A 56,770-nucleotide genomic window follows, 5' to 3' on the forward strand; every position below is an offset into this window, starting at 1 on the left:
CTGCGTCCCTGCGTCCCTGCGTCCCTGCGTCCCTGCGTCCCTGCGTCCCTGCGTCCCTGCGTCCCTGCGTCCCTGCGTCCCTGCGTCCCTGCGTCCCTGCGTCCGGACCGGTGTCCCGCCGGGGGCCAGTCGGGGTTCGGTCGGGGGGTCAATCTCGGCAGGATGCCTCTCCCGCCCAGAAGTTGAGGCGTTCGCGCACGACGGGATAGCCGGCCCGGGTGAAGTGGGCGGCCATCGGCGTGTTGCCCTGGTCGGTGGCGGCGGCGATGAACTCGGCTCCGCGCTCGGCGAGATGGTGCGTGCACTCGGCGAGGAGGTCGAAGGCGTAGCCGTGGCCGCGCTGTTCCGGCAGGACGCCGATGAATCCGACGCAGGGACCGGCGGGGTTGCGGGCGGGGATGTGGATGCCGGCCAGTGCGCCCTCGGGCGTGCGGGCGACCTGCCACCACTCGCGCGGCGACGGCATCCACCGGAAGATGTCCATCTCCTCCTGGGCCGCCTGTTCCACCCCGCCTTCCGCGATGGCCCGCAGGGCATGGGCGTCGAGGGTGCGGGAGTGGATGCGGCGCAGGGCGTCGTGGAAGACCGCGTCGTCGGGTTCCGGGGAGAAGCGGAGGCGGCCCGGGCGTTCGGGCAGGCCGTGGACGGGGGTCCAGCGGTAGACGAAGCGTTCGGCCAGCAGTGCGTACCCGGCCAGGCCGGCGGCGGCGGTGCGGGTGGCGACGGCGGCCCGGCTGCCGGGGACGTCACGCCAGCCCGGGGGCAGGTCGAGTTCCAGTTCCTCGGTCCGCCAGGGCGCGCTGCGCAGGAGTTCGGCTCCCGCCTCCTCCTCGCCTTCCTCGACGTCGAACCAGTTGATCACGAGCGGCTCGGTGTCCTCGGGGCGCCCCCACCAGGCGGCACGGGCGACGGGGCGCCCGGCGCGCAGGGCGACGCGCTTCCAGTCGGGGCGGTGGAGGGTCAGCCGGTGCTTCTCGCGGAAGCCCAGCGGGTCGGGCAAGGTGTCGAACAGGTGCGCGCTGCTCGCGTCGAGCGCGCGGACGACCGGTGCGGTCATGGATTCCTCCGGGAGGCGTACGTGGCGCGGCGCTCCCGGTCAGGTCAGACCCGGCACGCCCGGGACACGGGGAGGGAGGAGCGCTGGATGACAGGGACCTGCATGACGCTCGCCTCCTTCCGGCCGTCTCGGGCGTGACGGTCACGGTAGGCGGGCGCCCGTACCGGCGTCCACACCTTTTGCGCGGCCCCGGTCCGCGGGCGCTCCGGGGCCCGGAAAAGGCCCCCTCGGCGGCGACGGCGTAGCGTGGGCATGTGAGATCGGTGCGCGGCCGGCGGCCGCGTCGGGACCGGGACGGGCGCGGCTGGTTGCGCGGCGCGCCGCCGCCGTGGTGGGTGCGACTGCTCCCGGTGCTGCTGCTGGTGGCGGTGTCCCTCGCGACGAGGGTCACCTCGCACGCGCGCGATCTCGGCTTCCTGCTCGGCGCGATCCCGCCGCTCGCCGTCCTGTCGTACGGTCCGTGGGGCACCGCCGTCCTCGGCGGTCTGGTCGTCCTCGCGCTGAACCTGCCCGTCACGCATCTGAACCGGCCCGGCGACACCGATCTGCTCACCATCGTGTTCGTCGCCCTGCTGAGCGTCTTCGTCTCCTACGTGCGCAGCCGCAGGGACGCCCAGCTGGACACGGAGCGCGCGATCGGCGAGGCGGTGCAGCGGGCCGTGCAGCCGCCGCTGCCGAGGCGTGTCGGACCGGTCGGGTGCGCGGGCTTCTACCGCGCGGCCCAGCACGGGACGCTGGTGGGCGGCGACTTCTTCGACGTGCGCGACGGGCCGTACGGCGTGCGGGCGGTGATGGGCGACGTCAAGGGGCACGGGCTGACGACGGTCACGACCGTGGTGTCGCTGCTGGGCGCGTTCCGTGAGGCGGCGCTGGACCAGCAGGAGCTGGAACGCGTCGCCGCCCGGATGGACCGCAGGCTCGCCGTGGACTCGGCAGGCGTACGGCACGCGGAACTGTTCGCCACGGTGATGCTGCTGGAGTTCTCCGGCGACGCGCGGACGGTGCGGCTGGTGGTCTGCGGTCATCCGCCGCCCGTGCTGCTGCACGCGGGGCGGGCCCGGGAGATCACCGTCCCGGCGTGCCCGCCGCTGGGCATCGGGCTGCTCGACCTGGATCCGCCGAAGGAACTGACGGTGACGCTCGACCCGCTCGACCGGCTGTTCGTGGCCTCCGACGGGGTCTGGGAGGCGCGCAACTCCTCCGGCACCTTCTATCCGCTGCCCGCCCGGCTCACCGCGCTCGCGGCCACCACGCCCGCCGGCCTCCCGGACGCGGTCTGGGCGGATCTGCTGCGGCTGCGGTACGACGTGCGCGACGACGCCAGCATGCTCGTGCTGACCCCCGCGCCGCCGGACTGACGGCCGGGCGGACGAACCAGCTCACGGGATTCGAACACACCCACCGAAACGCCATGCTTCGCCACCCCTTCCGCCACGTAGAAATATCTACGAGCATGCATATGCCGGGTTGGAGTGGGCTCACACCGAACGTCCCGGCCTCGGTCTTTCCCCGCACCCCCGCGAGGCGAGTGACGATCACCCGGAGCGGTAGATGTCGAACAGGATGTGGATGCGCGGCGTGGAGTGGCTCGCCGCGGCGGCGCCCGACCCCCGCACGTGCAAGTGGGACTGGGACCACGGCGAAGGGGTCGCGCTGCTGGAGGCGGGCCGCTTCTGGGACGTCCTGAGCGTGCCCGAGCGGCTCGGTCTGGTCGCCCTGGACATCCTGTGGCTGCCCTCGCCGCACGCTCCCGGGCCGACGCTGGTGGACAGCGCGGCGGCCCGCATCGGCTTCTTCCTCCCGCCGGACCCGGGAGACCGGTGGGTGGGCGACGGGCTGCGGTACGCGACGCGGGGCTCCTGGGTCGCCGTCCCCCCGCCGTACCGGCCCGCCCGCTCCCTGGAGTGGCTGGTACCGCCGGACGGCACCGGCATCCTGCACCGGCCCGACACCCTGGAGGCGGCCCTCCGCCAGGCCAACGGCAGACTGGCCGTACTGGCACCGCCTCCGGGCCCCTGACGGGACCAGCGGCGCCGGCCCGGCGGGCCTCCGGGTCCCTGACGGCGCAGGCCGAGCCGGCCCGGCGGGCACGGCGGACTCAGCAGGCACGGCGGACTCGGCGGGCTTGGCGGACTCGGCGGGCACGGCTGGCGCGCCGGACTCGGCGGGCACGGCATGCGCGGCGGACACGGCGGGTCAGCCGCGCTCCGGTTCACCGTCGGGACGGGCCCGGGGTACGGCGCCCTCGGGACACGCGCGGGGTCCGGCACCCTCGGGGCGGCCATGGGCCACGGCGCCGCTCTCGGGACGCCTGCGAGGCGCGCCGTGCTCGGGGCGCACGCGGGACACGCCGGCCTCGGCGAGAGGGCCCGGCGTGAACCGTGCCGGTGGCGTCCGGGCGGGGTCCGGCTCGCCCGGCACCGTACGGCCGAGGATCCGCCACTCCAGGAGGAGCTGGGCGTAGATCGGCTCACGGAACCGGTCCACCGCGCCCGCGCGAGCCGGCCGGTCGCTCCGGGCGGCCCGCGCACCCCGGCGCGTCAGGGCCGTCCCGTCCGTACGGGCCGTCGCGAGCGTCATGCCCATGCGTGCACGGCCGTCCACGCGAGCGGTCCGGTCGGCCGGGACCGCCCCGGCCGCCGTCCGGCCCTCGCCGCGCCCGTCGCCTCGGCCGGGCGCACTCCCCCGCCGTTCCCAGGAACCCGCACGGCCCGTGCGATCCGTGCGGCCCGCACGGTCCACGGCGTTCGCGTCATCCACATCATCCACGTCGTCCACGTCGTCGGTGGCGTTCATGCCGGGGCAACGTCCGGGGCGCGCGGCCGGTACGCCCGGACCCGTGGGCTCACCGGCCCGGGTGAGCACAGCCCTCGAACGGAGGGTTCCGCCCGTCCGACAAGCATCCCGGGCAAGGCCGACAGGCATCCCGGGCAACGCCGGCAGGCATCCCGCGCAGGGCCGCCGCGCGGAGCCCCCGCACAGCGCCGGCACCGGGCCGCGCGGGGCACCCGTACGGCCGACGGGCGTGGCGAGGTGAGCGCTCCTATGCTGGGGGCCCGGGTCCGGCGTCCCACCCACCGCACGTTCACCTCGCGTCCCTGGAGTTCTCACGTGCTTGGAGTCAGCCCATGTCGCGAACATCCGCACGCCTGCGCAGAGGGATCACCGCAGCCGCGGTGGCCGGGGGCCTGACGGTCCCTCTCACGGGCACCCCCGCCGGGGCCGCACCCGCGCCCACGGCACTCACGGGACCGGCGGCGTCCTCCGTGTCCGCCGGCCCGCTGCCCCTCGCCCCCGCCGCCGATCCGCCCGGCCCCACTCCGTCGGCCAGTCCCACCGCCTCCCTGCCGGGCACCGGCGTCCGCGAACTGACCCCGGCCGTGGCGCGGGAGCTCGACGCCGCCGTGCGCAAGGTGATGCGCGAGGCGGACATCCCGGGTGCGACCGTCGGCATCTGGACGCCCGACCACGGGAGTTACGTCCGCTCGTTCGGTGTCGCCGACAAGAGCACCGGTCAGCGGATGTCGCCGGACCTGTCGATGCGGATCGGCAGCGAGACCAAGACCTTCACGGTGACCGCGCTGCTGAAACTGGTGGACCAGGGGAAGGCGGGCCTGGACGACCCCATAGGCAAGTACGTCGACGGCGTGCCGAACGGCGACCGCATCACCCTGCGGCAGCTGGCCGGCATGCGCAGCGGACTGTTCAACTACTCGGAGGACGAAGGCTTCTTCAAGGCCCTCACCTCCGACCCGGAACGTCCCTTCACCCCGCAGGAGCTGCTCGACTACTCCTTCAAGCACCCGGTGATGTTCCCGCCGGGGAGCAAGTTCTTCTACTCCAACACCAACCTCATCCTGCTCGGGCTGGTCGTCGAGAAGCAGAGCGGGCAGAAGCTCGGCGACTACATCGCCCAGCACATCCTGCGGCCGGCCGGCATGCGGCACACGGTGTTCCCGACCGGCGCGGAGTTCCCGGACCCGCACGCGCAGGGCTACACGAACCAGACGGCCGACGGCAAGGTCGCGGACGCGGCCGACTGGAACCCGTCCTGGGGCTGGGCGGCCGGGGCGATGATCTCCCGGCTCGACGACCTGCGGGTGTGGGCGCGCACGGTGGCGACGGGCGAATACCCGGACGGCGTGCGCATGGTGGACCCTGCCACGCAACGGGAGCGGCTCGTCACCCCGTCGACCTCGGTCCCCGGGGTGGGATACGGGCTGGGCATCTTCGATGTGCACGGCTGGATCGGCCACAACGGCTCCCTGCCGGGGTACGAGTCCCTGACCGTCTATCTGCCGTCGGCGCGGGCCACCATGGTGGTGCTCCTGAACACCGACATCAGCCACGCGGGCCAGGAACCGAGCACCCTGCTGGGCAAGGCGGTCACCGGCATCGTCTCCCCGGACCACGTGTACGACCTGCCCGCCGCGCCCAAGGGCCGGTGAACCCGGCGGCGGGGCCTGCCGTCCGGAACGACGTGCGGGGCCCCGACCGGCCCCCCGTTCCGGTCGTGCCCCGCAGACGGGAACCTACGTGCGAAGTCCGGACCGCGGCCATCGCGCCCGTGCCCTCTCGGAGGCGGTGAGCACTCACCCGTGCACAGGTGAGTCCGCTTGGTGCGCGTTCGTCCCGCCGAGGGCGGGTGCCGTGAGCGCGCCGGTGGCCAGATGGGCGAGGACGACCTCGTACAGGTCGTTGCCGCCGGCCAGCAGCTGTCGTTCCAGCACGGGTTCGGCGGCACGGACGTGCTCGCGCACGGTCTGGGCGTGGACGCCGAGGTCCCGGGCGGCGCGTTCGGCGTTGGCGCCCGCCTCGATCCAGGCGCGCAGGGTGCCGCGCAGGTCGCGGCCGTCGCCGTCCAGCCGGGCCAGGAGGTCCCGGGCCCACAGACGGGGCGCGGCCGAGCCGAGCAGGCCGCCGAGACCGGCGCGCGCCGCCGGGCGGACGGCCGTACCGTCGCCGTCGTACGAGCCGTGCGCCGCCTCGTTGTTGAGCGCGAGGCGGGCCGCGGCGCGGGTGGTCAGGTCGGAGAAGTCGGCGCCCAGCAGCGCCTCGACGCGGTCCATGCGGGCGCGGACGGTGTTGCGGCTGACGCCGAGCACCTTGGCCGCGCTGACCGCGGTGAAGTCCAGGCCGAGCCGGGTGGTGGCGAGGAGTTCCGCGCGGGTGTGGTGCGGCAGGGTGTCGAGCGGGCGCAGCACCCCGGCGGACCAGGCGCGCAGACCGGCCGGGTCCAGGAGGCGTTCGGGGTGGGTGCGCGTGGCGTAGACGGCACTGCGGTCGGGACGGAACCGTGCGACGGCGAGGGCGCTGACGGCCTGCCCGTAGGCGGTCGCGGTCCGCGCGAGGCGCTGGCGCAGACTGCCGCCGAGGAAGGTGTCCGCCCTGCCGTCGAGCACGGAACGCAGCCGGTCCCCGGCGGCGGGTGCCGGTCCGACGACGATGACGTGGCCGTCCACCGCGGGGCAGCGCACGACGAGCGCCTGTCCCCGGGTGGCGTCCACGCACGCGTCGGCGAGGGCGTCGCGCCGCTCCGGGGCGCTCTCGACGACGTACACACGGACGGTGTCGTGTTCGAGGAGACCGGGCCACAGGCCCGCGGCGACCCGGCGTGCGGAGACGACGTCCTCGACCATCAGGAGCTGCAGGATCGCCAGCCGCAGATCCGCCGAGGCGCGTCGCAGCCGGTGCGCGGACTCCGTCAGCTCCCGCTCCCTCAGGAGGAGTTCCAGGACGCTCGCGGTGCCGTGCAGGATCTCGGTGGTGCGCCGGTCGAAGGGTTCCGGGCGGGCCACGGCCAGTACCGCGGCCGGGGCCTGTCCGGGGTGCCGTATGCCGACCAGGCGGATCCGGCGGCCGTCCGCGTCGAGCGCGGCGGAGGAGATCCGTCCGGAGAGCAGGCGGTCGAGGACGGCGCCGTCGAGCGGCAGGCGCTCACCGGCGAGGAGGGAGCCGTGCGCGTCCTGGAGGCAGACGTCCGCCCGGACGGTCCGCGCGAGCCAGCCGACGACCCGTCGCGGATCACGTCCGGCGGAACCCAGCTGGCCGAGCAGCTGCTGCGCCCAGGTGCCGTGGGTGTCCTGCGGCTGCTGGGCGCGGGGGCCCTCCTCGGCTCGGGCGGCCACGTCGTGCGTCTCCTCGTCGTCGTGCTGACCTCGGCGTTCCGACGCCGGACGTTACCCGAGACACGGTCCGGTGGGATCCCCCGTTACGGCAACACCGCAACCCCCTCACGGCATAAGCTCGGTGAATGGCGAAGTACTTCGACGTGCATCCAGAGAACCCGCAGCCGCGTGGCATCGCCCAGATCGCCGACGCGGTGCGCGCGGAGGCACTCATCGCATACCCCACCGACTCCTGTTACGCGCTGGGCTGCCGGCTGGGCAGCCAGAACGGGATAGAGCGGATCCGTTCCATCCGGCATCTCGACGACCGGCACCATTTCACCCTGATGTGCCGGGACTTCGCGCAGCTCGGCCAGTTCGTCCGCGTGGACAACGACGTCTTCCGCGCCGTGAAGGCGTCGACCCCCGGCAGCTACACCTTCATCCTCCCGGCCACCCGCGAGGTGCCGCGCAGACTGCTGCACCCGAAGAAGAAGACCGTGGGTGTGCGCATCCCCGACCATGTGGTCACCCAGGCCCTGCTGGCGGAGCTCGACGAACCGCTGCTGTCCAGCACGCTGCTGCTGCCGGACGAGAAGGAGCCGATGACCCAGGGCTGGGAGATCAAGGACCGGCTGGACCACGTGGTGGACGTGGTGGTCGACTCCGGCGACTGCGGGACCGAACCCACCACGGTCGTGGACTTCTCCAGCGGCGAGGCGGAGATCGTACGGCGGGGCGCGGGGGACCCCTCACGCTTCGAGTGAGCCGGGCGGGGCACAGGAGACCTCCCGCGGTCCGCGTGTGATCATGGTCCGCGTGCGACGGGCGGGGCACGGGAGCCCCCGCCCGGTCCGGGAACCCTCACGGTCCGTGTGGCACGCGGGCACCGCGCTGAGGGGTACGGCAGCGGTGACGGCCGTGCGCGGCATGCCCGCCGGCCGCCCCCTCCCGTCGTCGTGGATCTTGCGTGACAGCATGTGAGGCGCACATGGGCGCCGAGGGGATTCCGCCTCGGGGCACCGAGTCCTCAGGAGGCTTCTCGTCATGACCGCCGTACAGGGAACAGCAGTCGACATCCCGACCGCGGACGGCGTCGCCGACGCCTATCTCGTCCACCCCGCCGACGGCCGGCCGCACCCCGGCGTCCTGTTCTTCCAGGACGCCTACGGACTGCGGCCGCACCTGCGGGCGATGGCCGACCGGCTGGCCGCCGCCGGATACACCGTTCTGGTGCCCAACGTCTTCTACCGGGCCGGCCGCGCCCCGGTGGTGCCGCTCGGCGAGTTCATCGACCCGTCGGCCGATCCGACGCTCTGGGAGCGGCTCGGTCCGCTGGTCGGTTCGGTGGGCGCGGCGGAGGCCTCGCGGGACGCCGATGCCTACCTGGGCTGGCTCGCCGACAGCCCGCTGGTCGACGACGGTCCGGTCGCCGTGACCGGCTACTGCATGGGTGCCCGGCTGGCCCTGCGGGTCGCGGCCACGCACCCCGGCCGGGTCGCGGCGGCCGCCGGGTTCCACGGCGGCGGCCTGGCCACCGACGCCCCGGACAGCCCCCACCTGGGCGCCGGGAACATCACCGCCGAGCTGTACTTCGGCCACGCCGACCAGGACCACTCGCTGCCCGAGGAGCAGATCCGGCTCCTGGAGGAGACCCTCACCGCGGCCGGGGTGCGGCACACCTGCGAGGTCTATGAGGGCGCGCGGCACGGCTACACGCAGGCCGACACCCCCGCCTACGACCGCGAGGCGGACGAGCGGCACTGGTCCGCCCTGCTCGGCCTGCTCAAGCGCGCCCTCTGAGGCCCGGCCGGCGCCCGTCGTACGGCGGGCGCCGACGGGATCCGTCCATCTCATTGACATGTACGCAACCTGCCCGCCACGCTGAGAGCGCTCTCAAGCAGGTACGGACCATTCCCCGTGCCACCCCGAACCCCACACGGAGGTGGAGAGTGCCCCACGCCCTCGCACGCCCCGCGCTGTCCCTCGCGGCCGCGACCGCCCTGTTCGGCACCGCCCTCGCCCTAGGCTCACCGGGCCGCGCCGAGGCCGCCGTGCCGGACACCATCCCCCTGAAGATCACCAACAACTCGGGCCGCTCCGACCGGGTGTACATCTACGACCTCGGCACCCAGCTGTCCACCGGGCGGCAGGGCTGGGCCGACTCCGGCGGCGCCTTCCACGCCTGGCCGGCCGGCGGCAACCCGCCGACCCCCGCGCCCGACGCGTCGATCGCCGGACCGGCCGCCGGGCAGTCCGTGACGATCCGGATCCCCAAGTTCTCCGGCCGGGTCTACTTCTCCTACGGCCAGAAGCTCGACTTCCGGCTGACCACGGGCGGCCTCGTCCAGCCGGCCGTGCAGAACCCCTCCGACCCCAACCGCAACATCCTGTTCAACTGGTCGGAGTACACGCTCAACGACGCCGGACTGTGGCTCAACAGCACCCAGGTGGACATGTTCTCGGCGCCCTACGCCGTCGGCGTGCAGCGGGGCGACGGCAGCGTGAGCACCACCGGGCACCTGAAGAGCGGCGGTTACAACGGCGTCATCAACGCGCTGCGCGGCCAGTCGGGCGGCTGGTCGGGGCTGGTCCAGACCCGCTCCGACGGCACCGTGCTGCGGGCGCTGTCCCCGCTGTACGGCGTGGAGACCGGGGCGCTCCCGGCGACCGCGATGAGCGACTACGTCAATCGGGTCTGGCAGAAGTACGCGTCGTCGACGCTGACCGTGACCCCGTTCGCGGGGCAGCCCAACACCAAGTACTTCGGGCGGGTCTCGGGGAACGTCATGAACTTCACCGACTCCTCGGGCGCGGTCGTCACCAGCTTCCAGAAGCCGGACGCCTCCAGCATCTTCGGCTGCCACAACCTGCTGGACGCGCCCAACGACGCCGTGCGCGGCCCCATCTCCCGCACGCTGTGCGCCGGTTACAACCGGTCGACGCTGCTGACCAACCCCAACCAGCCGGACTCGTCCTCCGCGAACTTCTACCAAGACGCGGTGACCAACCAGTACGCGCGCGCCATCCACGCGCAGATGGCCGACGGCAAGGCGTACGCCTTCGCCTTCGACGACGTCGGCAACCAGGAGTCCCTGGTGAACGACGGCAACCCGCAGCAGGCGCTGCTGACCCTGGACCCGCTCGGCTGACATGCGGCGGTCCCGCACGCGGAGGGCTTCCGCGTGCGGGACCGTGCTGTCATGCCCCGGTTGAGGCGATCAGCTGGTCGTCAGGGCGGTGTCGTCCACGACGAAGCTGGTCTGCAGGGAGCTGTCCTCGACTCCGTTGAACTTCAGCGTGACCGTCTGGCCCGCGAAGGAGGAGAGGTCGAACGTCTTCTGGCTGTAGCCGGAGGCGGCGTTGAGGTTCGAGTACGTCGCCAGGCTGGTCGAACCGGCGGTCACCGTCAGCTTGTCGTACTGGGTGCTCGCGGTGGTCTCGCTGGTGTCGATGTGCAGGTAGAAGGTGAGGCTCGCCCGGCAGCCGGCCGGGATCGTCACCGACTGGGACAGCGTGTCGGTGTGCGTGGTGCCGTACCCGTCGAGCCACGCCTTGTACGAGCCGCCGTGCGCGGCCTCACCGGAGTCGGTGGTGATAACACCGGAGGTGGCGGTCCAGCCGGTGGCTCCCGACTCGAAGCCCGGGTTGGCCAGCAGTTGGCTGGAGGAGCAGCTGCCCGCGGCCCGGACCGTCCAGGTGAAGGCGGCCGTGCCGGTGGCACCGGTGGAGTCGGTCACCGTGACGGTGGTGCTGGAGGTGGCCGCCGTCGTGGGCGTACCCGAGATCAGGCCGGTCGAGGAGTTGATCGACAGCCCCGCGGGCAGTCCGGTCGCCGCGTAGCTCAGGGCGCCCGCGTTGGTGCTGCTCGCCGAGATCTGCAGGTTCACCGCGGTGCCGACGACCGAGGACTGGCTGCCCGGGTTGGTCACCGTGACGCCGTTGGCGGGCGGGTTGATGTGGCTGCCCACGTTGATGCCGGCGAAGGCGTTGCCCACACCCGCGTACTGGGTGGAGTTGGTGCCGTAGAGCGCGGCGGCCGCGTTCAGGGCGGCGGTGCGGGCGGCCGCGTAGTTGGTGCTCGACGTCATGTACGACGTCAGCGCCTTGTACCAGATCTGCAGGGCGGCGGCCCGGCCGATCCCGGTGACGGCGACACCGTCGGACGTCGGGCTGTTGTACGTGACCCCGTTGATCACCTTGGTTCCGCTGCCCTCGGAGAGCAGGTAGAACATGTGGTTCGCCGGGCCGGAGGAGTAGTGCACGTCGAGGTTGCCGACGCCGGAGTACCAGCTGTCGGCGGAGCCGCCGTCCTTGCTGGGCTTGTCCATGTAGCGCAGCGGGGTGCCGTCGCCGTTGATGTTGATCTTCTCGCCGATGAGGTAGTCACCGGGGTCCGAGGCGTTGTTGGCGTAGAACTCGACGCCGGTGCCGAAGATGTCGGAGGTGGCCTCGTTCAGACCGCCGGACTCACCGGTGTAGTTGAGGCCGGCGGTGTTGGAGGTGACACCGTGGCTCATCTCGTGGCCCGCGACGTCCAGGGAGGTCAACGGGTCGTTGTTGCCGGTTCCGTCGCCGTAGGTCATGCAGAAGCAGCTGTCGTCCCAGAACGCGTTCACGTACGCGTTGCTGTAGTGGACGCGGGAGTAGGCGGCGACGCCGTCGTTCCTGATGCCGCTGCGGCCGAAGGTATTCTTGTAGAAGTCCCACGTCACGGCGGCGCCGTAGTGCGCGTCGGCGCCCGCGGTGGCGGCGTTGGACGTGGTGCCGTTGCCCCAGGTGTCGCTGGTCTGCGAGAACAGGGTCCCGGTGCCGGACGTGCCATGGTTCAGGTTGTACGTCTTGTGGCCGCCGCGGGAACCGTCGGTGAGCGTGAAGTTCGACCCCGACTGCGTGGTCGTCAGCGTCACCTGGCCGCTGTACTGGGTGTTGCCGACACCGGACTTGACCGCCTGGTAGCGGTACAGCTCCTTGCCGGTCATGGCGTCGCTGATGACGTGCAGCTGGCTGGGGGTGCCGTCGTCCTGGAAGCCGCCGATCACGGTCTCCCAGGCGAGCTTCGGGGTCCCGTCGCCGGCCCAGATCACCTTGCGGGCACTGTCCGCCGCGGGCTTCTTCGCGTCGAGCGTCCGGGCGGCCGTCAGCGCCTTCGACTCGGCGGCGGCCTTGGTGAAGGTCGCGGTGGTGGAGGCGACCTTCATGGTGTGCTTGTTGTTGAAGGTCGCGCTCACCGTGCCGGCGGCCGACGAGGCGGGCGGGGTGTGCACGACGAGGTCGCCGCCGAGGACGGGGAGTCCGGCGTAGGTGCGCTCGTAACGGGTGTGCACCGTACCGTCGTTGTCCTTGACGACGTCCCGGACGACCAGCTTCTCCTTCGCGCCGAGCCCGAGGCTGCGGGCGGTCGCGGCGGTCTTCTGCTGGGCGTCCTTCACCAGCGTGCGCTGCTGGGCCGGGCTGAGCTTGGCTTCCAGGCCGCCGGTGCGCAGCGGGCTGGGGTGGGGGGCGGCGGGCTTGGCGTCGGCGGGCACCGCCTGGATGCCCACCGCCAGGAAGGCCGCTGTCGAGACCAGGGCTGCTCCGACCGCGGTCCGCTTGCCGGAAACACGTCTGTGGGGAAGGGGTCTCACTCGTACTCCTCCTGCTGCGGCCGTGTGGGGCACGGCCGATGACAGACCGGGCACACGGCTGTGCTGCCCGGGCGAGCTGAGCTGTGCGGGACCGTGCACCCGTGAACAGGACGGGAGGATCTGCGTGCGGGGGGAGAATATGTCAGGGTTGACTCGTCCATGCCAGCCAGTGCGGGGGCAATCGAGGGTTTTCCCTATGACGTGCCGCCGTCCCCCTGCCAGGGTTTGAGGTCCCGCGGACCGCGTCACGGGTGATGCGGGCGGTGCGGGCGGGCCGTGTCGCGGCGAGGTCGTCGATGCCGAGCCGGAACAGCAGCGTTCGGCCTGGCCCGAATGCCTCGCCCGCGGGCCGTCCGCCTGATGGGATCCGGGACATGACTGCATCTGCTGCCGGGGCGAGCCCGGCGACGACGGCTCACGGCCGCGGGGACACGGAAGCCGGCAGTGACGCCGGCTACGGCTACGGCTACGGCTACGGCTGCCGGGAGGCTCGGCGGCGCGGCAGCCGACCGGAGGGGCGGATCGCCGTGTCGGCTCCCCGCCGCGGCGCGGACCGGGGGCGCCACGCCGTCCTCCTCGCGGCAGGGCCGCGGGCCCGGGCGACGGGAGCCGGGGCATGACGGCGCCACCGGTCGCGGACGGCTGGTACGAACTGCACGAGGTGGGAGACGGGGTCGCCCGGATCACCGAGCCGCACGCGGACAAGCTGCTTCGGGCCAACGTGTGGTGGCTGCGCGGAGCCGGCCGCGACATCGTCGTCGACGCGGGCCTCGGTGTCGCCTCCCTGCGCGAGTGGCTGCCGGCGATGTTCGAGCGCGACCCCTTGGTCCTTCTGACCCACGCCCATCTCGACCACGCCGGCGGCGCCCACGAGTTCCGCGAGCGCGCCGCCCACCCGGCCGCCGCCCACGCGCTGGCCCGCGGGGTCGCCGCGAGCCTGCACGGTCCCGAACTCGCCCGCCTGCTCGGCATCGACGCGTCGGAGGATCCCCTGCCTCCTCTGCTGATCGACGCACTCCCCCACCCCGGATACGACCCGCGGGCCTACACCGTCGCGCCCCTGACGGTCACCCGGACGCTCCTGGACGGTGACGTCGTCACCTGCGGCGGGCGGTCCCTGACCGTCGTCCACCTGCCCGGGCACACGCCCGGTTGTGTCACCTTCCACGAGGCGGACACCGGCACGCTGTACACCGGCGACGTGATCTACAACGGTGATCTCGTCGACGACCTCCCCGAATCGGATCCCGCCGCCTACCGCCGCAGCCTCACGCGGCTGTCCACCCTGGACGTGTCGGTCGTCCACCCGGGCCACGGGCGCCCCTTCGGCCGGGAACGGCTGGACGGCCTGCTCGACCGCCATCTGCGCCGGACGGCGCCCGGCGAGAAGGCGGCGCGCAGCATGCGGGCGTAGGACGCGGGCGCGGAGGAGGGCGCACGGGCACGGGGCGGGCGCGCCCGTGCGCAGGGCAGGCACGCGCGGGCACGGGGCGGGCGCGCTCGCGCGCAGGGCGGGGCCCTGCCCAACAGCCCCTGGTCCGGCGATTGTTACCGTGCCTCGCGTGACTGACTCCTCGCGCGACACCGCACAGGGCGCCGGCTGGGGCGTGGCCGAGCCCGGCGCCTACCGGCAGTTGATGCCGGACCACGTCGAGAAACTGTCGTGGCTGAACCCGAAGACGCTGTGGGCGGCCCGGAACGGCGTGGTGGCATCGTGGTTCGGCGACCCCACGGGGCGGACGCGGGGTCGCTGGGTGGCGCGGCGGGCCGCCGCGGGGGCGCCTGCGGACAAGGTGATCCGGCGGGAGGTGCCGGACCGCTTCTCGTTCATGGTGATCGGCGACACCGGGGAGGGCGACGCGTCCCAGTACTGCGTCGTGCCCGGCTTCCTCGCGAGCGGCAAGGACACGGAGTTCGCGGTGATCGCGAGCGATGTCAACTACCCGGTCGGCAGCGCGGACGGCTACGGCACCAAGTTCTTCCGGCCGTACCAGGACTACCCGGCCCCGATCTACGCGATACCCGGCAACCACGACTGGTACGAGGATCTCGGCGCGTTCATGCGCGTCTTCTGCGCCGACACCCCGCCCCTCTCCCCGGAGCCCTCTCCCCGGCCCCTGACGGCCGGCTGGTGGCGGTCGGCGCTGTGGCGCCGGCCGCGGCCGGTGGACGAACAACGCCTCGCCGAGGCACGGGAGTTGCGCGGGGCGCCAGGGCAGCAGGCCGAACAGCCGGGTCCCTACTGGGCGATCGACGCCGGGCCGGTGCGCATCGTCGGCATCGACACCGGGCTGCTGGGCACGATCGACGCCGAACAGGGCGCGTGGCTGCGGGAGGTGTCCCGGGGGCCGAAGCCGAAGATCCTCATCACCGGGTCGCCGCTGTACGTGGACGGCGAGCACCACCCGTGCGCCGTCGAGGGCGGCGGCACGGTCGACGACGTCGTACGCGACCCGGCCCACCACTACGTGGCGGCGATCGGCGGCGACATCCACAACTACCAGCGCTACCCGGTGGACGTGGACGGCCGGACGATCCAGTACGTCGTCTCGGGCGGCGGCGGCGCCTTCATGCACGCCACGCACACCATTCCCCGGGTCTCGGTCGCGAACGTCACCGAGCGGGACTTCCGCTGCTATCCCCTGCGCGGCGACTCGCTCGCCTTCTACAGCCGCCTGTACGGGCGCCGGCTGGGGCTGCGGCGCTTCTTCACGCTCACCGAGTCGGAGGCGACGGCCGTGGTCGCCGAGCGGCTCGGCATCGAGCCGGGGCGCGCGCCCGGCCCGGACGCCCGCGTCACCCGGCGCACCCGGATCGTCGCGGGTCTGCTGGGCACCGGCCGGCGCCCGGACCACCGGCGCCGGTTCCGGCTGCCGGTGCGGAAGATGTACACCCAGCTGTTCTCCCCCGGCTCCGCCACCTACAGCCCGCCGTTCTTCAAGTCCTTCCTGCGGCTGGACGTCACCCCGGAGTCGGTGCGGCTGCGCTGCTTCGCCGCGACCGGCATGCGCGCGCAGGAGACCGATCCGCCGGTCGAGGACGAGGTCGTCATCGCGCTGGGCTGACCGGGCCGGACCGATCACACGGTTGTCACACTCGGCTGCGAGAATCGGACCGACCCCGGAGGGAACTCGCGTACGACCACTGGAGGAGCCCGTGCCGTCCACTCCCCGCCCGCTGCGCAAGCTGGGCTTCCTCACCATCGGCCTGTTCGACGCGGCCGATCCGGGCCGGGGCCACGAGTCCACGCTGGAGATCATCGAGCTGGGCGAGCGGCTGGGCTTCGACAGCGCCTGGGTGCGCAACCGCCATCTGCAGTACGGGATCTCCTCCCCGGTCGCCGTGCTGGCGGCGGCCTCGCAGCGCACCAGCCGCATCGAGCTGGGCACGGCGGTGATCCCGCTCGGCTGGGAGAACCCGCTGCGCCTGGCCGAGGACCTGGCGACCGTCGACATCCTGTCCGGCGGCCGGCTGAACCCGGGCGTCAGCGTGGGCCCGCCGATGCACTTCGAGCAGGTCAAGGAGGCGCTCTACCCGGACACCGCCGACGCGGAGGACTTCGGTCACGAGCGGGTACGGCGGCTGCTGGACCTGGTGCGGGGCAAGCCCGCCGGCGGCTTCAGCGGGGTGGAGGGCTTCGAGGTCTTCTCCGACGTGGTCCAGCCGCACTCCCCCGGGCTGGACCGGCGGCTCTGGTACGGCGGCGGCAGTCTCCGCTCGGCCCGCTGGGCCGGCGAGCACGGCATGAACTTCCTGACGAGCAGCGTCGTCAAGGCCGGGGACGGGGCGGGAGACGGAGGCGGGGCCGGGGCGGGAGACAGGGACGGAGGTGGGGCCGGGGACGGGGACGGCCCGCAGGACTTCACCGCGGTCCAGCTGTCCCACATCCGCGCCTTCCGTGCCGCCCACCCCGACGGCGACGCGGCCCGGGTCTCCCAGGGCCTGGTGGTGATCCCCACCGACTCCGCGACCCCGGAGCAGCGGGCCCGGTACCACGCGTACGCCGCCGGGCGGCTGCCGCGCACGGCGTCGCCGCAGGGCCCCGCGCGGCTGATGTTCGCGCCCGACCTGGTCGGCACGTCCGACGAGATCGCCGGGCGGCTGCTGGAGGACGCGGCGTTCCGCGAGGTCGACGAGGTGGCGTTCGCGCTGCCGTTCACCTTCGGGCACGAGGACTACGTGCAGATACTCACGGACATGGCGACCGGTCTGGGCCCCGCGCTGGGATGGCGGCCGACGGCCTGACCCCGGCCGCCGTACGGCAGCGCCGCCCCCGCGGAGCGGGCGCGGTCACCGGCCGCACGGAGCGTGCGCGGTCACCGGCGTCCGGCGGCGGGTGCGTGCGCGGTCACCGGTGCCGGAGTGCCGCGGGCGCGGTCACCAGCGTCCGGGCTCGGTCCCGACCACGGCCCGGGAGCGCCTGCCGTCGACGCCCACCGGTACGTCACCGGCGAGCATCACCCGGTGCATGATCCGAGGGAAGCCGAGGTGGGCGCTGTCACCGGGCGCGAGGTGGATGGTCGCCCGGTTGTCCCAGAAGGCGACGCTGCCCGGTTCCCAGCGGAAGCGGACCGTGTACTCGGGGCGGACGGCCTGTTCGAGGAGCATCTCCAGCAGGGCGGCGCTCTCGGGGCGGGACACGTCGGCGATCTGCTCCAGGTAGTACCCGTTGACGGACAGCACCCGCTCCCCCGTCTCAGGGTGCACCCGTACCAGCGGGTGCACCGAGGCGACCTGATGGTCCTGGAGGTGACGGAGGTAGGCGTCCTCGCCCGGCCGGGGCTGGTAGCCGACACCGAGCCGGTGTTCGGCGCGCAGTCCGTCCACGAAGGCACGGACCGGAGCGGACAGGCCGGCGTAGGCGGCGGCGAGATTGGCCCAGGTGGTGTCCCCGCCGTACGGCGGCACGGTCTCGGCGCGCAGCACGGTCGCGGCCGGCGGGTCGATCCGGGCGCCGTGGTCGCAGTGCCAGCCGCGCAGCAGGCTGTGCCGGCGCCGGCGCAGCCACTCGTCGTGCTCCATCCCGAACCGGCCGCCCAGTTCCAGCCGGTCGGCGGTGGTCTCCACCTCGGGATGGCCGGCCGGCGAGGCACCGCCGCGCCGGCCCAGGACGACCGGCTCGCCGAACCGGCGGGCGAAGGCGACGTGTCCCGCGTGGTCGAGCTTCTGGCCCCGGAAGAACACGACCTTCCAGCGCAGCACCGCCCGCCTGATGAGCGCGACCACGTCGTCGTCCAGGGGACCCGCGAGATCGGCGCCGGTGATCTCGGCGCCGATGTGCCCGGCCACCGGCCGCACCTCGACGCCGTTCACCCGTTCCGGCCCGGCGGGTTGTCCGGCGCCTGCGCCGTGCTCCTCCCGGCCGGTCTGTTCGGTGGTGGCCCTGTCCGTCGTCATGCGCGCTCCGATGGTCGTCGTACCGGCTCCAGGGAGATCGTGGCAGTGAAGCGGCCCGGCGGCGACAGGGCCTCACGCGGCTCCTCGCCCGGGAGCGGCGCGACGGACCGGCGGGCCGGCGGCGTCACGGATCCGGGACCCGAGGTCCGAGGTCCGAGGTCCGAAGTCCGGGATCCGAGGTCCAGGACCCGGTGCCGCCGGCCCTGGCGGCTCAGGCCTTGGCGGCGCGCAGTGCGGCGAGGGCCCGGTCGGCGTGCGTGTTCATGCGGACCTCGCTGCGGACGACCTCCAGGACGGTGCGGTCCTGCCCGATGACGAAGGTGGCCCGCTTGGTGGGCACGAGGGCGAAGCCCCGCTTGACTCCGAACAGCTCACGGACCGTTCCGTCGGGGTCGGAGAGCAGCGGCATGCCGAGGGTGTGCCGCCCGGCGAACTCCTGCTGGCGCTCCACGCTGTCACCGCTGATCCCGACGGGCTGGGCGCCGGCCTCCGCGAACTCCGCGGCGAGGTCGCGGAAGTGGCAGGCCTCGGCGGTGCAGCCCGGCGAGAGGGCCGCGGGGTAGAAGAACAGCACCACCGGTCCGGCGGCGAGCAGTTCCGTGAGACGCCGTGGGGTGCCGGTCTCGTCCGGCAGCGTGAAGTCCTCGGCCTTCTGTCCGACCTCGATGCGTTCGCTCATGACCGTCACTCTCCGCCGCGGGCCACACGTCGGGCCCACAGCACCAGGGGCACCTGGAGCGGCAGCCGGGCCAGGGCAGCGTTGCGCTGCGGCGCGGGCCGGTGACGCCAGTCCAGGGCCATCTTCACATTGGCCGGGAAGACCCCGACGAAGAAAGCGGCGGCCGCCTTCGCGGCCACCGGGCGCGTCCGGCGCGTGGCGACACCGGCCGCGAGCGCCAGTTCCACGGCCCCGCTGCCGTACGTCCAGGCCCGGGGCGAGCCCGGGAGCAGCGCGGGTACCGTGGCGTCGAACCGGCGCGGCGCGGCGAAGTGGGCGACCCCGGCCGCGGCCAGCAGACCGGCCAGCAACAAGGGTGAGCGTTCGGTGGGCCGGGGCACGTCGTCTCCTCTGATGACCTGCCGCCGGATATTACTCCAGGGTAGACGCGACGGAGATCGCGGGGCGGCCCGCACGGTCCGCGGCCCAGCAATCCGGCCACCGAGGACCGGGCGCGGCCGTAGGGTCCGACGGCACTGCGGCCGGGCGCGGCCGTACGGTCCGGCCGCACAGCGGACCTGGGGCGGACCGGCGCGTGCCGCGGCCCCGGTCCGGTCGCGCGGGCACGGCGGAACGCCCGGCCCGGAACCCCGTGCGCGCGGGGCGTCCGGCGGCGGGCCGTCCCCGGGAACGTCCCGGGCGTCCCACGGGACGCGGGGACGGCATCGCGGGCACCCCCGGCGGCAAGGCTGACGTCGTGATCACGGCTGGTGGTCACGAGAACGACAGCCGGAGGTTTCCATGATCCGACGGACCCTCAAGAGCGGCCTGCTGGCCACGGTCGCGGCGCTCGCCTTCCTGCCCACGGCGGCCGGCGCGGCCCCCGCGGCCGCGGCACCGCAGCCGGTCCCCGTCCTGACGGCCCAGCAGCTCGCCCACGCCCTCCAGGACCCCGCCCAGCTCGTCCGGGTGCGGACGGGACACGCCGCACACCGCGTCCGCCCCGCCCGCCGCACGGCGTGCCGTACCCGCGGCGCGCACCGTTCCGCCTGCCGCACGCACCGCACGCACCGTCGGCTCCACCCGCGCCGCGTCCGACACGTCCTCACCCGGGGACTCGCCTCCTACCGGCCCCTGCCCGCCGCCTACCGCACCCCGGCCCTCCTCGGCCGCGTGAGCACCCACCGCACGCGGCTGAACGTCCGCTCCGGTCCGGGCACCGGCTACCGCGTGACCGGACACCGGCACACGGGCCGGCTGATCGCGCTGTCCTGCCGGACCTACGGCTCCGGGGTGCGCGGCGACCACACCTGGTACCGGCTCGCCGGCCACCGGGGCTACGTCGCCGCCCGCTACGTACGCACCGGGCGCACCGTCCCCTGGTGCTGACGGCCGCCGTTCGTCGTACGACCTGACCGCCGAGGCCTGTCCGGGAGTTCCGTGTCCCGAACAGGCCTTCGGCGTGTCACGCGGATCACCCCCTCATGACCTGTCAGGTGTTGCGGCAGCCCCATCCCCGGGAAGCCATGGGACATCAGGGGCCAAAGCGCCCATAGCGGAATGGGAGTCGAGGGACGCGCCATGCTGCATCCCCGGGAGACGGGCACACCGGAAGAGGACCTGGCGGCGGGCCTGCGCGAGCTGAAGGACCGCACGGGCCTCAGCCTGGCGGCGCTGGCCGCGCGCACCCCGTACAGCAAGTCCGCCTGGCACCGCTATCTGACGGGCGGCCAGCATCCCCCCGCCGCGGCCGTGGAGGCGCTGAGCCGCCTCGCGGGCACGGACCCCGCGGCCGTACTGGCCCGCCGGGAAGCGGCCTGCGCGCCACCGCCGGCCGGACCGGCGGACGAGGGTGCCGCCGCGGCCGGCGCCGGAGAGGCGGGCGGCGGGGAGCGAAGCGGCGCGGCGCACGGCGGCGCGGCGCACGGCGGCACGGGCGGCGAGGCGACGGGCGGAGCGGGCGGCGGCCGGCGCGCCTGGGCGCGGTGGGCGCCGCTGCCCGCGCTGGCGCTGCTCGGCGTGACCGCCGTCGTCGCCCTGCCCGACCGGGTCGGCATGCCCTCCGTACGCGTCCTGGCGGCGGTCCCGCACTGCCACGGGCACGTCTGCCGGGGCGAGTTGCCCGAACAGTCGGCCTGCGCACGCGACGCCCGCACCGAGAGCTCGGTCTCGGGGGCCGCCTACGACGTCCGGCTGCGCTACTCGCCCTCCTGCGGCACCGCCTGGTCGGAGGCGCGCACGCACACCCCGCGGTCGATGGAGGTGTCGGTACGGTCGGGCCAGGACGCCCTGTCGGCCAGTTATCCGGCCGACGGCTCGGCGGGCGGGACCAGCCCGATGCTCGCCGTCCGCTCACCGCGGGGTGTGGAGGCGTGCGCCGAGGCGGCGGGAGAGGTGGCCTGCACGGGGCTGGACGCGGAGCCGGACGGAATGGACGAGGCTCTGTCCGTGAAGTAGCGCCGCCCGCCCACGGAAACGCCCACGGCGACGCCCACGTGCGCACGGAGGCCTGCGGGCGGGGGCGGGCGGGCGGTGGCCCTGCGCGTGCGGGCGAGGGCGGTCGGGCGGTGGCCCTGCGCGCGGGAGAGCAGAGCCGCGCCGGCATCCCGGACCGGACGGCGCCTCACGGGCACGGCCGGGCGTTCCGCCGGGGTCCGCGCGGCCCCGTTCAGGGGAACCGGTGCCGAAAGGCGCGTGCCGGCGGCGCCCGCGGTCGACACCTTCTGCCGTGACCGCCATGACACTGCCGCTCGTCCCGCCGATGCTCGCCACCCGCGGAAGCCTGCCGTCCCCCGCGCAGGACGCGCGATGGGCGTACGAGACGAAGCAGGACGGCCAGCGGGTGATGGTGTACCTGCCCGGTGACGGCACCGTGCTGCTGCGGGCCCGCTCCGGGGAGGACATCACCGGCGCCTATCCCGAACTCGGCGCGCTCGGCGGGATCCTGGGCGGCACCCCTGCCGTGCTGGACGGCGAGGTGCTGGCCCTGGACGAACAGGGGCGCGCCGACTTCCAGTTGCTCCAGGGCAGGATGGGTCTCGCCCACTCCCCCGCGACGGCGGCGCGCCGGGCCGCCCGGGTGCCGGTCCATCTCGTGCTGTTCGACGTGCCGTACCTGGCGGAGCCGCTGCTGAGCGTCCCCTACGCGCGGCGGCGCACACGCCTGGAGGACCTGGGCCTCACCGGTGCCTACTGGTCCACGCCCGCCGCGGTGGTCGGACACGGCGCCGAGGCGCTGCGCGCGACCCGGGAGCACGGCCTGGAGGGGCTCGTGTGCAAGAAGCTGGACTCGGTGTACGAACCCGGGGTGCGGTCCCGGTCCTGGATCAAGATCCGGAACGTGCGCAGCGAGGACGTGATCGTCGGCGGCTGGCTGCCCGGCAAGGGGCGGCTCGCCGGGCTGCCCGGCGCGGTGCTGGTCGGCCGGCGGGACGGTGGCAGGCTGCGGTACGCGGGCCGGGTGGGCACCGGCTGGGACGAGGCGGAGCGTGCCGGACTGGCGGCGCTGCTGCGGGCCGCCGCGAGCGAGGACTGCCCCTTCGACCCGGCGCCGCGGATCCCGGACGCGCACTGGGTGCTGCCCCGGCTGGTCGGCGAGGTCGGTTTCAGCACACGGACCCGGGCCGGTCTGCTGCGGCAGCCGACCTGGCTGCGGCTGCGCCCGGACCTCACGCCGGAGGAGTCGTCGGCCGGCCTTCCCGAGGACGGCGACTGAGGCACGACGACGCCCGTTGGGCAGGGTTTCACTCCTGGGACGCACGGGACGTCTTGGCACCGGGACACTTCACCGGGATGCTGAACTCCCGTACCCCCCACCACAGTTGGAGATTTCCTTGACCTCTCTCACCGCCCGGTTCCGGCGCGGCGGACGACTCACGGCGCTCACCGCGCTCACCGGTGCCGCCGTGCTCGCCGTCGCCTTCCCCGCGGCCGCGTACGCGGGCCCGCCGCCGGCGCTGCCCGTCAGCGCCGAGCCGGACGAGCTGACGTACCAGCCCGCCTTCGACTACGACACGGACGGCTGCTACCCGACGCCCGCGATCGGCACCGACGGCACGATCAATCCGGGCCTGAACCCGACCGGCGCGCTGAACGGCAACTGCCACGACGCCTCGGACCTGGATAACACCAACAGCTACTCGCGCTACAAGTGCAACAACGGCTGGTGCGGCTATCTGTACGGCCTCTACTTCGAGAAGGACCAGGCACTGCCCGGCATCAGCCTCGGCGGGCACCGCAACGACTGGGAGCATGTGGTCGTCTGGGTGCAGGACGGGCAGGTCCGTTACGTGTCGACGTCGAACCACGGCTCCTTCACCGTGCACCCCGCCTCCGACGTGCGCTTCGAGGGCACGCACGCGAAGGTCGTCTACCACAAGGACGGCATCGGCACGCACTGCTTCCGGCTGGCCAACACCAACGACGAACCGCCGGAGAACCACAAGCACACCTGGCAGTACCCGCCGCTGGTCGGCTGGAACGGCTACCCGGCGGGCCTCCGCGACAAGCTGAGCTCCTACGACTTCGGCAGCGCCAACTTCGGCCTGAAGGACGCGAGCTTCGCCTCCCATCTGTCCTCGGCCAAGCCGGCGGGCATCCCCTTCGACCCCAACGCCTGACCCGGCCGGCACCGGCTTCCCCCGGCGGGGCGACGGATGCCGCCCGGGGGACGCCGGTGTGCGGTCCGGCGGCCGCCAGGGTCTAGGGTGTCCCCCATGTCCGTGCCCGAGCTGATCCGCATCGTGTCCCGTGACTCACCGATGGCACTCGCCCAAGTCGAGCGCGTACGCGCCGAGTTGGAGGCGCTGCATCCCGGTGTGCGCACCGAGGTCGTCCCCGTGAAGACCACCGGCGACAAGTGGCTCGGCGACCTGTCCCAGGTCGAGGGCAAGGGGGCGTTCACCAAGGAGGTGGACGCGGCCCTGCTGGCCGGCGAGGCGGACCTCGCGGTCCACTGCGTCAAGGACGTGCCCGCGGACCGGCCGCTGCCCGCCGGCACGGTGTTCGCCGCGTTCCTCCGGCGCGACGACATCCGTGACGCGCTGGTGCACCCGGGCGGTCTCACCCTCGACGCACTGCCGGCCGGCACCCGGATCGGCACCTCCTCGGTCCGCCGGGTGGCCCAGCTGGCCGCCACGCACCCGCACCTGGAGTGCGTGCCCTTCCGCGGGAACGCCAACCGGCGCCTGGAGAAGCTGGCCGCGGGCGAGGCGGACGCGCTGCTGCTCGCGGTGTCGGGCCTGGAGCGGATCGGCCGCGAGGACGTGATCAGCGAGGTGCTGTCCACGGAGACGATGATGCCGCCGATCGGCGCGGGCATCCTCGCCCTGCAGTGCCGGGAGGGCGACACCGAGGTGATCGACGCGGTCAGCGGTCTCGGCGACCCCGCCACGCACCGCGAGGCCACGGCCGAGCGCATGTTCCTGCACGTCCTCCAGGGGCACTGCAACAGCCCCATCGCCGGCTTCGCGCGCGTGGACCACAGCGGCGAACTCTCCCTGCGCGCGTGCGTGTTCACACCGGACGGCAAGACCAGGCTGAACGCCCACGAGTGGGCGGGGCGGCTGGACGCGGCCACGCTCGGCACGTCGGTGGCGGTCGCCCTGCTGCGCCAGGGGGCGCGGGAGATCATCGACGGCATCGCGCACTGACCGCCGTCACGGGCCGCCGGGGCGGCCCGTGACCCGGTGCCGGGTCACGTGACGCGCGCCGCCGGCGCGGGGTGCCGCGGGGCGGGCCGCCGGCGCTGGTCCCGCCGGTCAGGCGGTGCCCGGGTCGGCCTGTTCCTTCAGGAAGGCGGCCACCTGGTGGGTGAGGCTGCCGGGCCCGGCGCTCACCGTCACCGCGGCGGTCGCGGCCTCCTGGACGCCGATGCCGCCGGTCCACAGACGGCGGTCGGCCCACTCGTCGTCGACCCGCAGCTGCACCTGGATGTCGACGTGGCCGAGCGCGGCCTCCGGCGCGGCCGCGTAGAGCACGGCGGTGGCCCGGCGCAGGGGGTGCACGTCGAAGCCCTCGATGAACTGGGAGTTGCGCCAGTCGAGGAACGCGCCCTCCCCGTCGGGTCCGACGCGGACGTCGAGCTGGCCGTCCTCGAGATGGATGCCGTAGTGCCGCGTGCCGCGGTTCTCGACGGTCACCCGGACGGTGAAGTACGCCAGACCGGCGGCGGCCTCGTCGCGTCCGCGCGGCGGCTCGGCCGGCTCCAGACGGTGCACGCGCACCCGCAGGCCCGCGTGCTCGTCGTACTCCTGCCAGTCACCGACCACGTTCGGCTCGTACACGGCGCCCCTCTCGAACTCTCAAGAGGTGCTGTCTATCCGTGTGCTCAGCGCACTGTCAAATGAGCGGAATGCGACGTCGCCAGGCGATTCACCCCCTTTGATCGGCGATCAAGCGCTGCCCAGGAAAAACCCCCGCGGTGGGCCGGCGGCCGGGGCGCGGGGGCGTGCCGTACATCACGTCGGCGGCAAGATCAGCGGGCCAGGCGGCCGAGCAGCGAGGAGGCCGCGGCGATGCCGAGGGCGGCGGCCAGCGCCAGCACGCCGAAATCGAGGCCGAGGTGGGCCGGGGTGCCGAGCAGGAGTCCGCGCAGGGCGTCCACCTGGTAGCTGAGCGGGTTGACCTTGCTGACGGCCTGGAGCCAGCCCGGCATGATCGAGACGGGATAGAGGGCGTTGGAGCCGAAGAACAGCGGCATGGTGATCGCCTGCCCGATGCCCATCAGCCGGTCGCGGCTGAGGACGATGCCGGCGATGGTCATCGACAGGCAGGAGAAGAAGGCGGAGGCGAGGATCACGGCCGCGGCGACACCGAGCAGCCGCAGCGGGTTCCAGGTGAGGGCGACGCCGAGCAGGGCGGCGATGACGACCACGACGACGGCCTGGATCAGCGCCTTGACCCCCGCCGCGAACGCCTTGCCGGTGATCAGCGCCGAGCGCGGGGTCGGCGTGACGAGCAGCTTGTTCAGGATGCCGGCGTCCCGCTCCCAGATGATCTGGATGCCGTAGAAGATCGCGATGAACATCGCGGACTGGGCGATGATGCCGGGCGCCAGGTAGTCGATGTAGGGGATGCCGCCGGTGGGGATCGCGTGGATCCGGGTGAAGGTCTGCCCGAAGATCAGCAGCCACAGGGCCGGCTGGACCGCCCGGGTGTACAGCTCGGTGCGGTCGTGGCGCAGCTTCTGCAGTTCGACGGCGCACATGGCGACGACCCGGGCGGGCAGCAGCCGCCAGCCGGAGCGCGGGCGGGGCGGGGTCAGCAGCAGGGAGGCCGGGGCGGTCACGGCGCCGGGGTCAGCCGACACGGCGGGCGGTGCGGCGGGTGCTTCGGACATCGCGGAAGTCTCCTCCTGAACGGTCCCGGTCGCCGAGGCCGCTGCCGGCGACCTCGCGGAACACGTCCTCGAGCGTGGGCAGGGTGTCCGTCTCCCGGCGTTCGGCCAGGCCCCGGCGCAGCTCGGCCGGGGTGCCCAGGGCGCGGACGCGGCCCCGGTGCATGAGGCCGACCCGGTCGCAGTACTGGTCGGCCTCGTCCATGTAGTGGGTGGTGACCAGGACGGTCATGCCGGTGGCGGCGCGGACGGCGTCGATGTGCGCCCAGACGCTGGTGCGGGCGATGGGGTCCAGGCCGATGGTGGGCTCGTCGAGAATCAGCAGCCGGGGCGCGCTGACCAGGGCCTGGGCGAGTTCGAGGCGGCGGACCATGCCGCCGGAGTAGGTGCCGGCCAGCCGGTCGGCGGCATCGGTGAGATCGACGGCGGCGAGCGCCTGGGCGACCCGCTCGGCGCGCTCGCGGCGCGGCACGTCGAAGACGCGGGCGAAGAGGGCGACGTTCTCGCGTCCGGTGAGTCCGCTGTCGGCGGACAGCTGCTGCGGGACGTAGCCGAGCAGGCGGCGCACCGCCATGCGTTCCCGGGCGGCGTCGTGGCCGAAGACCCGGACCGTGCCCGCCGGCACGGGGAGCAGGGTGGTGACGCAGCGGATGGCGGTGGTCTTGCCGGCGCCGTTCGGACCGAGCAGCCCGAACACCTCGCCCTCGCGGACGTCCAGATCGAGTCCGTCGACGGCGTTGGTGTCACCGAAGGCGTAGGTGAGCCGTGTGCAGGAGACGGCCGCACCGGCCGTGGGGGCGGGGGCGGGGACACCGTCGCGGGTCATGGCGCCGTCGGGGGCGGTGGCGCCGTCGGGGGTGGTCGTCATTCTTCCTCGGCCTCCTCGTGCAGGGCGTCGGCCAGCTTGCGCAGGGCCGGGAGCGCGGCGCGCAGGGCTTCGCGGTCGGCCTCGTCGAGCCGTGAGAGCTGCCCGGTGACCAGCTCGGCGCGGCGGTGGCGCCAGGCCTCCAGGCGGGTGCGGGCGGCGTCGGTGAGCAGCAGCCGGGCTGCCCGCCGGTCGGCCGGGTCGGTCTCGCGTATCAGGTATCCGTCCCGGACGAGACGGTTGACCAGGGTCGACACGGAATTCCCCGCCAGACGCAGTTCACGGGCGGCGTCCGAGACGCTGGCGCCGGGACGCCCCTCGACCATGCGCAGCAGTTCCGCCTCGGCGCCGCGCAGCCTGGGCCCCGTGAGACCGGCCCGCAGCCGGCGCCGGATCAGCCGCGGGATGCGGACCAGCGCGTCGGCGAGTTCCTCGGCGAGAGGTGCGGTGTTCACCCTTCGAGATTATCTCTGTCACAGAGGTAATTACCTCAAGAGCGGGTCAAGGGCGCCACCGGTCGGAGCGGAGAGCAGGGACAAAAGCCGCAGAGCGGGGCATTTGTTTTGATTCACCCTTCCGGGGGAATTATTACGTCGTGCTTCGGCCAGGAGGCACGTCCGTGGGAGACCGGTGCCGACCGGGCCCCGAGCTTTCTGTGCCGGGTCCGAGCGCTCCCTTCCCACGGCGACTGTCGGTCTCAGCCGAGGGAAGTAAGCACGATGCCTGTCACTGGCTGCACGAAGCCCCATCCCCATGACGACGCCCCCGACACGGCCGAGTCCTTCGCACGGCTCGCCGCACTGCCGCAGGGGCCCGCGCGCCGTGCGCTGCGGGACGAGCTGGTCCGCCTGTGGCTGCCCATGGCCGAGCGGATCGCGGTGCGGTTCCGCGGCCGGGGCGAGTCCCTGGAGGATCTGTACCAGGTCGCCGCGCTCGGCCTGGTGAAGGCCGTGGACCATTTCGATCCGGCGCGCGGACGGGCCTTCGAGGCCTACGCGGTGCCGACCATCACCGGCGAGATCAAGCGCCACTTCCGGGACCACATGTGGACCCTGCACGTGCCGCGCCGGGTGCAGGACCTGCGGAACCGGGTGCGCGGCGCCATGAAGGAGCTGGCGCAGACCACGCCCGGCCGCGCCCCCACCGTCGCCGAGATCGCCGCGCACACCCGGCTCACCGAGGACGAGGTGCGCACCGGCCTGGAGGCCCTGGAGTGCTTCTCGGCGCTGTCCCTCGACGCGGAGGTGGCCGGTACGGACGGATACGCGCTGGGCGACTCCCTCGGGGAGCCGGATCCCGGGTACGACCTCGTGGTGGACCGCGCGGCCGTCAAGCCGTGCCTCGCGGCCCTTCCCGAGCGGGAGCGCGTCATCCTCTATCTGCGCTTCTTCCGGGGCATGACGCAGAGCCGGATAGCCGAACAGCTCGGCATCTCGCAGATGCACGTCTCGCGGCTGCTCAGCGGCTGCTGCGACCGGCTCCGGGCCGAACTCCTGTCGGACAGCAACTGAGCTTCAGGGGTGGTTCCCCGTAGGGGCACCATGGGCACCGTCCGCCGTCGCTTCGGGCGAGGACGGGGTGACGGCGGGCAGAATCTGTTCTCCGCCGGGGACCTGTACGGGCCCGTGCCGGTCGAGCGCGCTCTCCAGCTCCGCGCGGATCTCGGGCGCGATGTCACCCCGCCGGCCCCAGACGAGGATCAGCTCCGCGATGGTGCGCAGCTTGATGTTGGTGTGCTGGGAGACCTCCTTGAGCACCTCCCACCCCTGGTCCGGGGAGATCCGGCCGAGGGCCACCATCATCCCGATCGCCTGGTCGACGACGGCGTGGGAGGTCACGGCCTCCTTCAGCTGGTCGACTTCCGTCCGCAGCTCGGTGATCCGTTCCGGCTCGCTGTCCGCCATACATCCATGCTGCTCACTCGCCTGGCCCCTTGCCACCGGGGTACTCGACAGGCACCCCACCCCCTTCCGGTTGGACACTGGTCGCAGAGCGGTGGCCGCCGGGCCCCGAGAGCAGGACGCGACCGCAATGACCCATGAGACCCCTCCCCGCGGTGAACCGAGGAAGAACAAGGAGACCGTCTCCACCCACTCCGTCTTCGGCGCCCCGTGCTGGGTGAGCCTGACCAGCCGGGACCGGCAGACCACCCAGGACTTCTACACGGCCGTCCTGGGCTGGCGATGGCGCAGTGCCAAGCTGGGCGACCACTTCCGGATCGCGCTGGCGGGCGGCGTGCCGGTGGCCGGGATCGCGGCCGTCGCCGACATGTGGCAGATGGCGGTGGCCTGGACGCCGTACTTCGCGGTGCCGGACGCCGACGTAGCCGTGGCCCGCGCCCGCGAGCGCGGCGGTACGGCCGCGGTCGGGCCGCTGTCCTTCCCGCCCGGCCGGGCGGCGCTGCTCGCCGACCGCGACGGGGCCACCTTCGGGATCTGGCAGGGCGAGCTGGTCTCCAACTGGGAGACGTGGCGCCGCGCGGCCCCGACCTTCATCCGGCTGCACACCCGCAACGCCTTCGACTCCGCGATCTTCTACGGCGAGATCCTCGACTGGGCCTCCGGGAAACCGGGGTGCTGCGAGGTGGAGTACGAGGGCGGCGAGGTGGTCCTGCGCAGCCGGGGCGACGTGGTGGCGCGCATCGACTCGGGCGCGGCGGAAGCGGCTCCCGACCCCTCCGTACGCCCTCACTGGCAGGTTCATTTCACGGTGGCCGACGTGTCGGCCTGCGCCCGCGCCGCCGAGAAGCACGGCGGCAGCGTGCTGCTGGAGGAGGAGCAGGACGCGATCCTGCGGGACCCCGACGGGGCCCAGTTCACGGTGACCTCGCGCCACACCCGCTGACCGCCACGCGCGCCGACCGCCGCCGGCCGCCACGCCGGCGTCCCGCGCGGCGGCCGCCACACCCCCGGCGCGGCGATCACGCGCAGGGGCCGGCCGGGCTCGGCTCCCGGTCCCCTGCCGCTGCCCCTGCCCCTGCCCCTGCCCCTGCCCCTGCCCCTGCCGCTGCCGCTGCCGCGCAGCATGCCCCACGCGGGCCGCGAAAACAGGTCACCGCCCTCGCGCGGAACGCTCGCGAGGGCGGTGACCTGTGCCGTGTCGTCGGCGGGGCGGAGCCGGGCGCTATCTCCTGTTCGCCCTCCCGCCGGACTTCCCGCCCCGCTTCCCGGCGGACCGCCCCTTCGCTCCCCCGCCCGTCCTGCCGGACGCGCGCCCCGCCGCCCGCACGGGCGGCGTCCCGAGCGACGGACGGGACAACACGATCAGGCTCCGGGCCTCCACACGCAGGTGGGTGCCGGCCTTGTGCTCACGTTCGTCGGGAATGCCGTCGGACTCGGCGGTGTCGATCAGGGCGGTCCAGCGTTCGCCGTAGGAGGCGTCGGGGAGCCGGAAGTCGACGGGCTCCCAGTAGCCGTTGAGGAGCAGCAGGAACGAGTCGTCGACGACGCGGCGCCCGAAGGAGTCGCGTTCGGCGATGGCGTCCCCGTTGAGGAACGCGCCGACGGTGTGCGCGTCGCCGCGCTGCCAGTCCCGGTCGGTCATCTCGCGGGCGTCGGGCCGCAGCCAGGTCAGGTCGGGCAGCCGCTGCTGCGGGTTGGTCGCGGTCTCGCCGCGGAAGAACCGGCGGCGGCGCAGCACGGGGTGCCCGGCGCGCAGGCCGATGACGTAGCGGGTGAACCCGGCGAGCGTGCGCTGCTCGTCGGTCAGGTCCCAGTCGACCCAGGAGACGTCGTTGTCCTGGCAGTAGGCGTTGTTGTTGCCCCGCTGGGTGCGCCCGAGTTCGTCGCCGTGCGACAGCATCGGTATGCCCTGGCTCAGCAGCAGCGTGGCGAGGAGGTTGCGCTGCTGGCGGGCGCGGAGCGCGAGAACGGCGGGGTCGTCGGTGTCGCCCTCCTCCCCGCAGTTCCAGGACCGGTTGGTGCTCTCGCCGTCCCGGTTCCCCTCGCCGTTGGCCTCGTTGTGCTTGTCGTTGTACGACACCAGGTCGCGCAGGGTGAAGCCGTCGTGCGCGGTGACGAAGTTGACGCTCGCGCGCGGCCGGCGCCTGCTGTGCTGGTACAGGTCGGAGGAGCCGGTGAGCCGGGAGGCGAACTCGCCGAGCGAGCCGGGTTCGGCCCGCCAGAAGTCCCGTACGGCGTCCCGGTAGCGGCCGTTCCACTCCGACCACAGCGGCGGGAAGTTGCCGACCTGGTAGCCGCCCTCACCGAGGTCCCAGGGTTCGGCGATGAGTTTGACGCGGCTGATCACCGGGTCCTGCTGGATCAGGTCGAAGAACGCCGACAGCCGGTCCACCTCGTGGAACTGCCGTGCCAGCGTGGCCGCGAGGTCGAACCGGAAGCCGTCGACGTGCATCTCGGTGACCCAGTACCGCAGCGAGTCCATGATCAGCTGGAGCACGTAAGGGTGCCGCATCAGCAGGCTGTTGCCGGTGCCCGTGGTGTCGTAGTAGTGCCCCCAGTCCCCGTCGACGAGCCGGTAGTAGGAGGCGTTGTCGATGCCGCGGAAGGACAGCGTGGGGCCCATCTCGTTGCCCTCGGCCGTGTGGTTGTAGACCACGTCCAGGATGACTTCCAGGCCCGCGGCGTGCAGCGCCTTCACCATCGCCTTGAACTCGTCGACCTGCCGGCCGCGCGAGCCGTGGGCGGCGTAGCCGTTGTGCGGGGCGAAGAAGCCGATGGTGTTGTAGCCCCAGTAGTTGGACAGCCCGCGGTCCTGGAGGACGCCGTCCTGCACGAACTGGTGGACCGGCATCAGCTCGACGGCGGTCACACCGAGCGAGGTCAGGTGCCCGGTGATCGCGGGGTGGGCGAGACCGGCGTAGGTGCCGCGCAGCCGCTCGGGGACCTCCGGGTGGGTGCGGGTCATGCCGCGCACATGGGCCTCGTAGATGACCGAGTCCGCGTACGGCCGGTTCGGCGGGCTGTCGTCGCCCCAGTCGAAGTGCGGGTCGGTGACCACGCCGAGCATCGAGTGCCCGGAGCTGTCGCCCGGCGACGGGCCGTCGGCGGCGTGCTCGTAGAGGGAGGCGTGGTTGTCGATCTGGCCGTCCACCGCCCGCGCGTACGGGTCGAGCAGCAGCTTCCTGGGATTGCACCGGTTGCCGAGGGACGGCTGCCAGGGCCCGCGCACCCGGAATCCGTAGCGCTGTCCGGGCCCGACTCCGGGCAGGTGGGCGTGCCACACGAACCCGTCGACCTCCTGGAGGGCCACAGGGGTCTCGGCGCCCGCGTCGTCGACCAGGACGAGGTCCACCCCCTCGGCGACCTCGCTGAACAGGGCGAAATTGGTGCCCTGCCCGTCGAAGGAGGCGCCCAACGGGTAGGGGTGCCCGCTCCACACGGGCACCCCTTGCCGGGACTTCCGCGACGTCACCGGGCCCCCTCCAAGGCGCCCTCCAGGATGTCGTCGAGGACGTCGTCCAGGGGCGTGGCCGGCGCGGCCACGGAAGCGGCCCGCAGCGCGCGCGGCACTTGCAGCACCTGGCGCAGGCTCGGCGCCGGGGCGATCGGCACCAGCGGGACGCGCTGCCCGGCGCGGGCGCGCTGGGAGAACCAGATGATCTTGCTTCCGGTCTCCGTGGCACAGCAGCCCCAGCCGTCGCTCATGGCGGCGATGTCGGCCAGGCAGGCCCGCAGGTCCTGGTCGGGGCGCAGGTCCCGGTCGTCGCCGCCGACGGCGGTGATGAGGTGCTGGCCGTTCCACCACATCTCGATCGACGTGGCCTTGTCGGTGGCGTGCTGGTCGATGGCCCGGAGCAGCAGCTCGGCGCCATGACGGACGGGGACCACCAGGTTCTCCAGGTCCCAGTAGCGCAGGTGGGCGGCCAGGATGCGGCTGACCTGTCCGACCCGTTCGGGGCTGACTTCCACGTCGAGGTGGTAGTAGCAGGGCACTGCGGTCTTCATCGTCGCTTGCTCCTCACCGGCGAAGCTTCCGGTGCCGCGCCCCGCCGGGAGGGATCCCGGACACGTAACGTGAGCGTCGGTTGCTTCTGAGTCACCTCCACCCTGCGGTCGCTACGCCATTCGTGCAACACGAGCATCACGAACGGCCGGGTCGTTGAAGGTCCAACAGGACGTTGTGTGTCCATACGTGCACCATGAGTGAAAGCCTCGATCGCCGTAACGGTTCCGTGCCCCTCCCTGCGCGGACGCCACCCGACCGTCGGGAGCGCGAACCGGTCGAGAGCGTGGAAGGTGAATGAGGGCCATGCTGCTACCCGCCAAGGCCGAAGTGGCCCGGCAGTTGCGGCGTTACCGGGCATGGGAGCGCGAGATGCTCGCCTCGCCCCACGACCGCACGGTCCGGGTCACCTTCGAGGACTCCGGCTACACGTTGTGTGTGCTGATGGGAAAACGCTGTGCCCGCGAGGCCGCGGACGCGGCCGAGCGGTATCTGCGCTCCACCCTGGCCGGCTACCTGCGCGAGCAGGACGGCCGGCCGCAGCCGGGCCGGGCGGCCCGACGCGCGCCGCCTTCGGAGCGGCGTTCCACGGCGCCAAGCCCCTGAGCTGGCACCGTTCATGGCGTTCCCCGCGGGACGGCGACGGCCGCCCCGTTTCTCGGATCGCGAAGCCGGGCCCGGTGCCCGGCTTCGCGCACGGCGGAGGTGAGATGCATGCGCAGGACCCCGGCTATCGGCCGCGTACCGGTACGTGATGTCCGGCCGGCCGTGGAGTGTGGCAGGCGCCCGGCGAAGGCGGTGACCGGAGAAACGTTCCAGGTCACCGCCACGGTGTTCCGTGAGGGACATGACGCCGTGGGCGCCAATGTGGTCCTGCGCGATCCGAAGGGCCGGCGCGGCCCGTGGACCCCGATGCGCGAACTGTCCCCCGGCAGCGACGTCTGGGGTGCGGAGATCACCCCCGACGCCACGGGCCGCTGGACGTTCCGGGTGGAGTCCTGGAGCGATCCGCTGCGGACCTGGCGGCACACCGCGGACGTGAAGATCCCGGCCGGCATCGACGTCGGCCTGGTCCTGGAGGAGGGCGCCGAGCTCTACGAGCGCGCGGCGGCCGGAGTGCCCAGGGGGCCGGAGCGGGTGCTGGTCCTCGCCGCCGCCACGGCCCTCGGGGACGACACCCTGGAAGTGGCGGACCGGCTGACGGGTGCCCTGTCGCCCGAGGTGGCGGAGGTGCTGACCCGGTTCCCGCTGCGGGAGCTGGTCACGGCCTCGGACGCGATGCCGCTGCTCGTGGAGCGGGAGCGTGCCCTGTACGGGTCGTGGTACGAGTTCTTCCCGCGCTCGGAGGGGACGGCGGAGCAGCCGCACGGCACGTTCCGGACGGCGGCCCGGCGGCTGAAGGCGATCGCCGACATGGGCTTCGACGTGGTGTATCTGCCGCCGGTGCATCCGATCGGCACGACGTTCCGCAAGGGCCGCAACAACACTCTGGACGCCACGCCGGACGATGTCGGTGTGCCGTGGGCGATCGGCTCTCCCGAGGGCGGTCACGACGCGATCCACCCCGATCTGGGCACGCTCGACGACTTCGACCACTTCGTCGGCCGGGCACGGGAGTTGGGGCTGGAGGTGGCGCTCGATTTCGCGTTGCAGTGTTCGCCCGACCATCCGTGGGTGCAGAAGTACCCGGAGTGGTTCCACCACCGTCCGGACGGGACGATCGCGTACGCGGAGAATCCGCCGAAGAAGTACCAGGACATCTATCCGGTCGCGTTCGACGCGGACATGGACGGGCTGGTCGCGGAGACCGTGCGGGTGCTGCGGCACTGGATGGAGCACGGGGTGCGGATCTTCCGCGTCGACAACCCGCACACCAAGCCGGTCGTGTTCTGGGAACGGGTCATCGGCGAGATCAACGGCGCCGACCCGGACGTCATCTTCCTGGCGGAGGCGTTCACCCGCCCGGCGATGATGCACACCCTCGCGCAGGTCGGTTTCCAGCAGTCGTACACGTACTTCACCTGGCGCAACACCAAGCAGGAGCTCACCGAGTACCTGACCGAGCTGTCGGGCGAGGCCGCGGCCTACATGCGGCCGAACTTCTTCGCCAACACCCCCGACATCCTGCACGCCTACCTCCAGCACGGCGGCCGCCCCGCGTTCGAGATCCGCGCCGTCCTCGCCGCGACGCTGTCCCCGTCCTGGGGCGTCTACAGCGGCTACGAACTGTGCGAGAACACCGCGCTGCGGGAGGGCGGCGAGGACTACGCCGACTCGGAGAAGTACCAGCTCGTCCACCGCGACTGGGAAGCCGCCGCACGCGAGGGCCGCACCATCGCCCCCCTCATCACCCGCCTCAACACCATCCGCCGGAACCATCCCGCGCTACAGCGCCTGCGGAACCTCCGCTTTCATCAGACCGACAACGACTCGGTGCTCGCCTACAGCAAGAGCACGGGCACGGACACGGTCATCGTGGTCGTCAGCCTCGACCCGCATCACACCCAGGAGGCCACGGTCTCGTTGGACATGCCGCAACTCGGCCTGGACTGGAACGCTGCCCTGTCCGTGCACGACGAACTGACAGGGGAGACCTACCACTGGGGCAGGACCAACTACGTGCGTCTCACGCCCGGCGAGGCGTCGGCGCACGTGCTCCACGTCGGGCGTGAGACGCCCCAGATCGGAGGGCCCGCAGCCTCATGACTGTCAACGAACCCGTGCTGGACACTTTCGAGGACACTCCCGCCAAGGACCGGGACCCGGAGTGGTTCAAGCGCGCCGTCTTCTACGAGGTGCTGGTCCGCTCCTTCCAGGACAGCGACGGTGACGGCGTCGGCGACCTCAAGGGCCTGACGGCCCGGCTCGACTACCTGCAATGGCTCGGAGTCGACTGCCTGTGGCTGCCGCCCTTCTTCAAATCACCCCTGCGTGACGGCGGTTACGACGTCTCGGACTACACCTCCGTACTCCCCGAGTTCGGCGACCTCGCCGACTTCGTGGAGTTCGTCGACGCCGCCCACCAGCGCGGCATGCGCGTCATCATCGACTTCGTCATGAACCACACCAGCGACCAGCACCCGTGGTTCCAGGAGTCCCGCAAGAACCCCGAAGGTCCCTACGGGGACTACTACATGTGGGCCGACGACGACAAGCAGTACGAGGACGCCCGGATCATCTTCGTCGACACCGAGGCCTCCAACTGGACCTTCGACCCGGTGCGCGGCCAGTACTTCTTCCACCGCTTCTTCTCGCACCAGCCGGACCTGAACTACGAGAACCCGGCCGTGCAGGAGGAGATCCTGGCCGCGCTGAAGTTCTGGCTGGACCTCGGCATCGACGGGTTCCGGCTCGACGCGGTCCCCTATCTCTACGCGGCCGAGGGCACCAACTGCGAGAACCTTCCCGCCTCGCACGCGTTCCTCAAGCGGGTCCGGCGCGAGATCGACGCGATGTACCCGGACACCGTGCTGCTGGCGGAGGCCAACCAGTGGCCCGAGGACGTGGTCGACTACTTCGGCGACTACGCCACCGGCGGCGACGAGTGCCACATGGCCTTCCACTTCCCCGTGATGCCGCGCATCTTCATGGCCGTACGGCGCGAGTCCCGTCACCCGGTGTCCGAGATCCTGGCCAAGACCCCCGCCATTCCGTCGAACTGCCAGTGGGGCATCTTCCTGCGCAACCACGACGAGCTGACCCTGGAGATGGTCACCGACGAGGAACGCGACTACATGTGGGCGGAGTACGCCAAGGACCCGCGGATGCGTGCCAACATCGGCATCCGCCGCCGCCTCGCACCCCTGCTCGACAACGACCAGAACCAGATCGAGCTGTTCACCGCGCTGCTGCTCTCCCTGCCCGGCTCGCCGATCCTCTACTACGGCGACGAGATCGGCATGGGCGACAACATCTGGCTCGGCGACCGCGACGCGGTACGCACCCCGATGCAGTGGACCCCCGACCGCAACGCGGGATTCTCCTCCTGCGACCCCGGCCGGCTGTTCCTGCCCACGATCATGGACCCCGTCCACGGCTACCAGGTCACCAACGTCGAGGCCGCCATGTCCTCGCCGTCCAGCCTGCTCCACTGGACCCGCCGCATGATCGAGATCCGCAAGCAGAACCCCGCCTTCGGACTGGGCTCGTTCACGGAACTCCCCTCCTCCAACCCGGCGGTCCTGGCGTTCCTGCGGGAGTACGAGGACGACCTCGTGCTGTGCGTGCACAACTTCTCCCGGTTCCCGCAGCCGACCGAACTCGACCTGAAGACCTACGACGGGCGGCACCCCGTCGAACTGATCGGCGGGGTGCGCTTCCCCGCGATCGGCGAACTGCCGTACCTGCTCACCCTCGCGGGACACGGCTTCTACTGGTTCCGGCTCACCCGAGTCGCATCCCGCATCGGCCGCCGCCGCTGAGGCCCCGGCGCCGAGGAAAGGACGCGTCACCATGCCGAAGACCACCACGCTCCGGCCCGTAACCGCCGCCGTGGCCGGCGGGCCGCTGGCCTCGCTGGGCGGGATGCTGCACGAGTGGCTGCCCGGGCAGCGCTGGTTCGCGGGCAAGGACCGGCCGGTCACCGATCTGTCCGTGCTGTCCATGACCGAGCTGTTCCCGGGCTGCCTCCACCTGCTGGTGCACGCCTCGCACGCGCCGGTGCCCACCCCGGGCGGCACTCCCCCGCCGGGCGACTGCTACCAGCTGCTGCTCGGCCTGCGCGAGCAGCACACCCCGCGCCTGGAGCGGGCCTTCATCGGCCGGGCCACGAGCGGGCCGCTGGCGGGGCTGTCGGTCTACGACGCCCTGCACGACCCGCGGGCCGCGCATCTGCTGCTGGAGCGGCTGCGGCAGCCCGGCAGCGCCGGTCCGCTCACCTTCGAGACCGCTCCGGGAGCCGGTCTGACCGGGGGCCTGCCGCCCCGGCTGCTGGACGCCGAGCAGTCCAACTCCTCGCTGGTGTACGGCGACTCGTACATCCTGAAGGTGTTCCGGCGCATCCAGCCGGGCGTCAACCCGGACCTGGAGGTGCCGGGCGCGCTGGCCGCGCAGGGATGCCGGCGGGTGCCCGCTCCGGTGGCGTGGTTCAGCACGTCCGCTCCGCGTCCGGCCACGCTGGGAGTGCTCCAGCCGTTCCTGCCGGACGCCACCGACGGCTGGACGCTGGCGCTGCGTGCCCTCGCCGCGGGCGACGACTTCACCACCGAGGCCGGTGAACTGGGCCGGGCCATGGCCGAGGTGCACGTGGCGCTCGCCGGGGCGTTCCCGCCGGCCGCGCAGGGCGAGAACGGCCGCACCGCGGAAGGGATGCGCGCCCGGCTCGAGGCCGCCGCACGTGCCGTGCCAGGGCTGCGGCCCTATGTGCCCGGACTGCGGGCGGCGTTCGGCGCGCTGGAGACCTGCGACGCCGGACCGCCCGCCCAGCGCATCCACGGCGACCTGCATCTCGGGCAGGTGCTGCGGGCCGGACGCGACTGGTTCGTCATCGACTTCGAGGGCGAGCCCTCCCGTCCGCTCGCCGAGCGGCGGGCCGCGCACTCCCCGGTGCGGGACATCGCCGGGATGCTGCGCTCCTTCGACTACGCGGCCCGGCAGCGCCGCCCCTGGCGACCCGAGTGGGCGCGCCGCTGCCGGGAGGCGTTCTGCGCGGGCTACGCCGCGCGGGCAGGCTGGGATCCACGCAAGAAGCACGCGCTGCTGCGCGCGCACGAAACGGACAGGGCGGTGTACGAGGTGCTGTACGAAGCGAGACACCGGCCGGACTGGCTGCCGGTCCCGATGGCCGCGATCGAGCGACTCGCCGTGTGGGGGGGCTGACGTCATGGCACTGCGCGACACCTCGCCCCCCGAGACGGCGGGCCCCGCCGGCGCCACGGCGCTGCGCCTGGGACGGTCCGACCACGACCGCCTCCTCGGCGGCACGCACCACGACCCGCACGCGCTGCTCGGCGCGCACCCGGTGCCGGGCGGCACCCTGTTCCGGGCCCTGCGCCCGAACGCGCGCTCCGTGAGCGTGCTGGTCGACGGGATGCGCAGCCCTCTGGCCCCGCAGGGCGACGGCCTCTTCGCCGCCGTCCTCCCCTACCACCGGATCCCGTCCTACCGGCTGCTCGTCGCGTACGACGACGGGGAGCAGGAGACGGAGGACCCCTACCGCTTCCTGCCCTCCCTCGGCGAACTCGACCTGCACCTCGTGCAGGAGGGCCGGCACGAGCAGCTGTGGAAGGCGCTGGGCGCCGAGCCGATGACCCACGAGGGGGTCACCGGCACCCGGTTCACCGTGTGGGCGCCGAACGCCCAGGGCGTGCGCGTCGCCGGTGACTTCACGTTCTGGGACGGCACGCAGTACCCGATGCGCTCGCTGGGCGCGTCCGGGGTGTGGGAGCTGTTCCTGCCGGGCATCGGGGAGGGCGCCCGCTACAAGTTCGAGATCACCTCACGCCACGGGGGCCGGTTCCTGAAGGCGGACCCGATGGCCCGCCGCACGGAGGTGCCGCCCGCGACCGCGTCCGTCGTCGCGGTGTCGCGCTACGAGTGGGACGACGCCGAGTGGATGGCCCACCGGGGCGACACCCCCGTGCACGAGGCCCCGTTCTCGGTGTACGAGGTCCATCTGCCCTCCTGGCGTCCGGGGCTGACCTACCGCGAGCTCGCGGTCGAACTCCCCGCCTACGTGGTGGAGATGGGCTTCACGCATGTGGAGCTGATGCCGGTGGCCGGGCACCCGTTCAGCGGGTCCTGGGGCTACCAGGTCACCTCGTACTACGCGCCGACGCCCCGTCTCGGCTCGCCGGACGACTTCAAGTTCCTGGTCGACGCGCTGCACCGGGGCGGTGTCGGCGTGATCATGGACTGGGTGCCGGCCCACTTCCCCAAGGACGACTGGGCGCTGGCCCGCTTCGACGGGGACCCGCTGTACGAGCCCGGGGACTCGCGGCGAGCGGAGCACCCGGACTGGGGCACCTACGAGTTCGACTTCGCCCGTACCGAGGTGCGCAACTTCCTGGTTGCGAACGCCGTGTACTGGTGCGAGGAGTTCCACATCGACGGGCTGCGCGTGGACGCCGTCGCCTCGATGCTCTACCTCGACTACTCGCGGGACTCCGGGCAGTGGGAGCCGAACGTCTTCGGCGGCCGGGAGGACCTCGGCGCGGTCGCCTTCCTCCAGGAGATGAACGCCACCGTCTACCGGCGCTGCCCCGGGGTGGTGACCATCGCCGAGGAGTCCACCGCGTGGGAGGGCGTGACCCGGCCGACGGACAGCGGCGGCCTCGGGTTCGGCCTGAAGTGGAACATGGGCTGGATGCACGACTCGCTGGAGTACATCCAGCACGAGCCGGTGCACCGCAAGTACCACCACAACGAGATGACGTTCTCGATGGTGTACGCCTACAGCGAGAACTACGTCCTGCCCATCTCGCACGACGAGGTCGTGCACGGCAAGCAGGCCCTGGTGTCGAAGATGCCCGGCGACTGGTGGCAGCGGCGCGCGAACCACCGCGCCTACCTGGGCTTCATGTGGGCCCACCCCGGCAAGCAACTGCTGTTCATGGGGCAGGAGTTCGCGCAGGGTGCCGAATGGTCGGCGGAACACGGCCCGGAGTGGTGGCTGCTGGACGAGGACTACCACTCCGCGGGCGATCACCGGGGTGTGCGCGACCTGGTGCGGGATCTCAACTCCCGCTACCGGGACACGCCCGCGCTGTGGCAGCGGGACACGGATCCGGGCGCCTTCCGCTGGGTGCTGTGCGACGCGGCCGACGACAACGTCCTCGCGTTCCTCCGCCACGACCACGCCGGCTCACCGCTGCTGGCCGTGTCGAACTTCTCCCCCGCCGTCCGCGAGGACTACCGCCTGTGGGTCCCCGAGGAGGTCCCCGCCTGGCGGGAGGCGCTGAACACGGACGACCGGCGCTACGGCGGCGGGGGCGTGGGCACCGGCGCCGGTGACGGCGGGGCGCTCGCCCCGGAGGACGGCTTCCTGCGGCTGACCCTGCCGCCGCTGTCCACGGTCTGGCTGACCCCCGCACCGGGAAAGGGGCGTTGAGGCCCACGCACCCGCACCGGCCGTCGGGGCCCACGCACCGCAGCCGGCGCACCGGACGCTGATCCGGGGCCGCCGGACGCCGATTCGCTTTCACAAACGGCCTGTTCCAGGGGCGGCCGGGGTCGCGAGGACCCCGGCCGCCCCTGTCGTCGTGTGCCGGTGACGGGCTCCGAGGGACGTTCCCCGGCCACGTCCGGACGCTCCCAGGTCATCAGCGGATCACGACTTGCCTGATCCGGGCCCCGAAAGCGCTTGCCTGGGCTACATTCGTGCACCGCCGACGACAGATCCGGTCGGCAAAGTCACCCTCCGTACACCCAGGAGCAGTGCATGCGCGACGACGATCTCGCTCTGGCGGCCGTCCCGCCGCTCACCGGCGGGCTCGCCGACACCGTCTTCGAGACCGCGGAGCGCGACCCCACCCTCGCGCTGCTCGCGCGGCGCCGGGGACCGTCCTCCCAGGAGTGGGAGGAGGTGACGGCGGTCGAACTGCGGGACGAGGTGGTCGACGTGGCCAAGGGGCTCGTCGCCGCGGGGATATCCCCGGGCCACCGCGTGGCCATGATGGCCCGCACCCGCCACGAGTGGACGGTGCTGGCCCACGCGCTGTGGACGCTCGGCGCGGAGGTCGTACCGGTCCATCCGACGTCGTCGCGCGAGCAGGTGGAGTGGATCCTGCGGGACGCCGGCTGTGTGGCGGTGGCGGTCGAGGACGAACAGGGAGCCATGACCGTCGGCACGGTGTGCGCGGCGCTCCCCCGGCTCCAGCATGTGTGGCAGCTGGACGCGGGGGCCCTGGGGCAGCTCACCGAGCGGGGCGCCGTCATCCCGCTGACCACGGTGGAGTCGCTGCGCCGGATCGTGCTGCCGGACTCGACGGCGGCCATCGCCTACACCTCCGGCACCTCCGGGCGGCCGCTGGGCTGCGCGCTGAGCCACCGGAACCTGGCCTATCCGTGCGACACGCTGCTGGCCGGCTGGGGCCACACCGCGGCACCGGCCGGCGAACGGCCGTCGGTGCTGGCGTTCCTCCCCTTCTCGCACGTGTACGGGCTCATGGTGCAGCAGATGTGCCTGCGGGGCGGCATCCTGATGGCCCACGAGCCGGAGATGAGCGAGGCGTCGCTGGCCTCGGCACTGCGCACCTTCAGGCCGACGTACGTGTACGGCGTGCCGTCGGTGTTCGAGAAGCTGTACAAGACCTTCCTGCGCACGGCCCAGGAGGCGGGCCGGGGGGCGGTGTTCGAGCGGGCGGCGCAGACGGCCCGCGACTTCGCGGAGGCGGAGGAGCGCAGCCGGCTGGGCACCGGGCCGGGCCCCGGGCTGGAACTGCGCCTCCAGCACGCCCTGTACGAGCGGACGGTGTACCGCAAGCTGCGCTCGGCGTTCGGCGGGCGCGCGCAGCGGGGCACCTCGGGCGGCTCCTCGCTCAGCCGGGAGATGTCCCTCTTCTACGAGGGCATCGGCATGGCCATCCACGACGGTTACGGGCTGACCGAGACCGCCGGCGGGATCACCGTGCAGCCGATCGGGCGGGGGAAGTCGGGGACCGTGGGCCTGCCGGTGCCGGGGACCGAGATCCGGGTGGCCGACGACGGGGAGATCCTGGTGCGCGGACCGTCGGTCTTCCAGGGCTACGTCGGTGACGAGGCGCGCACCCGGGCGGCGCTGCGCGACGGCTGGCTGGCCACCGGTGACATCGGCCGGCTGGACTCCGAGGGCTATCTGACGATCACCGGCCGCAAGAAGGACGTCCTCGTCACCAGCGGGGGCAAGAGCGTGGCGCCCGCCCCGCTGGAGCAGCGGCTGCGCATGCATCCGCTGGTGCACCAGGCGGTGGTCGTCGGCGACGACCGGCCCTGTGTGGGGGCGCTGATCACCCTGGACCCGGAGTTCCTCGCGCACTGGCGGGGCGCGCTGGCCCTGCAGGGCGACTCGGCGGGCCGGGAGAGCCGTGAGGAGAACGCGCTGCGGGACGAGCTGGCCCGGGCGATCGCCTCGGCGAACAGTTCGGTGTCGCGGGCGGAGTCGATCAGGGTCTACCGGGTCGTCCAGGAGCCGTTCGGCCCGGACAACGGTCTGCTCACCCCGTCCCTGAAGCTGCGCCGCGACGCCATCGCGCGGCACTACGCCGCCGAGATCGAGGCGATGTACGAGGCGCGTTCCCGCGCGATCCGGCGGCCGGCCCCGCAGGAGCCCGCCGACTGGGACGAATCGGACGACGTCTTCCGGTAGGCCGGTCCGGCGGCCCGCGGCGGATGTTCCCGCCGCGGGCCGGCGGCCGGAGGGGATCACCTCGCTGATCGGCGCTTACGCGGCCCCGCTGTGGGAACCCGAAGCGTGGGGAGTGATCCGCGACGACGACCACCCCGACCGTGCACGGCCGATCCGCTCCCTCACGGCCGGGGCCGGAGAAGACCGAGATGCCGACGGAGCCGCGCTGGGACGACACGCCTTCCTCGGAGGAGCGGTACGAGTGCGCGTACGCCTTTCCGGGTGAGCTGCGGAACGTCACGGGTGCCCGGCTCGCCGCGGAGGCGTTCCTGCGTGCGCTCGCGCGCCGCGCGCCGCCCACCGCGCCGGAGTACTGGGACGACATCCTGCTGGTGGTCACGGAACTGGCCGCGAACGCGATCCAGTACGCGCCCGGCCCGTTCGGCCTGCGGATGCGCCGCACCTTCGACGGGGTGCACGTGACCATGCACGACACCAGCCGCGTCCGGCCGGAGCCCCGGCCGTTCCGTCCCAGCTCGGGAGGGGGCGGCATCGGCTGGCATCTGGTGCGCACGCTCAGCGACCAGGTGAGCGTGGTCGTGGAGGACCACGGCAAGGACATCCATGTCTTCCTCCCCTGGTGACCGGCGCGTTGTCCGCCCCGTGCCCCGCGGCCTCCGCCCGGTGCGCGGCCCCCTGGAACCGCCGTCGCCGTGTTCGCCTGCCTGGCGCGGCCCGGCTGGCGCGACGGACCCGGGCGCGATGGGATCGGTGTGGTGGTGACGGTCCAGGGGCATGCGAACGGCGTCGAGCCGGACCGTATGGAGCCCAGAAAGGGATGAACACCGTGACACGACCCAGGATCCTGGTGGTGGGGGCGGGCTTCGCCGGAGTCGAGTGCGTCCGTCACCTGGAGCGTGAACTCGCGCCGGGCGAGGCGGACGTCACGCTGGTGACGCCGTACTCCTACCAGCTCTATCTCCCGCTGCTGCCCCAGGTCGCCTCCGGCGTCCTCACGCCCCAGTCCATCGCCGTCTCCCTGCGCCGCAGCAGGAAGTACCGCACCCGGATCATCCCGGGCGGCGCGATCGGCGTGGACCCCGAGGCCAAGGTGTGCGTGGTGCGCACCATCACCGACGAGATCGTCAACGAGCCGTACGACTACCTCGTGCTCACCCCGGGCAGTGTGACCCGGACCTTCGACATCCCGGGCCTGGCCGAGCACGCCATCGGGATGAAGACGCTCGCCGAGGCGGCGTACATCCGTGACCACGTCATCGCACAGCTCGACCTCGCCGACGCCAGCGACGACCCGGCCGAACGCGAGGCGCGGCTGCAGTTCGTGGTGGTCGGCGGCGGCTACGCGGGCACCGAGACCGCGGCCTGCCTCCAGCGGCTCACGCACGCGGCCGTCAAGCGCTATCCGCGTCTCGATCCGGGTCTGATCAAGTGGCACCTGATCGACATCGCGCCCAAGCTCATGCCCGAGCTCGGCGACCGGCTCGGGCGCAGCGCGCTGGAGATCCTGCGCGACCGGGGCATCGACGTGTCGCTGGGGGTGTCGGTGGAGAAGGTCACGGAGGACCAGGTGACCTTCACGGACGGCCGGGTGATCCCGACACACACGCTGATCTGGACCGCCGGGGTCGTCGGCAGCCCGCTGATCGACACCTTCGGCGCGGAGAAGGTCCGGGGCCGGCTGAAGACCACCGCCGAGATGACCGTGCCGGGCCAGGACGGGATGTTCGCGCTCGGCGACGCCGCCGCCGTGCCGGACCTGGCGAAGGGCGGCGACGCGGTCTGCCCGCCCACGGCGCAGCACGCGATGCGGCAGGGGAAGAAGGTCGCGGAGAACGTCATTGCCTCCCTGCGGGGCGAGCCGCTCCAGCCGTACGTCCACAAGGATCTGGGCCTCGTGGTCGACCTCGGCGGCAAGGACGCCGTGTCCAAGCCGCTCGGCATCGAACTGCGCGGAATCCTCGCCCAGCTCGTCGCCCGCGGCTACCACTGGTCGGCCCTGCGCACCAACGTCGCCAAGGCCCGCGTCCTCGTCAACTGGCTGCTCAACGCCGTCGCCGGCGACGATTTCGTCCGCACCGGCTTCCAGCGCGGCCGCCCCGCCCGGCTCAAGGACTTCGAGTACACCGACGCCTACCTCACCCCCGACCAGGTCCGCGCCGAGGTCCGGGAGAGCCGGGCCGCACAGCGGTCCTGACGCGTCCGGACCCTCCACGCCGGTGTGACCCGGATCACCAGGGACCGCCGCTCATCCGCACCAGGGGCGGCGGTCCTATCCGTGACCGAAAGACGTCACACGAGGAGGCACCGCCGCCATGACCGAGAAGACCGTGAAGGGCCCCGCGAGCTACTTCCCGTCGATCGAGAAGAAGTACGGCCGCCCGGTCGCGTCCTGGCAGGAGCTGATCCGCTCCTCGCCGCTGACGAAGCACATGGAACTGGTCGCCTGGCTGAAGGCCGAACACGGCCTGGGACACGGACACGCCAACGCGCTCGTGGCGTACACGCTGGCAGAGAGCAGGTAAACGGCACCGCCGTGCCATGCTGGACCGGAGATCACTTTCGGTACGGCAGAGAGAGCACGGCGGCGTGAGGGCACTGAGCCGAGCGGTGCGGGTGGGTCTGTGGGACCGGATCGCGGCGTCCGATCCCGGTCTGCTCAGACTCACCGCGGGCATGCGCAACATGTTCTCCGTCGCGCTCGCCCTCGGTGTGCTGGCGGTGCTGCGGGTGCCCGTGCCCCAGCTGGTCGCGGGCGCCATGACGGCGATGGCCGCGACCTTCGCCATCCGGGAGAAGCACCCCGCCGCGCAGGCCGTCACCTTCGCGCTCAGCGTGCCGGTGGCGTTCGCCTCGGTGTCGCTGGGGGCGCTGCTGAACCAGTGGCCGGTGGCGAGCGACATGTGCTTCGTCCTGGTCATCTTCGCCGCCGTCTACAGCCGCCGTTTCGGCGACCGCGGCACGGCGCTCGGGGTGATCGTCTTCCAGATCTACTTCGTGGCGCTGTTCGTCCAGGCGTCCGTCTCCTCGCTGCCCGCGCTCAGCCTCGTCATCGCCGTGTCCTTCGGGTGCAGCGCCCTGACCCGGTTCGTGCTGCTGCCGCAGACCCCGGCGGGCACGCTCGACCGGCTGCGGCGGGCCTTCCGCGCCCGCCTCGGACAGCTGATCACCATTCAGGCCGAGCTGCTGGACGCCGACCCCGACGACGTGGACAAGGTCCTGAAGGACCTGCGTACCAGCACCGCCCGGCTGCACGAGACGGCGCTGGAGATCCAGGGCCGGCTGGACTACAGCGTCCCCGACCCGGCGGTGGCCCGGCTGCTGGAGCGCCGGATCGCCGACGCCGAGATCGCCGCCGAGCGGCTCGGCCTGATGCTGCTCACCGCGCGCGGCGCCGAACGGACCAACACGCTGACCCTGCATCTGCCGGGCGCCCACCTGAAGATCGGCGACGTGCCGGTGCGGGAGGAGGCGAGGTCCAAGCTGCGCCGGGACCTGGCGTCGCTGCGTCTGCTGGTGCTGCGGCCGGCCGGCGAGGCCAGGGGCACGGCGATGGCGCACGTCCGCAACCGGCTGCTCGGATACCGCGACGAGGAGAACCTGCCGAAGGCCTCCCCGCCCGTGCAGGACGTGTTCCGGGGCATCGGCGAGGCCACACGCGCCGTGCTCGGGCTGCGGACCGCGCTGGAGGGACCGCAGGACGAGTCCGACGACAGCCCCGAGACGGCCCGCTCCCGCGAGGAGATCGAGGCCGAGAACGCGGCCATCGAGGGCAGCGAGGAGACCGGGGCGGAACCGGCCGGGCTGAAGCGGCTGACCACGCGGTCGGCGATCCAGGTGGCGGTGGGGTCCGCCCTGGCGATCGGCGCGGGTGAGCTGCTGTCCAGCAGGCGCTGGTACTGGGCGGTGCTGACCTGCTGGATCGTGTTCGTCAACACCGCGTCCACCGGCGAGATCCTGGTGAAGGGCTACCGCCGGGTCCTCGGCACGGTGCTCGGCGTGGTGGCCGGGGTCGGGCTCGCCGGGCTGGTCGGACACCACACCTGGACGGCGTTCGCGCTGGTGCTGGTGTGCATCTTCGCGATGTTCTACACCGCGTCGATGTCGTACACGCTGCTGTCGTTCTTCGTGACGGCGGCCCTGGGCCTGCTGTACACGCTGCTGAACACGTACAGCATGGCCGTGCTGCTGCTGCGGGTGGAGGAGACGGTGCTGGGCGCGGCGTGCGGGGTGCTGGCGGCGGTGCTGGTGCTGCCGGTCGACACCGACCGGCACACCAACGAACTGCTCGTCGACGTCCTGGACCGGCTCGAGGACGTCACGCGGGCCGCCGTGGACCAGCTCAGCGGTACGCCGCACACCGACCTGGTGGACAGGGCCCGCGACCTGGACCAGGCGCTGGCCGACCTGCGGGCGGCCACCCTGCCGCTGACGCATCCGATCACTCCGATGCGCGCGCGCCGGGACGCCGCCCGCTACGTGGTGGCGCTGCTGGAGACGTGCGCGTACCACGCGCGTGCGCTCGCGGCCACCGCCGAACTGCTGCCGAGCAACCCCTCGATCGCCGCGGACCCGCGGCTGCGCGGGGCCTGTCAGCGGATCCTGCACAACATCGCGGCGATCGCCGCGCACGTCCGGGACCCGCGCTCCACGGCGGTGCTGGAGACCGGTCCCAGCATCGCGTCGATGCTGGAGCCGGGCACCCTGGGCTCCCCGCGCTACGGCCGCGTGACGGACCGGGTGCTGCGGCATCTCCAGCGTCTGGACGAGGCGGTGTCCGGTCTGGCCCGGCCCCTGGGCCTCACCGTCGGACAGCCGAAGAAGACGAAGGGCGCGCAGGGGACGAAGGGGACCAAGGAGCGGGCCGAAGTGAAACAGGTCACGTGACCTGTTGAATCCCTTGCGGGGGCGCCGGGCAGATGGTTTATCGTTCACCCATAACTGATGGCTCAGCGACCCGGCCTGTCCGTGCGTCCTGCGCTCGTCACCTCGTACGGCCCTGGCTGGTTTCCCCCGTCCAGCCAGGGCTTTTTCCTGCCCTCGGGCCGGACGGCCGCCTGAGCGGCGCGGTTTTCGAGGTGCCCTGTACGGCGGTAGCCGCTGAAATGGGGTGAGGGAAAGCATCTGAACCGCTGCCGGCGAGGAGCCCCGCGCCATGACCAAAGCGATAAAACTGCTGACCGCCCTGCCGCAGGCTCAGCGTGAGCGTCTGATGGAGCTGGCCAAGGAGGTGTCCTTCCCGGAGGACAGCCGCATCTTCGAGGCGGGCGGCACCGCCGACCGGTTCTGGGTGATCCGCTCGGGCGCGGTCTCCCTCGACCAGCAGGTCACCTCCCGGCAGTGGGTCACGGTGGCCACGCTCGGCGCCGGCGACATGCTCGGCTGGTCCTGGCTCTTCCCGCCGTACGAGTGGGACTTCGGGGCCGTGGCCTTCAGCAACGTACGGGCCTACGAGTTCGACGGGCCCTCGGTGCTCGGTCTGTGCGTGGAGGATCCGCTGCTCGGCCTGTCACTGGTCCGCACGGTCGCCGAGATCCTCGCCCATCGTCTGGAGACGACCCGCGGCAAGCTGATGGACCAGTACTCGGTCCGCCGGCAGCGCCCGGTGTAGGCGGCGCTGCCGCGGCGGACCGCGGGGCGGTCCGTCAGATCCGGTAGCGGCGCAGTGCCGGGACCGCGGCGGCGAGCACCAGAATCGCCACGACGACCAGCACACCGCCGCCGGCCACGGCGGCCTGGGCGCCGAAGACCGAGCCTGCGGTGCCGTGGAGGACATCGGCGAGGCGGGGGCCGCCCACCACGACGACGGTGAACACCCCCTGCATCCGCCCGCGCATCTCGTCGGTCGCAGCGGACAGCAGGATCGCCTGGCGGAAGACCATGGAGACCATGTCCGCCACTCCCGCGGCGGCGAGGAAGACCAGGGCCAGCCAGAGATTGCCGCTGAGCCCGAACCCGGCGATGGCCACGCCCCAGCCGGCCACCGCGCCGATGACCATCCAGCCGTGCCGCCGGGCCCGCGAGAAGACCCCGGAGAACAGGCCGCCCAGCACCGCGCCCACCGCGATGCCGGCGAAGAGCACGCCCAGCGCGAGCCCTTCGCCCCAGGAGGCGTACGTCTGCGCGGCCAGCTCCGGGTACAGGGCGCGGGGCATGCCGAAGACCATGGCGATGATGTCGGCGAGGAACGACAGCAGCAGCACCTTGTGCCCCGCGATGTAGCGGAACCCGGCCGCGATCTCGCGCAGCCCGGCCCGCCGCGCCGGCGCGTCGCCGAGCGGGGCCAGCGGGGGCAGCCGGAAGACCGCCCAGACGGTGACGCACAGGGCGAGCGTGTCGATCAGGTACAGCGACGGCAGCCCGATCACCGGGATCAGCGCGCCGGCCAGCAGCGGTCCGACCACCAGGCCGGTCTGCATGACCGTCGCGCCGAGCGCGTTGGCCGCGGGGAGCTCCTCGGCCGGGACCAGCCGGGCGACCGAGGCGCTGCGTGTCGGGGAGTTGAGCCCGAAGAAGGCCTGCTGCGCGCCGAGCAGCACCATCAGCAGGGCCACGGAGTGCGCCCCCATGGCGGCCTGCACCCAGAACAGCAGCGAGGTCACGGCGATGCCGGCGTTGGTGATCAGCAGCAGTCTGCGCCGGTCGACCGTGTCGGCGATGGCCCCGCCCCAGAGCGCGAACACGACCATCGGCACCAGACCGACGAGGCTGGCGTAGCCGACCCAGGCCGAGGAGTGCGTGATGTCGTAGATCTGCTTGGGCACGGCGACGGCCGTGAGCTGGCTGCCGACGGCGGTGACGATGGTCGAGGACCACAGCCGCCGGAACGCCGGGATGCGCAGCGGCCGGGTGTCCATGGCCCAGCGGCGCCAGCCCCGCGGCGGCGTCTGCGGGGTCGCCTCGGCGGGGGCGGATTCGGTACTGCTGCTCTCGCTCGTGTCCACGTAATTCCTGGTTGCTCGATACATCTTTCGATTCGGGCTTCACTATCCCAGCAACTCCTGTGACCGCCGAACCGATTGCGCGGGATCGGGCCGGATCAGATCCCGGAGACGAGCATCATGGCCCCGAGGCCGAGCATCGTGACGGCGACCAGGCCGTCCAGGAGACGCCAGGCGCCTGGCCCGGCGAGGAAGCGGCCGAGCAGCCGGGCGCCGAAGCCGAGGGCGGCGAACCAGCACAGGCTGGCGAGGGCGGCCCCCAGGCCGAAGGTCCAGCGGAGCGGGCCGCGGTCGGCGGCGAGGGAGCCGAGCAGGAAGACGGTGTCCAGGTACACGTGCGGGTTGAGCCAGGTCATCGCCAGGCAGGTGAGCACCGCGCGCCGCCGGGAACCGGGGACCGCGCCCTCCGCGCGCAGGCCGGTGCCGGCGGGCGCGAACACGCGCCGGGCGGCGAGGGCGCCGTAGCAGAGCAGGAACACGCCGCCGATCAGCCCCACGGCCCGTACGGCCTCGGGCCACGCCACCACCACCGCGCCGACTCCGCCGACACCCAGCGCGATCAGCAGCGCGTCGGACAGCGCGCAGATGCCGACCACGGTGAGGACGGCCTGGCGGCTCACCCCCTGGCGCAGGACGAAGGCGTTCTGGGCGCCGATGGCGACGATCAGGGAGAGTCCGGCGCCGAATCCGGCGGCCGCGGTGGTCAGAGCGTGGTTCATGGTTCCGACGGTAGACAAGCGGTCTCAGCGGGTACAGCTAAAGATTCTTACGTAACCTTAGCTCTCGTGATGACGGAACTTCCCCTGGACCAGGTGCGCACACTGCTGGCCGTGGTGGACGAGGGCACGTTCGACGCGGCGGCCGCGGCCCTGCACGTGACGCCGTCGGCCGTGAGCCAGCGGGTCAAGGCGCTGGAACAGCGGACCGGGCGGGTGCTGCTCCTGCGCACCAAGCCGGTGCGGCCGACGGAGTCCGGTGCCGTGCTCGTGCGGTTCGCCCGCCAGCTGGCGCGCCTGGAGCGGGACGCGCGCGGCGAGCTCGGGATGAGCGGCGCCGGGGAGCAGACCCGGGTGTCGGTGGCGGTGAACGCGGACTCGCTGGCGACCTGGTTCCTCGGGGCGCTCACCCGGGTGCCGGGGCTCTGCTTCGAGCTGCACCGGGAGGACGAGGCCCACACGGCGGCGCTGCTGCGCGAGGGCCTGGTGATGGCGGCCGTGACCTCCTCGCCCGACCCGGTCCCGGGCTGCTCGGTGCGCGCGCTGGGCCGGATGCGCTATCTGCCGGTGGCCGCGCCGGAGTTCGCCGCCCGGCATCTCGACGGCCCGCTGCGGGACACGCTGCCGCAGGCGCCGGTCGTGGTCTTCGACACCAAGGACGAGTTCCAGGACGCCTTCGTACGCCGGCTGGGCGGCAGGGGCGCCGGTCCGCTGCGGCACCAGGTGCCGACCTCGGAGGGCTTCGTCGCCACGGTCGCCGCGGGCCTCGGCTGGGGCATGGTTCCCGAGGTCCAGGCCGCCCCGCTGCTGCGCGAGGGGCGGCTGGTGACGCTCGGCGCCACCGGCCCCGGCGCCCCGGAGCAGTGGGTGGAGATCACCCTGTACTGGCAGCAGTGGAAGCTCGACTCCCCCGCGCTGGCGGCGCTGGCCGAGGCGGTCGCGCAGACGGCGGCGGAGACGCTGCGGGGCTGAGCTACGGCGACGCCGCGGGGCTCCGCGCCGGAGACACGGCAGGGCTGAGCGGCGACCGGGATACCGCGGGACCGAGCGCCGCGCGTGTCCTCACTCCCCCGCCGCGAGCCGGCTCTCCGCGCTGTCCAGGAGCATCTCCAGCGCCGTCGGATACGCGCTGTTGACCATGCGCCGGGCCAGGTGGGGGGCCGCCTCCGCGATGCGCGGGTGGGTGGACCGCGGCAGGCGCGCGTAGGTCGAGAGCCACTTGTCGTCGTCGGCCCGCTGGGAGGCGCTCGGCAGGGCGAGGGTGGCGGCGTCGAGGGCGGCGAAGGCCAGGGTCTGGTCGATGAAGGCGTGGTAGACGCGGACCGTCTCGGCCAGGCCGAATCCGGCGGTGCGCAGGACGTCCAGGACCGCCTCGTCGGCGGCCAGTTCGTGGACCCGTCCGGTGACCCGGCTCGCGGTCAGCAGCGCCGCCTGCGGATGGGCGACGTACGCGGCGTGGATGCGCAGCCCCATCGCGCGCAGGTCCGCCCGCCACCGTCCCGTGCGCTCCCAGCCCGCGAGGGCCTGCCCGATCAGCGCGTCGCCGATGGCGAGGGTGAGGTCGTCCATGCCCCCGAAGTACCGGTACAGGGTGCTGGGGTCGCAGTCGAGCGCCAGGCCGAGGCGGCGCGCGGTGAGCCCGGCGCTGCCGTGTTCGCGCAGCAGGCGCAGCGCGGCCGAGACGATCAGCGTCTCCGACAGCACGGTGCCGCCGCGGGTCGGCCGGCGCCTGCGGCGTTTCTCCTCGGGTACGACGGCCTTGGGCACCGCGGCTCCTCCCCCTCGCTGTCGCTGCCCGGGCGGTCCGGGGCAGGCCGGCACGCTCGCGGAACGGCCTCGCGCGCACGTGCGGAGCGCGTCTCTTATGCCAACGCCATTGACCTTACGGCACGGTCCGGCGTTGGATTCCGGCCAGGCGCGCCGGCCAAGACCTCTTTTCGTCCCGATCAGGCAGGGAGTTTCCGACATGCGTGTACTGCTCGTGGGAGCCGGCGGTGTGGGCACGGCCGTCACCCGGATCGCGGCCCGGCGTCCGTTCTTCGACCTCATGGTGGTCGCCGACTACGACCCCGCGCGGGCCGACGCGGCGGTCAGGGCCCTCGACGGCGACGGCCGGTTCGTCGCCGAGCGCGTCGACGCGGGCGACGAGGCGGCGGTGGCCGGGCTGCTCGCCCGGCACGGCTGCGACGTGCTGCTCAACGCGACCGACCCGCGGTTCGTGATGCCGCTGTTCCGGGCGGCACGCTCGGCCGGTGCGACCTATGTCGACATGGCGATGTCGCTGTCCCGGCCGCATCCGGAGCGGCCGTTCGAGGAGTGCGGGGTGAAGCTCGGCGACGAGCAGTTCGCGCTGGCCTCCGAGTGGGAGAAGGCGGGCGCGCTCGCGCTGGTCGGCATGGGCGTGGAGCCCGGTCTGTCGGACGTGTTCGCCCGGTACGCGGCGGACGAGCTCTTCGACTCCATCGAGGAGATCGGTGTCCGGGACGGTGCGAACCTGACCGTCGACGGCTACGACTTCGCGCCGTCCTTCAGCATCTGGACCACCATCGAGGAGTGCCTGAACCCGCCGGTGGTCTACGAGGCCGACCGGGGCTGGTTCACCACCGAGCCGTTCAGCGAGCCCGAGGTGTTCGACTTCCCGGAGGGCATCGGCCCGGTGGAGTGCGTGAACGTCGAGCACGAGGAGGTGCTGCTGATGCCGCGCTGGGTGGGCGCGGAGCGGGTCACCTTCAAGTACGGCCTGGGCGGTGAGTTCATCGAGACGCTGAAGACGCTGCACCGGCTGGGCCTGGACACCACCGAGCCGGTGGCCGCGCCCGGTCCCGAGGGGCCGGTGCCGGTCTCGCCGCGGGACGTGGTCGCGGCGTGCCTGCCGGATCCGGCGGGGCTGGGCGGGCGGATGCGCGGCAAGACCTGCGCGGGGACGTGGGTGCGCGGCACCCGGGACGGGGCGCCGCGCGAGGTGTACCTCTACCACGTGGTGGACAACGAGTGGTCCATGGCGGAGTACGGGTGCCAGGCGGTGGTGTGGCAGACGGCGGTCAACCCGGTCGTCGCCCTCGAACTCCTCGCCGCCGGCACCTGGTCGGGCGCCGGGGTCCTCGGCCCGGAGGCGTTCCCCGCCCGGCCGTACCTCGACCTGCTGACGGAGTACGGCTCCCCGTGGGGCCTGCGCGAGCAGTGAGTCCGCTTCGCCGGCGCGGGCCCCGCGGGGATCGGGCGCGGCCGTCCGGTCAAGCGCGGCCCGGCTTGCCCTTCGTGTACAGCCAGGTGTGGAAGAGCCCGTCGAGGTCCTTGCCCGACACGTGCTCGGCGAGCTTCGTGAACTGGGCCGTCGTACCGTGTCCGGCCCGGTGCGCGGCCGCCCAGGCGCGCAGGATGCGGAAGAAGTCCTGGTCGCCGACGGCCTTGCGCAGCTCGTGCAGGGTCATCGCGCCGCGGGCGTAGACGGGTGTGTCGAAGATGTTCGCGCCGCTGCCCGGGTCGCCGGGCGGGAAGGCCCACAGGCCGTTCGAGGCGGGGCGGGCGTAGAGCGCGTCGAAGGACTTCTGGGCGCTGTCGCCGCCGTGCTGCTCGCTGTACAGCCATTCGGCGTAGGTGGCGAAGCCCTCGTTGAGCCAGATGTCCTTCCACGTGGTGAGCGAGACGGAGTCGCCGAACCACTGGTGGGCGTTCTCGTGGACGAGGGTGCTCAGGTCGGGCGCGGAGTCGTAGAGCGGCCGGCTCTGGGTCTCCAGGGCGTAGCCGACGTCCGGGGCGTGGTCGACCAGCGAACCGGCGGCGCGGAAGGGGTAGGGCCCGAACAGCTTGCTCTCCCACTCCAGCACGGAGGGCAGCTTCTTCAGCACCGGCGCGGCCGCGCGGGCCTCCCGCGGGTCCACGGCGTTGTACACCTGCACGCCGTCGTGGGTGGTGTACCGCTCCACGGTGAACTTGCCGACCGTGGCGGTGGCCAGGTAGGCGGCCATGGGCTCGGACTGGCGCCAGCGGAAGGTGGTGCGGCCGTGCGCGGTGCGCTGTCCGAGCAGGACGCCGTTGGCGACGGCGGTGCGCCCCTCGGGCACGGTGAGCGTGAAGTCGTACGACGACTTGTCCTTGGGGTGGTTGTTCGCCGGGAACCAGGTCATGGCGCCCTGCGGCTCACCGGCGACGAACGCCCCGTCGTCCGTGGTGATCCAGCCGTCGGCGGAACCGTCCGGGTCGGTGACGGAGGCGGGGACGCCCCCGTAGGTGACGGTGACGTGGAACTCCTGGCCCGCGCGAAGCGCGTGGCGCGGGGTGACGACGAGTTCCTGGCCGTCGCGGGTGAAACGGGCGGCGGCGCGGTCGACGGTGACACCGGTGACCTTCAGGCCCTTGAGGTCGAGGTCGAAGCGGGTGAGCCGCCGGCCGGCGTGGGCGGTGAGGTCCGCCTTGCCGTCGAGGTGGCGGGAGGAGGTGTCGTAGCCGAGCGTGAGGCCGTAATGGCGGACGTGGTAGCCGCCGTTGCCGCTGAGCGGGAAGTAGGGGTCGCCGGCACCGGAGGCTCCGGTGGTGCCGGCCGCCGCGGGTCCGGCGGCCCCGAGCAGCGCCGCGACGGCCACGGGCACGGTGGCGAGGACCGCCTCGCGCCGGAGGACTGCCGTTCGTCGTCGTGCGGCCGGTCTGCGGGGTGACGTCACTTGCGCTCCTCGGTCAGGGGGTGGCGGTGATCGAACCGCCCACAGACTAGAGGGGCGCCCCGCACCGGTTCCCCCTCATTCAGGTCAAGTCACGCCGCGTCGCCGTCCGGTGGGCGGCGCCGGCCGACGTAGGCTCGCGGCATCGTCCGTGTCCCGAGGGGAGCCCGACCGTGAGTGTGCGCGTGCGCCGCATCTACGACCCGCCCGAGCCCGACGACGGCCTGCGCGTGCTGGTGGACCGGCTGTGGCCGCGCGGCGTCAGCAAGGAGGAGGCGCGGCTCGACGAGTGGCCCAAGGGGCTGACGCCGTCGACGGAACTGCGCCAGTGGTACCACGGGGGCGGCTCGTACGAGGAGTTCCGGCGCCGTTACGGGACGGAGCTGGAGGCGCCGGAGGCCGCCGAGCTGCTCGACGGCCTCCGCAAGGCCGTCCAGAACGGCCCGGTCACGCTGCTCACGGGGTCCAAGAGGCCGGGAGAGAGCCACGCGGACGTCCTGGCGGAGCTGTTGCGGGACTGACCGGGGCGGTGCCCGGCCCGACCCTCGCCGCCGCGGGGAGCGGGGGCGGCCGTCCTTCGCGGGACACGCCGCCTCCGCTCCCCGCGGCGACGGACGGTCCGTCAGTCCGCCTGGCGTGCCGCCGCCCGGCCGGCCGCGCGGCCGGAGAAGAGGCAGCCGCCGAGGAAGGTGCCTTCCAGGGCGTTGTAGCCGTGCACGCCGCCGCCGCCGAAGCCGGCGACCTCGCCCGCCGCGTACAGGCCGTCGACCGGGCTGCCGTCGGGGCCGAGGGCGCGGGAGTCGAGGTCGGTCTGGATGCCGCCGAGGGTCTTGCGGGTCAGGACGTGCAGCCGGACGCCTATCAGCGGGCCGGCGGCGGGATCCAGGATGCGGTGCGGGGAGGCGACCCGGCCGAGGCGGTCACCGATGTAGCGGCGGGCGTTGCGGATGCCCTGGACCTGGGCGTCCTTGCTGTAGGGGTTGGCCATCTGCAGGTCGCGGGCCTCGATCTGGCGGCGGACCTCGGCGGCGTCCAGCAGCGGCTTCCCGGTGAGCCCGTTCATCCGCTCGACCAGCTGCTCCAGGGTGTTGCCGGTGACGAAGTCGGCACCCTTGTCGAGGAAGGCCTGGACCGGGGCCGGGGCGCCCTTGCCGAGCAGCCGGTCCTTGAGCACGGCCTTGCGGTCCTTGGCCGTGATGTCGGGGTTCTGCTCGGAGCCGGAGAG

General features: G+C 72.9%; 49 protein-coding genes (1 of these 49 only partly in view). 30 read left to right on the top strand and 19 right to left on the bottom strand.

Annotation, left to right across the window (positions count from 1 at the left end):
• Positions 1–148: 148 nt before the first annotated feature.
• Complete coding sequence (locus ACIPRD_RS11370; RefSeq protein ID WP_401562289.1) at positions 149–1,057, bottom strand: GNAT family N-acetyltransferase; 909 nt, start codon at positions 1,055–1,057, stop codon at positions 149–151.
• A gap of 254 nt (positions 1,058–1,311) precedes the next feature.
• Between ACIPRD_RS11370 and ACIPRD_RS11375 the strand changes: the two genes are divergently transcribed.
• Both ACIPRD_RS11375 and ACIPRD_RS11380 read left to right on the top strand, forming a co-directional pair.
• A complete protein-coding gene (locus ACIPRD_RS11375) occupies positions 1,312–2,415 on the top strand; it encodes a PP2C family protein-serine/threonine phosphatase (RefSeq protein ID WP_356402983.1) in 1,104 nt (367 codons plus the stop codon).
• Between the two features lie 193 nt (positions 2,416–2,608).
• Positions 2,609–3,076, top strand: coding sequence for a hypothetical protein (locus tag ACIPRD_RS11380; protein ID WP_356402986.1), 468 nt, complete (start codon positions 2,609–2,611; stop codon positions 3,074–3,076).
• Positions 3,077–3,253: 177 nt separating this feature from the next.
• Here the strand turns inward: ACIPRD_RS11380 and ACIPRD_RS11385 are convergent, their stop codons facing one another.
• Complete coding sequence (locus ACIPRD_RS11385; RefSeq protein ID WP_401562291.1) at positions 3,254–3,853, bottom strand: hypothetical protein; 600 nt, start codon at positions 3,851–3,853, stop codon at positions 3,254–3,256.
• A gap of 332 nt (positions 3,854–4,185) precedes the next feature.
• On the opposite strand from ACIPRD_RS11385, the gene ACIPRD_RS11390 reads away from it, so the two are divergent.
• Positions 4,186–5,505, top strand: coding sequence for a serine hydrolase domain-containing protein (locus ACIPRD_RS11390; protein WP_401562292.1), 1,320 nt, complete (start codon positions 4,186–4,188; stop codon positions 5,503–5,505).
• A 144-nt stretch (positions 5,506–5,649) separates the two neighbouring features.
• On the opposite strand, the gene ACIPRD_RS11395 is transcribed toward ACIPRD_RS11390, so the two are convergent.
• Entirely contained in the window at positions 5,650–7,185 is a 1,536-nt protein-coding gene (locus ACIPRD_RS11395; RefSeq protein ID WP_401562294.1) for a helix-turn-helix domain-containing protein, read from the bottom strand.
• A 125-nt stretch (positions 7,186–7,310) separates the two neighbouring features.
• Between ACIPRD_RS11395 and ACIPRD_RS11400 the strand changes: the two genes are divergently transcribed.
• The 3 genes from ACIPRD_RS11400 to ACIPRD_RS11410 all read left to right on the top strand — a co-directional run bounded on the left by ACIPRD_RS11400 (position 7,311) and on the right by ACIPRD_RS11410 (position 10,316).
• Complete coding sequence (locus tag ACIPRD_RS11400; protein ID WP_356402998.1) at positions 7,311–7,931, top strand: L-threonylcarbamoyladenylate synthase; 621 nt, start codon at positions 7,311–7,313, stop codon at positions 7,929–7,931.
• A gap of 280 nt (positions 7,932–8,211) precedes the next feature.
• Positions 8,212–8,967: a dienelactone hydrolase family protein gene (locus ACIPRD_RS11405; protein ID WP_401562296.1), complete on the top strand. Its 756-nt coding sequence runs from the start codon at positions 8,212–8,214 to the stop codon at positions 8,965–8,967.
• A 149-nt stretch (positions 8,968–9,116) separates the two neighbouring features.
• A complete protein-coding gene (locus tag ACIPRD_RS11410; RefSeq protein ID WP_356403003.1) occupies positions 9,117–10,316 on the top strand; it encodes a glycoside hydrolase family 64 protein in 1,200 nt (399 codons plus the stop codon).
• 69 nt (positions 10,317–10,385) lie between these two features.
• Here ACIPRD_RS11410 and ACIPRD_RS11415 read toward each other — a convergent pair whose 3' ends face one another.
• Entirely contained in the window at positions 10,386–12,791 is a 2,406-nt protein-coding gene (locus ACIPRD_RS11415) for a M4 family metallopeptidase (RefSeq protein ID WP_356403006.1), read from the bottom strand.
• Between the two features lie 616 nt (positions 12,792–13,407).
• Here ACIPRD_RS11415 and ACIPRD_RS11420 point away from each other — a divergent pair.
• The 3 genes from ACIPRD_RS11420 (at position 13,408) to ACIPRD_RS11430 (ending at position 17,036) form a co-directional block, all read left to right on the top strand.
• Positions 13,408–14,205, top strand: a complete 798-nt coding sequence (locus ACIPRD_RS11420) for an MBL fold metallo-hydrolase (RefSeq protein ID WP_401562298.1) — start codon at positions 13,408–13,410, stop codon at positions 14,203–14,205.
• A 148-nt stretch (positions 14,206–14,353) separates the two neighbouring features.
• Positions 14,354–15,856 carry a metallophosphoesterase gene (locus tag ACIPRD_RS11425; protein ID WP_356403012.1) on the top strand — a complete coding sequence of 501 codons (1,503 nt, stop codon included), beginning with the start codon at positions 14,354–14,356 and terminating at the stop codon, positions 15,854–15,856.
• A 91-nt stretch (positions 15,857–15,947) separates the two neighbouring features.
• Entirely contained in the window at positions 15,948–17,036 is a 1,089-nt protein-coding gene (locus ACIPRD_RS11430; RefSeq protein WP_401562300.1) for an LLM class flavin-dependent oxidoreductase, read from the top strand.
• A 132-nt stretch (positions 17,037–17,168) separates the two neighbouring features.
• Here ACIPRD_RS11430 and ACIPRD_RS11435 read toward each other — a convergent pair whose 3' ends face one another.
• From ACIPRD_RS11435 to ACIPRD_RS11445, 3 genes are all read right to left on the bottom strand, one after another.
• A complete protein-coding gene (locus ACIPRD_RS11435) occupies positions 17,169–18,188 on the bottom strand; it encodes a TauD/TfdA dioxygenase family protein (protein ID WP_401562301.1) in 1,020 nt (339 codons plus the stop codon).
• A gap of 211 nt (positions 18,189–18,399) precedes the next feature.
• Positions 18,400–18,867: a peroxiredoxin gene (locus tag ACIPRD_RS11440; RefSeq protein WP_356403021.1), complete on the bottom strand. Its 468-nt coding sequence runs from the start codon at positions 18,865–18,867 to the stop codon at positions 18,400–18,402.
• 5 nt (positions 18,868–18,872) lie between these two features.
• The gene (locus ACIPRD_RS11445; RefSeq protein ID WP_401562303.1) at positions 18,873–19,247 is read right to left on the bottom strand and encodes a hypothetical protein; all 375 of its coding nucleotides are present in this window, start codon (positions 19,245–19,247) and stop codon (positions 18,873–18,875) included.
• Between the two features lie 400 nt (positions 19,248–19,647).
• Here ACIPRD_RS11445 and ACIPRD_RS11450 point away from each other — a divergent pair, with 400 nt between their 5' ends.
• The 5 genes from ACIPRD_RS11450 (at position 19,648) to hemC (ending at position 24,497) form a co-directional block, all read left to right on the top strand.
• Entirely contained in the window at positions 19,648–20,235 is a 588-nt protein-coding gene (locus tag ACIPRD_RS11450) for a hypothetical protein (protein WP_356403027.1), read from the top strand.
• A 192-nt stretch (positions 20,236–20,427) separates the two neighbouring features.
• Positions 20,428–21,303, top strand: coding sequence for a DUF2690 domain-containing protein (locus ACIPRD_RS11455; RefSeq protein WP_401562305.1), 876 nt, complete (start codon positions 20,428–20,430; stop codon positions 21,301–21,303).
• 280 nt (positions 21,304–21,583) lie between these two features.
• Positions 21,584–22,561 (top strand): ATP-dependent DNA ligase, encoded by a 978-nt coding sequence (locus ACIPRD_RS11460; RefSeq protein ID WP_401563163.1) that lies wholly within the window; start codon positions 21,584–21,586, stop codon positions 22,559–22,561.
• A 118-nt stretch (positions 22,562–22,679) separates the two neighbouring features.
• A complete protein-coding gene (locus ACIPRD_RS11465) occupies positions 22,680–23,465 on the top strand; it encodes an NPP1 family protein (protein ID WP_401562307.1) in 786 nt (261 codons plus the stop codon).
• A gap of 96 nt (positions 23,466–23,561) precedes the next feature.
• On the top strand, positions 23,562–24,497 hold the full coding sequence (hemC, locus tag ACIPRD_RS11470) for a hydroxymethylbilane synthase (RefSeq protein ID WP_401562309.1): 936 nt from the start codon (positions 23,562–23,564) through the stop codon (positions 24,495–24,497).
• 108 nt (positions 24,498–24,605) lie between these two features.
• On the opposite strand, the gene ACIPRD_RS11475 is transcribed toward hemC, so the two are convergent.
• The 4 genes from ACIPRD_RS11475 to ACIPRD_RS11490 all read right to left on the bottom strand — a co-directional run bounded on the left by ACIPRD_RS11475 (position 24,606) and on the right by ACIPRD_RS11490 (position 27,502).
• A complete protein-coding gene (locus tag ACIPRD_RS11475) occupies positions 24,606–25,130 on the bottom strand; it encodes a hypothetical protein (RefSeq protein WP_401562310.1) in 525 nt (174 codons plus the stop codon).
• Positions 25,131–25,321: 191 nt separating this feature from the next.
• On the bottom strand, positions 25,322–26,185 hold the full coding sequence (locus ACIPRD_RS11480) for an ABC transporter permease (protein ID WP_401562312.1): 864 nt from the start codon (positions 26,183–26,185) through the stop codon (positions 25,322–25,324).
• Positions 26,145–27,008: an ABC transporter ATP-binding protein gene (locus ACIPRD_RS11485; RefSeq protein WP_401563165.1), complete on the bottom strand. Its 864-nt coding sequence runs from the start codon at positions 27,006–27,008 to the stop codon at positions 26,145–26,147. The genes ACIPRD_RS11480 and ACIPRD_RS11485 overlap by 41 nt, the downstream gene beginning before the upstream one ends.
• A 38-nt stretch (positions 27,009–27,046) precedes the next feature.
• On the bottom strand, positions 27,047–27,502 hold the full coding sequence (locus tag ACIPRD_RS11490; protein WP_356403044.1) for a MarR family transcriptional regulator: 456 nt from the start codon (positions 27,500–27,502) through the stop codon (positions 27,047–27,049).
• A 264-nt stretch (positions 27,503–27,766) separates the two neighbouring features.
• Here ACIPRD_RS11490 and ACIPRD_RS11495 point away from each other — a divergent pair, with 264 nt between their 5' ends.
• Positions 27,767–28,558, top strand: a complete 792-nt coding sequence (locus ACIPRD_RS11495) for an RNA polymerase sigma factor SigF (protein WP_356403047.1) — start codon at positions 27,767–27,769, stop codon at positions 28,556–28,558.
• A gap of 3 nt (positions 28,559–28,561) precedes the next feature.
• On the opposite strand, the gene ACIPRD_RS11500 is transcribed toward ACIPRD_RS11495, so the two are convergent.
• Positions 28,562–28,951 carry an ANTAR domain-containing protein gene (locus ACIPRD_RS11500; protein WP_401562314.1) on the bottom strand — a complete coding sequence of 130 codons (390 nt, stop codon included), beginning with the start codon at positions 28,949–28,951 and terminating at the stop codon, positions 28,562–28,564.
• Positions 28,952–29,078: 127 nt separating this feature from the next.
• Here ACIPRD_RS11500 and ACIPRD_RS11505 point away from each other — a divergent pair, with 127 nt between their 5' ends.
• Positions 29,079–29,891 (top strand): VOC family protein, encoded by an 813-nt coding sequence (locus ACIPRD_RS11505; protein WP_356403050.1) that lies wholly within the window; start codon positions 29,079–29,081, stop codon positions 29,889–29,891.
• Between the two features lie 279 nt (positions 29,892–30,170).
• Here the strand turns inward: ACIPRD_RS11505 and glgX are convergent, their stop codons facing one another.
• Positions 30,171–32,420, bottom strand: a complete 2,250-nt coding sequence (gene glgX, locus ACIPRD_RS11510; protein ID WP_401562316.1) for a glycogen debranching protein GlgX — start codon at positions 32,418–32,420, stop codon at positions 30,171–30,173.
• Entirely contained in the window at positions 32,417–32,953 is a 537-nt protein-coding gene (locus ACIPRD_RS11515; RefSeq protein ID WP_356403056.1) for a pep a2, read from the bottom strand. Before ACIPRD_RS11515 ends, glgX begins: the two co-directional genes overlap by 4 nt.
• A gap of 304 nt (positions 32,954–33,257) precedes the next feature.
• Between ACIPRD_RS11515 and ACIPRD_RS11520 the strand changes: the two genes are divergently transcribed.
• From ACIPRD_RS11520 to ACIPRD_RS11570, 11 genes are all read left to right on the top strand, one after another.
• Entirely contained in the window at positions 33,258–33,557 is a 300-nt protein-coding gene (locus tag ACIPRD_RS11520; protein WP_356403059.1) for a DUF5133 domain-containing protein, read from the top strand.
• Between the two features lie 108 nt (positions 33,558–33,665).
• Positions 33,666–35,657 carry an alpha-1,4-glucan--maltose-1-phosphate maltosyltransferase gene (locus ACIPRD_RS11525; RefSeq protein WP_401562319.1) on the top strand — a complete coding sequence of 664 codons (1,992 nt, stop codon included), beginning with the start codon at positions 33,666–33,668 and terminating at the stop codon, positions 35,655–35,657.
• A complete protein-coding gene (treS, locus tag ACIPRD_RS11530; protein WP_401562321.1) occupies positions 35,654–37,372 on the top strand; it encodes a maltose alpha-D-glucosyltransferase in 1,719 nt (572 codons plus the stop codon). The genes ACIPRD_RS11525 and treS overlap by 4 nt, the downstream gene beginning before the upstream one ends.
• A 31-nt stretch (positions 37,373–37,403) precedes the next feature.
• Positions 37,404–38,768 carry a maltokinase N-terminal cap-like domain-containing protein gene (locus tag ACIPRD_RS11535; protein WP_356407024.1) on the top strand — a complete coding sequence of 455 codons (1,365 nt, stop codon included), beginning with the start codon at positions 37,404–37,406 and terminating at the stop codon, positions 38,766–38,768.
• Between the two features lie 4 nt (positions 38,769–38,772).
• Positions 38,773–40,998 carry a 1,4-alpha-glucan branching protein GlgB gene (gene glgB, locus ACIPRD_RS11540; RefSeq protein WP_401562323.1) on the top strand — a complete coding sequence of 742 codons (2,226 nt, stop codon included), beginning with the start codon at positions 38,773–38,775 and terminating at the stop codon, positions 40,996–40,998.
• A gap of 330 nt (positions 40,999–41,328) precedes the next feature.
• Positions 41,329–43,233: an AMP-dependent synthetase/ligase gene (locus ACIPRD_RS11545; protein ID WP_401562325.1), complete on the top strand. Its 1,905-nt coding sequence runs from the start codon at positions 41,329–41,331 to the stop codon at positions 43,231–43,233.
• Between the two features lie 188 nt (positions 43,234–43,421).
• On the top strand, positions 43,422–43,856 hold the full coding sequence (locus tag ACIPRD_RS11550) for an ATP-binding protein (protein WP_356407034.1): 435 nt from the start codon (positions 43,422–43,424) through the stop codon (positions 43,854–43,856).
• 194 nt (positions 43,857–44,050) lie between these two features.
• Positions 44,051–45,427: an NAD(P)/FAD-dependent oxidoreductase gene (locus ACIPRD_RS11555; protein ID WP_401562326.1), complete on the top strand. Its 1,377-nt coding sequence runs from the start codon at positions 44,051–44,053 to the stop codon at positions 45,425–45,427.
• A 118-nt stretch (positions 45,428–45,545) separates the two neighbouring features.
• Positions 45,546–45,755: a DUF4287 domain-containing protein gene (locus ACIPRD_RS11560; protein ID WP_356407040.1), complete on the top strand. Its 210-nt coding sequence runs from the start codon at positions 45,546–45,548 to the stop codon at positions 45,753–45,755.
• A gap of 151 nt (positions 45,756–45,906) precedes the next feature.
• Positions 45,907–48,117: an FUSC family protein gene (locus ACIPRD_RS11565; RefSeq protein WP_356407472.1), complete on the top strand. Its 2,211-nt coding sequence runs from the start codon at positions 45,907–45,909 to the stop codon at positions 48,115–48,117.
• 268 nt (positions 48,118–48,385) lie between these two features.
• On the top strand, positions 48,386–48,841 hold the full coding sequence (locus tag ACIPRD_RS11570; protein WP_356407043.1) for a cyclic nucleotide-binding domain-containing protein: 456 nt from the start codon (positions 48,386–48,388) through the stop codon (positions 48,839–48,841).
• A 34-nt stretch (positions 48,842–48,875) separates the two neighbouring features.
• On the opposite strand, the gene ACIPRD_RS11575 is transcribed toward ACIPRD_RS11570, so the two are convergent.
• Together ACIPRD_RS11575 and ACIPRD_RS11580 are read right to left on the bottom strand one after the other, a co-directional pair.
• Positions 48,876–50,174, bottom strand: coding sequence for an MFS transporter (locus tag ACIPRD_RS11575; RefSeq protein ID WP_401562328.1), 1,299 nt, complete (start codon positions 50,172–50,174; stop codon positions 48,876–48,878).
• A 95-nt stretch (positions 50,175–50,269) separates the two neighbouring features.
• Positions 50,270–50,890, bottom strand: coding sequence for a LysE family transporter (locus tag ACIPRD_RS11580; RefSeq protein WP_356407049.1), 621 nt, complete (start codon positions 50,888–50,890; stop codon positions 50,270–50,272).
• A 66-nt stretch (positions 50,891–50,956) separates the two neighbouring features.
• Here ACIPRD_RS11580 and ACIPRD_RS11585 point away from each other — a divergent pair, with 66 nt between their 5' ends.
• Positions 50,957–51,859: a LysR family transcriptional regulator ArgP gene (locus ACIPRD_RS11585; RefSeq protein WP_356407052.1), complete on the top strand. Its 903-nt coding sequence runs from the start codon at positions 50,957–50,959 to the stop codon at positions 51,857–51,859.
• 90 nt (positions 51,860–51,949) lie between these two features.
• Here ACIPRD_RS11585 and ACIPRD_RS11590 read toward each other — a convergent pair whose 3' ends face one another.
• Positions 51,950–52,654: a TetR/AcrR family transcriptional regulator gene (locus ACIPRD_RS11590; RefSeq protein ID WP_401562330.1), complete on the bottom strand. Its 705-nt coding sequence runs from the start codon at positions 52,652–52,654 to the stop codon at positions 51,950–51,952.
• Between the two features lie 199 nt (positions 52,655–52,853).
• Between ACIPRD_RS11590 and ACIPRD_RS11595 the strand changes: the two genes are divergently transcribed.
• Positions 52,854–54,071: a saccharopine dehydrogenase family protein gene (locus ACIPRD_RS11595; RefSeq protein WP_401562332.1), complete on the top strand. Its 1,218-nt coding sequence runs from the start codon at positions 52,854–52,856 to the stop codon at positions 54,069–54,071.
• Between the two features lie 49 nt (positions 54,072–54,120).
• Here the strand turns inward: ACIPRD_RS11595 and ACIPRD_RS11600 are convergent, their stop codons facing one another.
• Positions 54,121–55,548: a M1 family metallopeptidase gene (locus ACIPRD_RS11600; RefSeq protein ID WP_401562334.1), complete on the bottom strand. Its 1,428-nt coding sequence runs from the start codon at positions 55,546–55,548 to the stop codon at positions 54,121–54,123.
• 170 nt (positions 55,549–55,718) lie between these two features.
• On the opposite strand from ACIPRD_RS11600, the gene ACIPRD_RS11605 reads away from it, so the two are divergent.
• Positions 55,719–56,066, top strand: a complete 348-nt coding sequence (locus tag ACIPRD_RS11605; RefSeq protein WP_401562335.1) for a DUF488 domain-containing protein — start codon at positions 55,719–55,721, stop codon at positions 56,064–56,066.
• 101 nt (positions 56,067–56,167) lie between these two features.
• On the opposite strand, the gene ACIPRD_RS11610 is transcribed toward ACIPRD_RS11605, so the two are convergent.
• Positions 56,168–56,770 carry the 3' portion of an FAD-binding dehydrogenase gene (locus tag ACIPRD_RS11610; protein ID WP_401562337.1) on the bottom strand. 1,098 nt of this gene lie beyond the right edge of the window, so 603 of the gene's 1,701 nt are visible here — the last part of the coding sequence; the start codon falls outside the window, past its right edge; the stop codon is at positions 56,168–56,170.

It is taken from the genome of Streptomyces sp. NPDC090108, from assembly GCF_044747185.1.
GTDB lineage: Bacteria > Actinomycetota > Actinomycetes > Streptomycetales > Streptomycetaceae > Streptomyces.

Excerpts from the sequence above, each read along its gene's own strand:
- ACIPRD_RS11370 (WP_401562289.1), bottom strand. The coding sequence starts at position 1,057 with ATGACCGCACCGGTCGTCCGCGCGCTCGACGCGAGCAGCGCGCACCTG.
- ACIPRD_RS11380 (WP_356402986.1), top strand. The coding sequence starts at position 2,609 with ATGTCGAACAGGATGTGGATGCGCGGCGTGGAGTGGCTCGCCGCGGCG.
- ACIPRD_RS11385 (WP_401562291.1), bottom strand. The coding sequence starts at position 3,853 with ATGAACGCCACCGACGACGTGGACGACGTGGATGATGTGGATGACGCG.
- ACIPRD_RS11390 (WP_401562292.1), top strand. The coding sequence starts at position 4,186 with ATGTCGCGAACATCCGCACGCCTGCGCAGAGGGATCACCGCAGCCGCG.
- ACIPRD_RS11400 (WP_356402998.1), top strand. The coding sequence starts at position 7,311 with ATGGCGAAGTACTTCGACGTGCATCCAGAGAACCCGCAGCCGCGTGGC.
- ACIPRD_RS11405 (WP_401562296.1), top strand. The coding sequence starts at position 8,212 with ATGACCGCCGTACAGGGAACAGCAGTCGACATCCCGACCGCGGACGGC.
- ACIPRD_RS11420 (WP_401562298.1), top strand. The coding sequence starts at position 13,408 with ATGACGGCGCCACCGGTCGCGGACGGCTGGTACGAACTGCACGAGGTG.
- ACIPRD_RS11435 (WP_401562301.1), bottom strand. The coding sequence starts at position 18,188 with ATGACGACGGACAGGGCCACCACCGAACAGACCGGCCGGGAGGAGCAC.
- ACIPRD_RS11440 (WP_356403021.1), bottom strand. The coding sequence starts at position 18,867 with ATGAGCGAACGCATCGAGGTCGGACAGAAGGCCGAGGACTTCACGCTG.
- ACIPRD_RS11450 (WP_356403027.1), top strand. The coding sequence starts at position 19,648 with ATGATCCGACGGACCCTCAAGAGCGGCCTGCTGGCCACGGTCGCGGCG.
- ACIPRD_RS11455 (WP_401562305.1), top strand. The coding sequence starts at position 20,428 with ATGCTGCATCCCCGGGAGACGGGCACACCGGAAGAGGACCTGGCGGCG.
- ACIPRD_RS11460 (WP_401563163.1), top strand. The coding sequence starts at position 21,584 with ATGACACTGCCGCTCGTCCCGCCGATGCTCGCCACCCGCGGAAGCCTG.
- hemC (WP_401562309.1), top strand. The coding sequence starts at position 23,562 with ATGTCCGTGCCCGAGCTGATCCGCATCGTGTCCCGTGACTCACCGATG.
- ACIPRD_RS11480 (WP_401562312.1), bottom strand. The coding sequence starts at position 26,185 with ATGTCCGAAGCACCCGCCGCACCGCCCGCCGTGTCGGCTGACCCCGGC.
- ACIPRD_RS11485 (WP_401563165.1), bottom strand. The coding sequence starts at position 27,008 with ATGACCCGCGACGGTGTCCCCGCCCCCGCCCCCACGGCCGGTGCGGCC.
- ACIPRD_RS11495 (WP_356403047.1), top strand. The coding sequence starts at position 27,767 with ATGCCTGTCACTGGCTGCACGAAGCCCCATCCCCATGACGACGCCCCC.
- ACIPRD_RS11500 (WP_401562314.1), bottom strand. The coding sequence starts at position 28,951 with ATGGCGGACAGCGAGCCGGAACGGATCACCGAGCTGCGGACGGAAGTC.
- ACIPRD_RS11505 (WP_356403050.1), top strand. The coding sequence starts at position 29,079 with ATGACCCATGAGACCCCTCCCCGCGGTGAACCGAGGAAGAACAAGGAG.
- ACIPRD_RS11515 (WP_356403056.1), bottom strand. The coding sequence starts at position 32,953 with ATGAAGACCGCAGTGCCCTGCTACTACCACCTCGACGTGGAAGTCAGC.
- ACIPRD_RS11520 (WP_356403059.1), top strand. The coding sequence starts at position 33,258 with ATGCTGCTACCCGCCAAGGCCGAAGTGGCCCGGCAGTTGCGGCGTTAC.
- ACIPRD_RS11525 (WP_401562319.1), top strand. The coding sequence starts at position 33,666 with ATGCGCAGGACCCCGGCTATCGGCCGCGTACCGGTACGTGATGTCCGG.
- treS (WP_401562321.1), top strand. The coding sequence starts at position 35,654 with ATGACTGTCAACGAACCCGTGCTGGACACTTTCGAGGACACTCCCGCC.
- ACIPRD_RS11535 (WP_356407024.1), top strand. The coding sequence starts at position 37,404 with ATGCCGAAGACCACCACGCTCCGGCCCGTAACCGCCGCCGTGGCCGGC.
- glgB (WP_401562323.1), top strand. The coding sequence starts at position 38,773 with ATGGCACTGCGCGACACCTCGCCCCCCGAGACGGCGGGCCCCGCCGGC.
- ACIPRD_RS11545 (WP_401562325.1), top strand. The coding sequence starts at position 41,329 with ATGCGCGACGACGATCTCGCTCTGGCGGCCGTCCCGCCGCTCACCGGC.
- ACIPRD_RS11550 (WP_356407034.1), top strand. The coding sequence starts at position 43,422 with ATGCCGACGGAGCCGCGCTGGGACGACACGCCTTCCTCGGAGGAGCGG.
- ACIPRD_RS11555 (WP_401562326.1), top strand. The coding sequence starts at position 44,051 with ATGAACACCGTGACACGACCCAGGATCCTGGTGGTGGGGGCGGGCTTC.
- ACIPRD_RS11560 (WP_356407040.1), top strand. The coding sequence starts at position 45,546 with ATGACCGAGAAGACCGTGAAGGGCCCCGCGAGCTACTTCCCGTCGATC.
- ACIPRD_RS11565 (WP_356407472.1), top strand. The coding sequence starts at position 45,907 with ATGCGCAACATGTTCTCCGTCGCGCTCGCCCTCGGTGTGCTGGCGGTG.
- ACIPRD_RS11570 (WP_356407043.1), top strand. The coding sequence starts at position 48,386 with ATGACCAAAGCGATAAAACTGCTGACCGCCCTGCCGCAGGCTCAGCGT.
- ACIPRD_RS11580 (WP_356407049.1), bottom strand. The coding sequence starts at position 50,890 with ATGAACCACGCTCTGACCACCGCGGCCGCCGGATTCGGCGCCGGACTC.
- ACIPRD_RS11595 (WP_401562332.1), top strand. The coding sequence starts at position 52,854 with ATGCGTGTACTGCTCGTGGGAGCCGGCGGTGTGGGCACGGCCGTCACC.